Genomic DNA, 44,976 nt, shown 5'->3' with positions numbered 1-44,976 from the left:
CCAGCGAGAAGTCCCCGAAACCCTTCTGGAGGGCGAGCTCGCGCACCGCCGCGTACGACCCCGCGAACCCGATCGCGGCGATGAGCACCGCTCCGGCGACCACGAGACCGATGAGTATCCGGTGGGTGCGTGTCAGCTGCATCGCGGCCACCCGCGTTCCCTCCCCGTTTCCCGTATCCGACGTCAGGTTCTGGCGTCGTGCTGTGACTTCTGGCGGGCACAGCCTGGCACATGGGGGCGCGGGGCATTGCGCGGGGAGGGGCGAAGCCCGGCGCTCGGGGGAGCGCCGGGCTTCGTGAAACCGTCTCCGGGCCGGAGCGTGGCCGGCTCGTCGGACGGGCCGGATGCCGCTAGCCGGCCGTCTTGACGGACGACTTGTGGGCGGAGGTCTTCTTCTTGTCCGTCGACTTCTTGCTGTCGTCGGACTTGTCGTCCTCGGTCTTGCCGTCCGAGGACTTGGGGTCGTCCGCCTTGTCCGTGGCCTTCTCGCCCGGCGTGGCCGTGCCGGCTGCGACCGCGGCCACCGCTTCCTTGGCCGCCTTCTCGGCGCCCTTCATGATGTCGCCGGCGGAGGGGGTCTTCGCGCCCGCGTAGCCCGCACCGTTGTAGGTGAGGGTGATGACGACGTTCTCCGTGCGGGTCACGACCGTGGCGTACTTGAAGTCCTCGCCGGTCTTGCTGAGGTCGTAGGCGATCGTGCTCGCCTGGTCCCCGATGCCCGTGGCGGGCGCTTCGACGACCTTCTTGGCGCCCTCGGCCGCCTTCGCCTTGTCGACCTGCTTCGCGAAGTCCTGCTGCGCGCGCTTGGCGCCGCTGCCCAGGGCCTGGTCCGATTCGAAGCGGGTGAAGCCGACGTCGAGCCAGCGGTACTGGGAGCCCTTCACACCGTTGTCGTCGAGGCCGTTCCAGGAGCAGCCGGCGCGGGAGGTGATGTCGCTGGAGTTGGCTGCCGTGCCGTTCTTGGACTTCGCCGAGGGAACCAGGGACGTGACCGTCTTCTTGGTGATCGACTTGCACGGGTCGGGCAGCGCGGCGAACTTCGCGGGCTCGACGGTCGGTTCCGCCTTCTTGCTCGCGCTCGGCGATGCGGACGACTCGGACGAGCCCGATTCCTTCTTGTCGCCGGAGTCCGACGAGCAGCCGGCGACGACGAGCATCACCGGGACGGCGGCGCAGGCGAGTATGCGGGAGAGTCGCGGGGCTGAACGGTGCATGGTTCCTTCACTCGGGTGGCGCGGCGGGCGGGCTGCCAGGTGGTCGGGCGGATGGTCGGGCAGGCGGTCGGCCGGGTGGTCGGGCAGGCGGTCGGCCGGTGGATCGGGCAGGAGGTCGGGCGGTCGGGCGGTGGTCCGGAGGGTGTCCGGGAAGCTGTCCCGGAGGGTTTTCCGGAGGGCCACGGTACGACGGACTGCGACCGGATGCCGCCTCGGCCCGGGGGCCCGGTGGTCGGGAGAGACGTGGGTCAGGGGTGCCCGGGACGGGTCATTCGCTGAACTTCTCGACCAGCTTCCGGGCCAGTGCCTGGGCCTTCTCCTGCAGTTCCTTGCTGTCGGGGACCACGGTGGAGACGGACGGCTGCTCGGCGTACTCGACGGTCACGATGACGTTCGATGTGCGGAATACCACCTTCACCGTGCGGTGCTGTGCGGTGGAACCTGCCCGGGTGAGCAGATCGTCCAGAAATGCGCTGTCGCCGAAGTCGTCGAGGACACGCGGCTGAAGGCTCTCGTCCGAGGTGCCGGTGCCGTTGTCGGTGGTCCCGTCGTCGGTGGCGTCGTCCTCGGGGGAGGGGCCGGTCAGGGCGTGCGAGGTGGCGTCGGAGGCGTCGTCGGAGGCGGCGGACGTCTGCTTCTTCCCGTCCTTGCCCTTCTCGGCCTCCTTCTCCTTCGCCGCCGCGCCCTCCGTGCTCTTCGCGGCGTCGGGGGTCGCGGAGGGGGAGGACAGCCCGGCGGCGGTCTCCTTCTTCGTGTACACCTCGCGGGCGCGGTCGTCGTCGCTCACGGCGGGGTCGTAGGACACGACGCGTTCGAAGTCGATGAACAGGGTGTGCGAGGAGGAGGGGTCCTCGGACTTCCAGCTGCAGCCGACCCGGCGGTCGGTGTTGTAGGTGACGGAGGCGGTGCCCTCGTACACCTTCTGCTGCTGTTCCTCGGTGAGTTCGGCGGTGCCCGGGAGCAGGTCCTTCAGTGTCGAGGTCTCGACGGCACGGCAAGGCTCGGGAAGGGTGCGGTACTTGCCGGGGGCCGCGGCGGCGACGGTCTCCTCGCCGGGCTTGCTGTCGGCTGCGGAACCATCGGTTCCGGAGTCGGCGCTGCAGCCGACGACGAGCGCTGCCAGTAGCGCGGTGCCGGTTACGAAGGCCATTCGTCGCACGGTCCTGGGCTCCCTTCGTGCGAAAAACGGTTGCCGCCCGATGGCGGCCGGTGGACACAATGTGTATCGCACGCGCCGCTGTGAATGCCGGTCGACCGACTCATTTGCCGACCTTGGCACCGGTTTTGCGCTTTCAGACTTTTCGGGGGAATCGAGGGACTATGTCTTATGTAGAGGTGCCGGGGGCGAAGGTTCCCATCCGCATGTGGGCCGATCCGGCCTCGGTCGAGGACGTCGCGATGCGGCAACTGCGCAATGTGGCCACGCTGCCCTGGATCAAGGGTCTCGCCGTCATGCCGGACGTCCATTTCGGCAAGGGCGCGACGGTCGGTTCGGTGATCGCGATGCACGGTGCGGTCTGTCCGGCGGCGGTCGGTGTGGACATCGGCTGCGGAATGTCCGCGGTGAAGACCTCGCTGACGGCCAACGACCTGCCGGGCGACCTGTCCCGGCTGCGGTCGAGCATCGAGCAGGCCATCCCGGTGGGCCGGGGCATGCACGACGACGCCGTGCAGCCGGACGGGTTGTACGGCTTCCGGGCGCCGGGCTGGGACGACTTCTGGGGACGGTTCGACGGGGTGGCCGACGCGGTCAAGTTCCGTCAGGAACGTGCCACGAAGCAGATGGGGACGCTCGGATCGGGCAACCACTTCATCGAGTTCTGCCTCGACGAGGCGGGTTCGGTCTGGCTGATGCTGCACTCCGGATCGCGGAACATCGGCAAGGAACTGGCCGACTTCCACATCGGTCAGGCGCAGAAGCTGCCGCACAACCAGGACCTGATCGACCGGGACCTGGCGGTGTTCATCGCCGACACCCCGGAGATGGCGGCGTACCGGAACGACCTGTTCTGGGCGCAGGAGTACGCGAAGCACAACCGGGCCATCATGATGGCGCTCTTCCAGAACGTGGTCCGCAAGGAGTTCAAGAAGGCCAAGGTGACCTTCGAGCCGGTCATCTCCTGCCACCACAACTACGTGGCGGAGGAGCGGTACGAGGGCATGGACCTGCTGGTCACGCGGAAGGGTGCGATCCGTGCGGGGTCCGGGGACTTCGGGATCATCCCGGGGTCGATGGGCACCGGTTCGTACATCGTGAAGGGCCTCGGGAACGAGAAGTCGTTCAACTCGGCCTCGCACGGCGCCGGCCGGAAGATGAGCCGGAACGCCGCGAAGCGGCGCTTCTCGACGCGCGACCTGGAGGACCAGACGCGGGGCGTGGAGTGCCGGAAGGACTCCGGCGTCGTGGACGAGATTCCGGCCGCGTACAAGCCGATCGAGAAGGTCATCGAGCAGCAGCGGGACCTGGTGGAGGTCGTCGCCAAGCTCAAGCAGATCGTGTGCGTGAAGGGCTGAATCGGTTCTTCGCGCGCGATGGACGGAGGGGCCCGGGACGCGGGTGGTGTGTCCCGGGCCTCTTCCTGTCCGTCCTGCCCCGTCCTGCCTTGTCCCCGGTCTGGTCCTGCCCCGTCCTGCTTTGTCCCCGGCCCGGTCCGGCCCGGTCCGTCCCGCTCCGGTCAGGCGGTGCGGTGGACCTTGGAGTTGGAGGCCTGGGCGCGGGGGCGGACGACCAGGAGGTCGATGTTGACGTGGCTGGGCCGGGTGACGGCCCAGGAGATGGTGTCGGCGACGTCGTCGGCGGTGAGGGGGGCGTCGACGCCCGCGTACACCTTGGCGGCCTTCTCGGTGTCGCCCCGGAAGCGGGTGGTGGCGAACTCCTCGGTCTTGACCATGCCCGGGGCGACCTCGATGACGCGGACGGGGGTGCCGACGATCTCCAGGCGGAGGGTCTCGGCCAGGACGTGCTCGCCGTGCTTGGCGGCCACATAACCGCCGCCGCCCTCGTACGTGGAGAGGCCCGCGGTGGAGGAGAGGATGACCACCGTGCCGTCGCCGCTCGCGGTGAGGGCGGGGAGCAGGGCCTGGGTGACATTGAGTGTGCCGATGACGTTGGTCTCGTACATCTGGCGCCAGTCGGCGGGGTCGCCGCTGGCGACCGGGTCGGCCCCGAGCGCCCCTCCCGCGTTGTTCACGAGGACGGCGAGGGTACGGAACGCCGTGGCGAACTCGTTCACCGCGTCGCGGTCGGTGACGTCCAGCTCGTAGGCCGTGGCCTGGTGGCCCGCCTCGTTGATCTCGGCGGCGAGCGCCTCGATGCGGTCCTTGCGGCGGGCGGTCACCACGACGCGGTAGCCGGCGGCGGCGAGCTGCCGGGCGGTCGCGGCACCGATGCCGCTGCTCGCTCCGGTGATGACGGCGATCGGGGTGGCGGCCATGGCGGACTCCTCGGACAGCTGATCGGTACGGGGGTCAGGATAGGCAGGTGCCGGGCTCAGTGGCTGCGGGGGGCGTACATGATCACTGCCATGCCGGCCAGGCAGATCAGCGCGCCGATCACGTCCCAGCGGTCGGGGCGGTAGCCGTCGGCGACCATGCCCCAGGCGATCGAGCCGGCGACGAAGACCCCGCCGTACGCGGCGAGGATGCGGCCGAACTCGCCGTCCGGCTGAAGCGTGGCGACGAAGCCGTAGGCGCCCAGCGCGATGACGCCCGCCCCGATCCAGATCCAGCCCCGGTGCTCACGCACGCCCTGCCAGACCAGCCAGGCGCCCCCGATCTCGAAGAGCGCGGCGACGACGAAGAGGGCGATGGACCGGGCGATCGACATGAGGCAAGCGTGTCATGCGAGGAGAAAGGCGCGCCGAACCGGTCGGTAAATACGGATGATTCGGGGCGATCTGTATCTTCGGGGCATGGTAGTGACACATAGAGCTGCGCGAGCCCTCTCCGCGACGGCGCTGTTGGCCGGGAGCGTGGTGCTGGGGGCGGGGGCCGCGGCGGCCGTCCCGTCTGCGGCTGTGACTTTCCCTGCGGCTGTGACCTCCCGCCCGGGTGTCACCTCCCCTGCGGCCGTGACTTCCCCTGCGGCCGTGACTTCCCCTGCGGCCGTGACTTCCCGTGCGGTCGTGACGCCGTCCGCGGCTGTGACGCCCTTTGTTCTTCCTGAGCCCTTCGTGGGCATTGCGCCCGAGGCCGATGTGTCGCACCACGGGTATGTCCTGCTGTGGGACGCGGGACTCAAGGTCCGGGTGCGGACCGAGAACCACGGCCCGTCGAGTCTGACCGGAGTGACCGTGCGCGTGCGGACCTCGGTGGGGCTCGCCGGACCGCAGGTACTTCCGCAGGGCTGCCTGCGGGCCGACCGGCGGACCGTGCTGTGCCGGACGGGCAGCCTGCACGCCGACGGGGCGCAGGAGCGGCGGATCGCCCTCGAACTGCGGCTCGCCGGGCGGCCGGACGAGGTCGTCGTGCGCGTCGACACCTTGTGGAACGGTGGCGCGAGCGACCGGAACCCCAGGAACAACGACCACAAGGTGCTGGCCCCGGCCACCGGTGACGAGTACGTGTTCTGATACGTGTCCCGAACCCCCGGCGGACGACGCGAAGGGCGATGTGGCGGCCGACGCGAGGGGCGCGTGGTGGGTGACGCGGCGGGTGGTTCGGGTCCGGTGTTCGTGGAGGTCGGCGACGCGGGCCCGGTGCTCGTCGTGGGCCCCGTGTTCATCGGTCGAGTGCGGCCCGCAGGGCCGTCGGGTCGGGGTGGTCGCTCGCCCAGGCGATGTAGCCGTCGGGACGGACGAGCAGGGTGGTGGTGCGGTCGCCCCGCCAGTGGGCGTGCACCAGCGGGGACGGTGATGCCGGAGCGGCGGTGCCGTCGGGGGTGACCAGGACGAACGTGCCGTCGCGCAGCAGTTGGTGCAGGCGGCCCTCCTGGAGGCTCAGGTCGGGGGCACGCTTCGCGGTCAGGGGATGCGTACCACGCGGGGCCCGGTAGGCGATCGAGATGCCGGAGACCATGCCGATGGCCTTGTCCGAGGCGGGGCGGACGGCGGACAGGGTCTTGGAGGTGACGGTCCTGACCGTCCGCTGGAGCGGGGTGCGGGCCATGGCGAGGCGGACCAGCGCGCCGCTGGTGCGGAGCACCATCGTGCCGACCGGGTGCCGTTCGGCGTGGTAGCTGTCGAGGAGCGCTTCCGGGTCGGCCGTCTGTCCCCGTAGCACGGCGGCGAGCTTCCAGGAGAGGTTGGCCGCGTCCTGGAGGCCGGTGTTCATGCCCTGGCCGCCCGCGGGGGAGTGGACATGGGCGGCGTCCCCGGCGAGGAAGACCCGGCCGGTCCGGTAGGACGGGGCCTGGCGTTCGTCGCTGTGGAAGCGGGAGATCCAGCGGGCTTCGTGCATGCCGAAGTCGGTGCCGAGGGCGGTGCGGCAGATCTCGCGCAGCTCGTCGAGGTCGACGGGGTCGCTGTCGGCCGCCTGGTGTGCGCGGTCCCACCCCATCACTCGGTACCAGCCGTCGCCGAAGGGCGCGACGAACGCGAAGGCGTCCCCCTCGCCGCTGACCGTCAGGATGTCGGAGGGCTCGTCGGTGAGCCGGACATCGGCGAGGACCATCGACCGGATCACCGATCCGCCGGGGAAGGGGAGCCCGAGCGCATGGCGCACGGGGCTGCGCATCCCGTCGGTGCCGACGAGATAGCGGGCGGTGAGGGTGGTCCGGCTGCCGTCCGCCTCGCGCAGCTCGGCGGTGACGGACTCCGCTGCGGCGCTCTGGTGGAGCGAGATCAGCTCCGTCTCGTACCGGAAGTGGACGCCGGCGGTGCGGGCGCGGCGCTCCAGCAGGTGCTCCACCTCGTACTGCGGGGTGATCAGCACGAACGGGAAGCGGGTGTGCAGCCGGGAGAGGTCGAGCGAGAGCTTCCCGAAGAAGCGCAGGGAAGTGAGGGGGGTGCCCGTCCGGATCAGCTCGTCGGCCAGGCCGCGGCTGTCGAGCAGTTCGAGCGTGCGGGCATGCACGGCGAAGGCGCGCGTCATGTTGTTCGTCCGGTGCGGGCGGCGCTCGACGAGTGTGACGGAGATGCCCTGGGCGGCCAGGTCCCCTGCCAGCAGCAGACCGGTGGGGCCGGCGCCCACGATGAGTACGTCGACGGTTTCGGACGCGGTGCTCGGGGTGGTGGTCATGACTGCCTCCTGGGCCCGTTCATCAGCTGTCACCGATATGCCAACAACTGTTGGTCAACGCTTGTTGGCAACGGTAGCTCCGGTGGGACTGGCATGTCAACGCCTGTTGGCCTACATTTGTTGGCATGACAGAGCCCGCCACCGCGCCTCGACGCTCGGATGCCACCAAGGCCGCGATCCTCGATGCCGCACGCGAGCGGTTCGCCGCCGACGGGTACGAGCGCGCGACCATCCGGGCCATCGCCCGCGACGCGAACATCGACCCGTCGATGGTCATGCGCTACTTCGGCAACAAGGAGGGGCTGTTCGTCGCCGCCTCCTCGATCGACCTGCGGATCCCCGAGCTGGGCGCGCTGCCGGGCAAGCACGTGGGTGCGGTGCTGGTCGGGCATTTCCTGGACCGCTGGGAGGGTGACGACGTGCTCACGGGCATGCTCAGGGTCAGCGTCACCAATGAAGCGGGCGCCGAGCGGATGCGGGCGATCTTCGCCGGGCAGATCGGTGCGGTCACGGTCGGGGTCTGCCCCGTTCCCGCCGAAGCGGCCCGCCGTGCGGTGCTCGTCGCCTCGCAGATACTCGGAATGGCGCTCGCGCGCTACGTGTTGCGGTTCGGGCCCGCCGTCGAGATGTCGCGCGACGAGGTGATCGCCTGGCTCGCGCCCACCGTCCAGCGCTATCTGACCGCAGAGACGCCGTAGCCGGGCCGGGGCGCCGCGGCGGGGCCGGGTCGCTGTGGCCGGATCCGACCCGACCGGGTCCGACTCGACCGGGTCCGACTCGACCAGAACCGACTCGATCGGATCCGACCCGGCCTGGTTGCTCCTGGCTGTTCCCGACCGGTCCCGACCGGCCCTGGCCTGGTCCGACCTGGTCCGACCTGGCCGGGCCGAGGCGGTTGGTTGCTCCGTACACTCGCTGTATGTCGCAGAAGTCCCAGCCCGGCCGCAGTGCGCTGATGGCCGAGCTGACCGTCGAGTCACGCCGCTACATGGCCGCCTTCGCGCTCTTCAACCAGGCCGTCGCCGACCATCTGCGGCTCCACCCGACCGATCTCCAGTGCCTCAACCTGCTCGGTCTGGAGGCGACGCCGGTCACCACGGGCCGCATCGCGGAGCTGACCGGGTTGACCACGGGTTCGGCGACCCGGCTGGTCGACCGGCTGGAACGGGGCGGGTACGTGACGCGCGAGCGGGACACCGTCGACCGGCGACGGGTGCTCGTCACGACCGTGCCGGAGCGGATGGTGGAGATCGGTGCGGTCTGGGAGCGGCTGAACGGGGCGTGGGCGGCGATGTTCGAGGCGTACGACGACGATGAAGTGGCCCTGCTCATCGCCCACATGCGGCGAACGACCGAGCTGAGCGCGCTACAGGTCGAGTCGCTGCGGGAGGCCGCCGACGGCGCGTGATGGCCGAGGGACGGCGGGGCGCCGAGGTGCCGGGTCGCCGGGGCCCGGGATGCCGGGGTTACGCGCCGTCCGCCGAGGCTATGCGCCGTCCGACGATGTGGGTGCGAACTCCTGGAGGGCCCTCGTGACGATCGCCTCCAGATGGGAGTGGTGGGCGCCCCGCCAGTAGACACGGTCGCACTCCGTGCACTGCGCGAAGACGTCGTACGAGCTCCGGGTGCCGTGCTCCAGCTGATCGCTGACCGTGTCCTTGTCGGCCGCCTTCAGCGGGCCGTTGCAGGCGGTGCACCTGGTCCACGGGGCGAGGTGCGGGGCGAACCGCTCCAGCACATCGCGGAGTTGATTCTCCGGGCGGTCGCTGTAGACGTACGCCCCGGCCCAGATCTCACGCCGGTGCAGCAGCCCCCGGTCCCGTGAGAGCAGTACGCGCCGCTCCTGCGCCGAACGGGCGGCCAGCGCGGGATCGCCGATGTCCTCGCTCTCGTACGCCGCGTCGACACCCAGCAGCCGCAGCCGCCGGGCCAGGGTGCCGAGGTGGACGTCGAGCAGGAACCGCAGGGGCGCGCCCGGGACCTGCTGGGGGCGTGCCACGGCACGAACCTCGACCAGTTCGCCGGCCCCCGGGATGTGTGAGACCGGCACGGGCCGGCCGTCGACCAGGATCTCTCCGGCCTCGGTGAGCGGGATGCCGAGCGACTCCACGACATGGCCGAGGGTGGACGAGCCGTCCGTTGTCACGGCCGTGCGTCCCCGGCGGCGTTCATGCGCGACGAAGAGCCGCAGCTCGGGGGCGACTTCGAGGTGGATCTCCGGTCCGTTCACCCCGCCAGGATGTCATCGGCCGGGGTGTGCCAGCCAGGGGGTTTCGCCGCTCGGGGGTCTCGTCGCTCAGGGGCGGAAAGCCGCGGCGTTCTCCTCGGCCCAGGTGGCGAAGGTGCGGGCCGGGTGGCCGGTCAGCTTCTCGACGTCGCTCGTCACCTCGTCCGGGACGCCGTCCAGGCCGGCCGCGTACGCGAGCAGCGCGTCGGCGATCGGCCCGGGCATGAAGGCGGCCATGGACTCCTTCCAGGCGGCCCCGGTCACGGTGTTGACGGTGACGGGGCGCCCGGACGCCGCCGCCAGCATGCCGACCTGCTCGGCGGCGGTGAGCGATTCGGGACCGGTCAGGTGGTACGCCGCGCCCTGCAGGCGGGGCTCGGTGAGCGCGGCGAGGGCGGCTTCTGCGATGTCGCCGGCATGGATGGGGCTGGAGTGGCTGTTGGGGTGGGGAAGGTCGACGGAGCCATGGGTCCGTACCGGCTGCACCCACTGGAACGCGTTGCTCATGAAGGCTCCCGGGCGCAGCAGCGTCGTGGTGAGGGGCGAGGCGATCGCGGCCTGCTCCACCGCGTGGTGGGAGGAGGCGATCAGGTTCTCCCGGGCGTCCGGGGCCAGGACGGAACTGGAGGAGAGCAGCACGATGTGGCTCACCCCGGCGGTCTCGGCCGCGGAGAGGAAGGCGTCGATGCCGGACGGGTCGGCGTAGAGGAAGACGGAGTCGATGCCGTCGAGAGCGGCCCCGAAAGTGGCCGGATCACCGAGGTCGCAGGCCACGACGGGCACGCCGGCGGGCAGTGCGTCGGCCGTGGCGGCAAGGCCCTCGGGGGTGCGCGAGGCCGCGCGGACGGCGTGGCCGTCGCGGTGCAGCAGCGAGACCAGCGTGGAGCCGATGCGGCCCCGGCATCCGGTGACGAGAGTGGTCATGGTGGAGGAATCCCCTCTGCGGGTACGGCACATATCCTTGCGACACGAATAAGCTGCGTTGCGCAGATAAATATTGCGGGGGAGGGGTGCGGTGTCAAAACAATTTCGGACGTCCTGGAGCACCGCCCCTGGAGCCCTCTTCTCGGAGCACCGTTCTCGGGGCACCGCTCCTGTAGACCCGCCCCTGGAGACCCGCGCCCGGGGCAAGCCTCGGGGGCGGCCCCGGAGGCGGGGTAACCGCGGCTGCGGCTGTAGCTACAGAGCGGAGTGGCCACCCCCGGGGGCAAGGTCGAGGTCGAGGTCGAGCCGCCAGTCGTTGGTCAGCAGCGCATGGCCGGGCGGGTATTCGAAGTCGCACTCGCCGATCAGGGTGAAGCCCGCCTTGCGGCACACCGCGTTCGACGCGGCGTTCTCCACGGACGGGTAGGCGTGCAGGAAGCGGTGCTTGCGCTCGGCGCGGGCCTGCTCGGCGACTGCCCTCGTCGCGGCCGTCGCGATGCCCAGGCCCTGGTACTCGGGGAGGACGGCCCACCCCGTCTCGTACACCTCCTGGCCCTGCCAGGTCCGCTCCCAGAAGCCGATCGTGCCCACCGCTTCGGCCCCGTCCGTCAGCGCGACGCGGAACATCCTGCCCCGGCCCGTGCGGTCCGCGCTCAGCTCCACGTAACGCCCGTGGCGCGCTATGAGCTGCTCCTCCGTCTCGGGGTCGCCCAAGTGATCCATCAGCTCAGGGGCGTTGGCGCGGCGGAGAAGCTCCAGGTCGGCATCCGACCAGGCTTCGATCCGTACGGGAGATGAAGCGGCTCGTTCCATACCGGAACTGTAGGACGCGGCACTGACAGCGGGCGGTCAGCGCGGGGCGAACGCCGTCGGAGGCACGCCGACCGTGGCGGTGAAGTCCCTGATCAGGTGGGCCTGGTCGCTGTAGCCGAGTTCCGCGGCGAGCGCCGCCCAGTCCACCTGCGGGTCCGACTCCGCCCGCTCCAGGGCCTCGTGGATGCGGTAGCGGAGGATGACCCACTTGGGGCCGACGCCGACGTACGAGGCGAAGAGCCGCTGGAGCGAGCGCGGCGACAGCCCCGCGGTGCGGGCGAGTTCGTCGACACGACGCACCGTGCGGTCCGTGCGCACCAGGTCGGCCAGGGCCACCGCGCGTTCGGCCTGCGGGTCGGGTTCCGGGCCGAGCGCCAGCAGGTACCGGTCGAGCGCCGCCACCCGCGCGTCCTCGTCCGCCGGGCCGAGGATGTCGGACGGCGGGGCGGGCGGGGCGAACACCTCCTCGGCGGGGAGCCGCCGCCCCGTCCAGTCCGAGACCGGCCGGTCCGGTGCGAACGGCCGGAAGCCACCGGGCCGGAACTTCACTCCGCAGACCCGGCCCCGGCGCTCCAGCTTCTGCGTGAAGAGTTCCAGCCCGATGCCCGAGACCTCGACGAACCCGGCGGGACCGGGCCGGGCCGTGCCGTCGTCCTGCTCGAACCGCTGGAAGACCAGGTTCACGGATGGGTGCGGCACCACATGGGAGGCGTACGGCTGGGACAGATCCCAGTCGATGAGCCAGTAGTTGTCGATGTACGGCCGCAGACCGGCGGCGGGTTCACGGCGGCGGAAACGTACCTGGGCGAAGAGTTCGGGGGCGTCGACGATGCCCCGGGTGTCGCGTCGAGGACCGGCCATGGCGGCGATCCTACGATCCATGGACGGCCCGGGCGCGGACGGTGTCGCGTTTCTTCAAGCGCCCGGCCGCCCGGTCGTGCATCGTCGGAGGATGACGAAGATCAGTGAATTGCTGGCCACGGCCGTCGGACCGGCGATGGCGGTGCTGGACGGGATCGACGACGACGGTCTCGATGCCCCCACTCCGTGCGCGGATTACGACGTACGGGCCCTGATCAGCCATCTCTTCCAAGTGGTGGTCAACTTCCAGGCCCTGGCGGCCAGGGAGGAGGCCGACTTCGGTACGACGCCGGACATCGTCACCGGGGACTGGCGGGCCCGGTTCGGCGAGGAGGCGGCCGGGCTGGTGGCGGCCTGGGCCGTGCCCGGCGCGGACGAGGGGACCGCGGGGGCCATGGGGCTCCCGGCCAGGACCGTCGGGAACATGGTGCTGGGCGATCTGACCGTCCACGCCTGGGACCTGGCGCGGGCCACCGGCCAGGAGTTCGCCCCGGCCCGGTCCGTACTGGACGAGATCGGCCCCGCGCTGGCCGCGATGGCTCCGATGGCCCGGGAGGCGAAGGTGTTCGGCGAGCCGCACCCCGTGCCGGAAGGGACTAGCCCCTTCGACGAGGTGCTGGCGCTGACCGGCCGGGACCCCGGCTGGCGGCCCCCCGGCGCCTGACGCCTGCGGTGGGAGGGCGAGGGCCCGGGGCCTCGCCCTCCGGTGCCTCCGGCGTGCCGTAGAGGCCGTCCAGGCTGGTGAACGCGGCGTCGACGACCTCCTCGGCATCCACCAGCATCGCGCTCTCGGCCTGCCTGGCCGCCCGGTGCCCCGGCCTGCCGGGAGACGGGGGCGCCGGGCGTCGTCGCCGCCACCAGCTCTCGCACGCCGCGTAGATGCCGCAGGCGAAGAGCAGCACCGGGATGGACAGGGCCAGCAGGGCGTCGCCCACGGCAGACCTCCTCGCACGCACGGGACCAAGGCAGGTCTCCTGTGCATCGGCAGGTTCGCCGGGCCGGCTGAAGATCTGTGTTCGGCCAATGAGCGGGCGAATGGCCGGATGCGGGCAGGGGCGGGGATACGGATGCGGGGGGCGGCCTACCGGCTCCACACGTGCAGTACGTCGCCCGCCTCCGACACCGTGTACCAGGTGCCGTCGCCGAGCGCCGTGGGCGCGCCGGATATCGGGAACGGGTACGTGACCTGCGCCGTCAGCCGCATCCGCGCCCCGGCCGTGCTCACCAGCCAGTGGCGGTGTTCGCCGTACTCCCCGTCCCGCTCCGACGTACCGGCGATGACGGTCTCCTCGTCGAGGAAGCCGCACTCGTAGTCCCAGAGCGTCTCGTCGGCGTCCCGGTCGTCGGGATCGGCTTCGGGATGGCGCGGGACGATGTGCTCGGTGTCGAGTTCGGAGAGTACGCGGCCGTCGTCGATCCGGTGCACGCCGAGCGTCTCCTCGTAGTGGGTCACCGTCAGGAAGCGGTCTCCCGAGGGGCTCACGCCCGTCAGGATCCGTTCGTCGTCGCAGAACTGCTCGACGGAGAGCTTCGCGCCGTCCCACCGGCCCCACCGCAGCGGCACCCCGTCCTGGCCCTCGCCGACGCACAGCCCCATCCGGGCGGGGTCGGGATGCGGGACGTGGCCGGAGCCGACCGCCACCGTCGCGGTCTCCGCCCGGCCGAGCACCCGTCCGTCGGCCGCGTCGATGACCAGCCACTCGTCCAGCGCCTCCGGATCGGGACCGGAGGCGGCGACGGGGCCGCGGACATGGGCCCAGACGAGCGTCCCGTCCGCGGAGAACACGGCCGAGCCGCTGTCCGCGTACAGATGCCGGCGGTCGGCCGCGTACTCCTCGTACGTGGTGTGGAGGGTGCGGCAACTGCCCTCCCAGCAGCCGTGCGCCACCTCCCAGCGCACCGTTCCCGCCGGATCCACCGCGCGTACCGCGTGCACCCCGGCGAAGACCGCGAGGCCGCCGTCCGGCGCCACCGCGCAGGTGCCGAAGGCGCGGGGCCAGGGGGCGGGGAAGTACACCGGCGCCACGTCCGGGCCGTCGGGGTCGACGGCGATCAGCTCGGTGTCGCCGCGCTGGACGAGCAGGCGCCGGACGCCTGTCGACGGCCCGCCGTCGGGAGCGGGCCGGGTGTCCGGCCAGTGCAGGAGGTGCGGGGCGTCCGCCGTTTTCCGTGCGCGGTCCAGTGGTGCGGCGAGTGTGGTGACAAGGCGTGCGGCGGTGGCATCGGCCATGGGACGGGCCCTCCCCTGGTGCGTGAGTGCGTCGACTCGTGCGTGAATGCATCGGTCTCGGGCGTGCTTGCGTGCGTGCTTCGGTACGACTCGTGCGTGCTTGCGTGCTTCGGTACGACTCGTGCGTGCGTGAGTGCCGGCGTACGACTCACGCGTGCGCATCGGCACGACTCGCGAGTGTGCATCGGCACGACTCGTGCGCGTGCATCGGTACGACTCGTGCGTGCATCGGTACGGGGAGAACCGTAAGGCCGGCCGGTGGGTGCCGGGCCGGCGGCCTCAGCCCTGGTACGTGTCCGGGACGACGGCGACCGGGCACGGTGAGTAGTGCAGCACCGCGTGGTTGACCGGGCCCAGTTGGAGTCCGTGCCATCCGCTGCTGCGCCGGGCGCCGACGACCAGGAGCTCCGCGTTCTCGGCGGCTTCGATCAGTACCTGGTGGGCCGGGCCCTGAGCGATGGAGCGGTGGATGACGACGGCTCCGGAGCCGACCTGGCCGAGCGCTCCTTGTGGATCCTGCGCACCTTGCGTCCCTTGTGTCTCTTGCGTTCCCCGGGGCTCCTGCGCCTGCTGCTGCTTCTTCCGGTTCTCCAGGGTTTCCAGGGCCTTCAAGACCTCGTCGAGGTGCTCCTCGGCCTGTCGGCGTTGGGTGGAAGAGGGGATGCCCGGGAGGGGCGGATGAGTCAGGAGCGTGTGCGCGGGGCGGCGCCAGGCGCGTACGGCGGTGAGCTCGCCGTGTCGCGATGCGGCCTGGGCCAGGGCGAAGACGGCGGCGGCCGACGGGCCGGCGTCATCGCTGATCCCGACGACGATGTGGCCGGGTTTCGGCGGTGCGCCGGGCTGCCTCGCCGGGACCACCACGACCGGGCAGTGCGACCGGCCGGCCAGTGCCAGCCCCACGGACCCCAGGAGCATTCCGGCGATCCGGCCACGGCCCCGCGAGCCCAGGACGACGAGTGACGCCTCGTGGCTCTCCTGGACGAGCGCGGCCACCGGGTCCTCGGGCTGCACGTCGGCCATCACACGCACCTCGGGTCTGAGGTCGCGCACCCGGTCCCGGGCCGACGCGACCAGATGCTCGGCGAGGAGCTGTTCGCCGGGCACCCCGGCGTCCACGGTGGGCCGCAGGCCCTCGTAGTGCTCCCACAGCGACGCGTGCACGACGCGCAGGGGGAGCCGGGAGCGTGACGCCTCGGCCGCGGCCCAGTCCAGGGCGCGCAGGCTGCCCTCCGAGCCGTCCACCCCGACGACCACCGGGAGCACCATCGCTCCCACCGCCTCTCTCTACGGTTCGATCGTGAGCACCCGGTCCACCCGGCGGCGCGGCGTTCGCGGGCCGGTGGGCCCGTACCCCATGCGGATGATCATCTGGGGGTTCCCCGTGCCGTGGACGGGGTCGCGCAGGACCCAGCGCAGGTCAGGCCATTCGATGGGCTGGGTCGCGAAGGAGGTGGACACCGAGTCCAGCGTGGCGGCGAGCAGGACGCGTTCCAGCGCCTGACCCGCGCGGAGCCAGTCCGCCGGCCGGTCGCCCGCGGTGGACAGCAGGGCCAGTTGCGGCCGTCGCTCGAACAGGACGCGGGCCCGGCCCGCCGGGGCGCCGGTGCCGGTGAAATCGCGGTTGGTCGCCCGCTCGGAGGCGTCACGGGGGCCGAAGGCGTAATCCGGGATCCCGTCGTCCGGCGCGTCGGTCTTCGTGAACCGGGTCCAGCGCTCCTGCTCGGCCTCGCGCGCCGGGTCGCCGCGGTCGTACCCCTCGGCGTCCCGGATCAGGTCGAGCACGGTCTCCAGATGCGGCGGGACCAGGAACACGAGGTCCGCGCCCTCGGCAAGGGCCGCGCTCACGAGGCGGGCGCGGACCTCGTCGGGGATCGGCTGCTCGTCGAACGGGTAGCGACTGGTGTGCCGGTCCGCGATCGCGGGGTGCAGGGCACGGAGCGCCTCGTCGGCCCTGTCGCGCGAGGCGTCGGGGCCGGCGTCCAGGCGTACGGAGGCCAGGAACACCGGATCGGACGGGTCGGGCAGCAGGGTGGTGGCCGCGGTCAGGCCGTGGTGGGCGGCGGACACCCGCAGGTTCAGCAGGGCCGCGCCGCAGCCCACGTGCAGGGCGCGGGCGGTGGGGTCGGCCGCCGGCATCGCGCGCTCGAAGTCGGCCCGGAGGGCGAGGGTGCGGTCGCCGCGTGCGTAGCGGAAGAGCCAGGGCTGGGCGTTGTGCATGGACGGTGCGGCGGTGGCGTCGGCCACGAGGTCGGCAACCACCGTGTCGGTGAGCGTCTGGGCGGACATCTGACCCCCGCGGATCGGGAACTGTCGATGTCTTTCCAGCATGTATCAAGTGCCGCCGCGACGGTACGGGAGAAGGTCCGGGTTTCCGGGATCCCGTCGGGTGGGGGATCGTGGAGGGGAGGCAGGGGAGGGTGGCGGCGGAACTTCGCGCACCGGAGGTGGATCATGACCGTCCCCGTGACCGTAGGCCTGAACGGGACGCCCGCGAGCATGGCCGCGGCGGACTGGGGCGCCCGCGAGGCGGCGCTGAGAGGTCTGCCGCTGCGGCTGGTGAGCGCGTGGGAGTGGCAGCCGTTCTCGTACGCGCCCCTGGCCGGCGGCGAAATGCCCGAGCAGTGGTCCATACGGGTGCCGGAGGAGACCGCCGCGGAGCTGCGGCGCCGCTACCCGGGCCTGGACGTCACCGCCGACCGGCTCACCGGCCCACCGCCCGAGGTGCTGTGCGAGGTCGCGAAGGAGAGCGAGCTGCTGGCCCTCGGGAGCACCGGGCTCGGCCCGCTCGCCGGATTCCTGCTGGGGTCCGTGGCGATGGCGACCGTCGCGCACACCGAGCGGCCGGTCGTCCTCGTACGTGCCCATGAGGGCGAGGGCGAGGAAGCGGACGCTGATGGCGGTGATGGCGGTGATGGCAGTGATGACGGTGATGGCGGTGGGGCATCGGGGGCGGGTGACGGTGCCGTGGTGCTCGGCCTCGACCTGAGCAGCCCCGGGGACGAGACGATCCGGTTCGGTTTCGCGGCCGCCTCCGTCCGGTCGGTGCCGTTGCGGGTGATCAATGGCTGGAATCCGCCCCCCTACTTCGGGCACGGCATCGGCGACGACGAGGGCCGGCGGGCCGAGGCGATCGACCGGACCGCCGAATCGATGCGGGCCGCACTGGAGCCGTGGCGCGAGCGGTACCCGGCCGTCGAGGTGGCCGAGGAGCCCGGGATCGGGCGGCCCGCCCGGTTGCTGTCGGAGGCCGGGGCAGGGGCCGGACTCGTGGTCGTCGGCCGCCGGGCGACCCCGCGCAGGCCCGGACAGCCGCGCATCGGACACGTCGCCCACGCCGTTCTGCACCACTGCCCGGCGCCGGTGGCCGTCGTACCACAGGCGCCACCGCCGGCAGCGGCCTGAGCGGCCTGAGCGGCCTGAGCGGCCCGGGCGGCCCGGGCGACCGCGGGGAACTACGCGTCCCGACCGGTCTCAGACGGCTGCCCCGAGGCGGTCGACCAGGTGGTGCCAGGCTTCCTCCAGGCGCTCCGGAGGCATGCCGCGCTCGGTGGTGAGGTGGTGGACGAGGGCGGTGTCGATGGAGGCCAGCAGGGTGTGGGCGAGCAGCTCCGGATCGCCGGGCACCTCCGCCTGCCGCAGCAGCATCGCGAGGTGGTTGAGGCGCAGCCGGAGCGCCGGGACGGCGTAGTTGCGCAGCGGGTCGGTCCGGCTGGCCAGGATCAGCGGGTGGTGATCGCGTTCGTGGCGCAGCACGGCGGGACCGAAGGCGTGCAGCCGCTGCGCCGCGGGGGCGTCCGGGCCCAGTGGCGGCGGGCCGGAGAGGAAGGCGGCCTGGAGCTGCTTCTCCCGGTGGTCCAGGAGCGCGAGCAGGAGTCCGGCCCGGTCGCCGAAGCGCCGGAAGACCGTTCCCTTGCCCACTCCCGCCGCGGCGGCCACCGACTCCATGGTCAGGTCCGCCGCCCCGCACCCGGTCAGCAGCCGGGAAGCGGCGTCGAGCAGGAGCGTGCGGTTGCGGGCCGCGTCGGCCCGCAGCTGCGGGGGCTCGTCGATCGGGGCGAGAGGGAGATTCGTCCGCGCGTCCCCTGGTTCGGGCAGCGGTTCGGGCAGCCTCGGCGTCGGAGGGATATCGGGGCCGGTCATGGTCTCAGCGTAACGCCCGGAACAGACAAGTGGACCGTGGTCCGTTTAGGTGGTACAACTTTAAACGGACTCCGGTCCGTTTGATTCGACCTGCTCGGCGCAACCGCCGCGTTCGCTCGGTGCGCCTGTTGTACCCGCCTCTCCGCCTCCCCGGGAGTTCCTCATGTCTGTACGCATCCTCGCCCTCGTCGGCAGCCTCCGCGCCGGTTCGCACAACCGCCAGCTCGCCGAAGCCGCCGCCAAGCACGCCCCCTCGGGCGTCGAGATCGAGCTGTTCGAGGGCCTGGCCGAGGTGCCCTTCTACAACGAGGACATCGACGTCGAGGGAGGCGTCCCGGCCGCCGCCGCCCGGCTGCGTGAGGTGGCGGGGAAGACCGACGCGTTCCTGCTCTTCTCGCCCGAGTACAACGGCACCATGCCGGCCGTCCTGAAGAACGCCATCGACTGGCTGTCCCGCCCACACGGCGTCGGCGCCATCTCCGGCAAGCCGGTCGCCGTGGTCGGCACCGCCTACGGCCAGTACGGCGGCGTCTGGGCGCAGGACGACGCCCGCAAGTCCGTCGGCATCGCGGGCGCCGTGGTCCTGGAGGACGCCAAGCTGTCCATCCCCGGCTCCGTGACGCGCTTCGCCGACACCCACCCGGCCGACGACGCCGAGGTCGTCACCGCGCTCACCGAGGTGCTCGGCAAGGTGCACTCGGCCGCCTCCGCGGCTGCCTGATCCGGGTCGGACCTGCCTGCCGGAGTACCCCCGCGTCGATGACGTGGGGGTACTCGTCGTCGGTGACGTGCTCGCCCGATTCGCTCTCGGAGCCCGGGATCAGGGCCACACCAGGCAGTACGCCTGATGTCCCGCGTCGTGCAGGCGGTGCGAGAAGTCCTGCCACTCGTGCAGGAGCTGGTAGACGTTGAACGCGTCGCGCGGGCCGCCGCGGTCCGGGACCGTGGACCAGATGAACGCCGCGGCGCCCACCGACTCCTCGCCGACGCCGCGCAGCGGGTCGACGACCGTCATCGGAAGCTTGACCACCGCGTAGTCGGGGTGCAGCACCACCAGTTCGAGCGGCGGGACCTTGTGCAGCGGTATGCCCTGTATTCCGGTGAGCACCATCGCCGCCACCGTCTCGGGCTTGATCTTGGTGAACATGCCGCCCATGCCCAGCTCGTCACCGCCGAGCTCCTCGGGGCGCATCGAAATGGGCACGCGTGCCGCGGTGGCCCCGTCGGGGGCACCGAAGTACTTGTAGGTCACCCCCACCCGGCCACCACTCCTGCTCCCGGCTTCGCCACCCTGCGCCCCACCGGCCCGTATGCCCTGCTCGCGCTCCGCCTCACGCCGGTGCCGACCCCGCCGGGCAGGCTCGGGCCCCAGGTCGTCGGTCCCTTCGCCCACTCCGCCACCGCGATGCATATCTCATCCACCCGACTACTACTTAGGAGACACAGCCCCCGCCGCGCAACCCGATCATCGTGTCAGTGACCTCCCCCACGGGCGTGCGGTGAAACACCTGTCCGCAAGACCGTCCGTGGCTCTGACACCATGGCTTGTGTGAGCTTTCCCTATGACGCCCCAGTTTCGCAGACGCTTTTCGACCGCGCGTCCCTCGTGACGCCCGGCGGCGTGAACTCTCCCGTACGTGCCTTCCGGGCCGTGGGCGGTACGCCCCGCTTCATGGTGTCCGGCAGCGGTCCGTACCTCACCGACGCCGACGGCCGTGAGTACGTCGACCTCGTGTGTTCGTGGGGGCCGATGATCCTCGGCCACTCCCACCCGGAGGTCATCGCCGCAGTCCAGGAGGCCGTCGCCCGCGGCACCTCGTTCGGTACACCCGGTGAGGGCGAGGTCGCGCTCGCCGAGGAGATCGTGGCCCGGATCGAGCCCGTGGAGCAGGTGCGGCTGGTGTCGTCCGGCACCGAGGCGACCATGTCCGCGATCCGTCTGGCCCGCGGATTCACCGGCCGGGCCAAGGTGGTGAAGTTCGCCGGCTGCTACCACGGCCACGTCGACGCGCTGCTCGCCGCCGCCGGTTCCGGGGTCGCGACCTTCGGCCTCCCGGACACCCCGGGGGTCACCGGTGCGCAGGCCGGCGACACGATCGTGCTGCCGTACAACGACCTGGCCGCCGTCCGCGAGGCGTTCGCCGCGCACCCCGGCGAGATCGCCTGCGTGATCACCGAGGCGTCGCCGGGCAACATGGGCGTCGTGCCGCCGCTGGACGGTTTCAACGCCGGGCTCAAGGAGCTCTGCGCGGCCAACGGCGCCCTCTACATCTCCGACGAGGTCATGACCGGATTCCGTACGTCGAAGGCCGGCTGGTTCGGCGTCGACGGGGTGCGGCCCGACCTGATGACCTTCGGCAAGGTCATGGGCGGCGGCTTCCCGGCCGCGGCGTTCGGCGGGCGCGCGGACGTGATGGCGCACCTCGCCCCGGCCGGCCCCGTCTACCAGGCGGGCACCCTGTCCGGGAACCCCGTCGCGACCGCCGCCGGTCTCGCCCAGCTGCGACTGCTCGACGACGCGGCGTACGCCAAGGTGGACGCGGTCTCCGCGGAGATCCGGGGCCTGGTCGGCGAGGCGCTGGCCAAGGAGGGCGTGGCGCACACCGTGCAGGCGGCGAGCAACATGTTCTCCGTCTTCTTCACCGACCGGCCGGTGCGGAACTACGAGGACGCGAAGCAGCAGGAAGCTTTCCGCTTCACCGCCTTCTTCCACTCGCTGCTGTCGCAGGGCGTCTACCTCCCGCCGTCGGCCTTCGAGTCCTGGTTCGTCTCCACCGCCCACGACGAGCAGGCCGTCGAGCGCATCGCCGCCGCCCTGCCCGCCGCCGCCCGCGCCGCCTCGGAGGCCACCGCATGAGCGAGAACGGAAACCGCAAGGACGACGGAGACCGCAAGGAGGACGGAGGCCGCAAGGACGTCACCGTCGTCCATCTGATGCGGCACGGCGAGGTGCACAACCCGGAGGGCGTGCTCTACGGGCGCCGGCCCGGCTACCACCTCTCCGAGCTCGGCCGGCAGATGGCCGACCGGGTCGCCGAGCACCTGTCCGGCCGCGACATCACCCATGTCGTCGCCTCGCCGCTGGAGCGCGCCCAGGAGACGGCCACGCCGATCGCCAAGGCGCACGGCCTGGACCTGGCCACCGACGGCCGGCTCATCGAGGCGGCCAACGTCTTCGAGGGCAAGACCTTCGGCGTCGGCGACGGCGCGCTGCGCAAGCCGGACAACTGGAAGCACCTGACGAACCCGTTCCGCCCGTCATGGGGCGAGCCGTACATCGAGCAGGTCGTACGGATGATGGGCGCGCTGGACGCGGCGCGCGACGCGGCCCGCGGCCACGAGGCGGTGTGCGTCAGCCACCAGCTGCCGATCTGGATCGTGCGCAGCTTCGTCGAGCGGCGGCGGCTCTGGCACGACCCGCGCAAGCGGCAGTGCACCCTCGCCTCGCTGACCAGCTTCACGTACCAGGGCGACAAGATCGTGTCGGTCGGGTACTCGGAGCCGGCCCGGGACCTGGTGCCGGCACACCTGCGGGCCGGGGCGAAGCCGGTGAAGGGGAAGTCGAAGGCGTTCGGCGCGTAGCAGGCCGGAGGCCGGTGGGGCGCGGTGCTGAGGAGCGCCTCCGTGCGGCCCGGTCACTGAATCGACCTCGATCGCCGGACGGGCCGGATGCGCCGCCCGTCCGGCGATTCGCGTTCGGACCGATTCGCGTTCGGACCGATTCGCGTTCGGACCGATTCGCGTTCGGACCGGCGATTCGCGGCAGGTCCGGCGACCGTGTCCGTGCCCCGCTCCGGCGGCGGTCGAGCGCTGCTCCCGCCCCGCCCCACCCGCTAGGTCATGCGTTCGGTCATGGCCAGGGTCTGGTCTCGCAAAGATTAATGTGCTAATCCGCGGAACCCCCGTGTTGATTCCGCCATCTAAGCCTTCGCCAGTTTGTATGGACTTAAGGCAAAACGACCGCAGATGGGGTAATCATGCGCGACATCAGCCGAAGGGGTCTGCTCGGAGCCGGTCTGGGGGCCGCTGCCGCGATCGGGGTGGCGGGTTGCGGCGCCTTCGGCTCCTCCGACTCGGGCCGGTCGGGGACCACGGGGGAGAAGGGGGCCGACGAGGCCACCCGGGGGACCGGGCCCGCGAAGAAGGACGTCAGGGAGATCGGCGACGGTTCCACCGCGGACACCGGAAAGCAGCCGCACCAGCCCGCCAAGCCGGTGCCGCTCGAACCCGGGCAGACGCCGCCGCAGTTCGTGATCTTCTCCTGGGACGGTGCCGGCGAGGTCGGCAACGGACTCTTCCCGCGCTTTCTGGAACTCGCCAAGGATCACGACGCGGCGATGACCTTCTTCCTGTCCGGGCTCTATCTGCTGCCCGAGTCGAAGAAGTCCATGTACCGGCCGCCCAACAACCCCGTGGGCGCCTCGGACATCGGATATCTCACCGACGGTCACATCAAGGAGACGCTGAAGAACGTCCGGCAGGCATGGCTCGACGGACACGAGATCGGCACCCACTTCAACGGGCATTTCTGCAGCGGTTCCGGATCGGTCGCCAACTGGTCGTCCGCACAGTGGCGCAACGAAATCGATCAGGCGGTCTCATTCGTCACCGAATGGCGCACGAACACCGGCTGGACCGATCTCGATCCGCTGCCTTTCGACTACCGCAAGGAACTGATCGGCGGCCGCGCTCCCTGTCTGCTCGGTCAGGAGAACCTGCTGCCCACGGCGAGCAAGCTCGGCTGGCGCTACGACGCCAGTTCGCCCGGCGGCACCCAGGTCTGGCCCAAGAAGCGGGAAGGGGTCTGGGACCTGCCGCTCCAGGCGATGCCCTTCCCCGGGCACACCTTCGAGGTCCTCTCGATGGACTACAACATCCTCGCCAACCAGTCGCTGAATTCGACCAAGGGCATGACCTCGCGCTATCCCGAATGGCGTGAGCAGGCCACCCAGTCGTATCTCGCCGGGTTCAACCGCGCGTACTCGTCGAATCGCGCGCCCTTCTACATCGGAAACCACTTCGAGGAGTGGAACGGCGGCATCTACATGGACGCCGTCGAGGAAGTGCTCAAGAAAATCGCGGGGAAGCCGGATGTGCGCCTCGTTTCCTTCCGGCAGTTCGTCGACTGGCTCGACGTCCAGACTCCGGCCGTGCTCGACAAGCTCCGCACACTTCAGGTCGGTCAGTCGCCCGAAGGCGGCTGGAACGCCTTCTTTAAACAAGCCTGACAACGGGCTTTACGGGCACCGAGGGGGGTGCCCGAGATCGCCGGAACCCTCATGCGAAACTTTTCACATGAGCTATGGCCGCGCACCCCGACGCCGCTTCACCCTGCTCGCCGCCCCCGTTGCGGCCGCCGCCCTCGCCCTCACGCTGACCGCGTGCGGCGGGGACGGCAACAAGGCCGGAGGCGGTGGCAACACGAACTTCGTCACGGGCAGTGGCGGCATCTCGACCGTGGACAAGGGCGACCGCAAGGCCGCCCCGACGCTGAACGGCGAGACCCTCGACGGCAAGCAGCTCGACGTCGCCGACCACAAGGGCAAGGTCGTCGTGCTGAACATGTGGGGCTCCTGGTGCGGGCCCTGCCGTCTTGAGGCCCAGTACTTCTCGCGGGTCGCGAAGGAGATGAAGGGCAAGGACATCCAGTTCGTCGGGATCAACACCCGGGACCCCCAGAAGGGCCCCGCGGTGAGCTTCGAGAAGGACTACGGAGTCCCGTACCCGAGCCTCTACGACCCGACCGGCAAGCTCATGCTCCGCTTCCCCAAGGGCACGCTGCGGCCGCAGGCCATCCCGTCGACCGTGGTGCTGGACCGGGACGGGAAGATCGCCGCCCGTTCGCTGGCCGCGCTCGACGCGGACCAGCTGCACAAGATGATCGACCCGCTGATGGCGGAGAAGTGATCAGGTGATCGCCCTCGCCGTCGCCGGCCAGAACGAGACCGTGATGAGCGGGGCCCTGGTGGTCGCCCTGCCCCTGGCCGTACTCGCCGGGCTCGTCTCGTTCTTCTCGCCGTGCGTCCTGCCGCTCGTCCCCGGCTACCTCAGTTACGTCACCGGGGTCAGCGGCACGGACCTGGCACAGGCCAAGCGAGGGCGCATGGTCATGGGCGCCTCCCTCTTCGTGCTCGGCTTCACCGCCGTGTTCGTCTCCGGCGGCGCGCTCTTCGGCTTCTTCGGGCAAACGCTCCAGGAGCACAGCGGGATCCTCACCAAGGTCCTCGGCGGGCTGATGATCCTGATGGGCATCTTCTTCATGGGCCTGATGCCCTGGATGACCCAGCGTGAGTTCCGTATCCACAAGAGGCCGGTGACCGGGCTGGCGGGCGCGCCCGTGCTGGGCGCCCTCTTCGGGATCGGCTGGACCCCGTGCCTGGGCCCCACCCTCAGTTCGGTGAGCATCCTCGCGGTGCAGCAGGGCACTGCCGGACGCGGGGCGATACTGACCATCGCGTACTGCCTCGGCCTCGGCGTCCCCTTCGTGCTCGCCGCCGTCGCCTTCCGCAAGGCGCTCGGCGCGTTCGGCTGGGTCAAGCGCCACTACGCATGGGTCATGCGCATCGGCGGCGTCATGATGATCGTGACCGGTCTCCTCCTGCTGACCGGCGCGTGGGGCACGATGATGCAGCAATTGCAGGTCTGGTCCAACGGCTTCACGGTGGGGATCTGAGTTCCATGAGCAACACCAAGTCCAACCCCCCCGCCGCGGAGCGGGAGGCCCGGGACGAGCGGGACCGGGAGAACGCCCGCGAGCTGGACGCGGCCGGCTCCCGGCTCTCCACCGCCCCGAGCGAGGAGAGCTCGGCGGGGCTCCCGGCGATGGGTGTCATCGGCTGGGTCCGCTGGTTCTGGCGGCAGCTCACCTCGATGCGGGTCGCGCTGATCCTGCTCTTCCTGCTGTCGCTCGGCGCCATCCCCGGCTCGCTGATCCCGCAGAACAGCGTGGACGAGATGAAGGTGGAGACCTTCAAGAAGGCCCACAGCGCCGTCTCGCCGGTCTACGAGAAGCTCCAGTTCTTCGACGTCTACAGCTCGGTGTGGTTCTCCGCGATCTACATCCTGCTGTTCGTCTCGCTCATCGGCTGCATCGTGCCGCGCACCGGCCAGTTCGTCGGCCAGCTGCGCAGCCGGCCGCCGGGCGCCCCCAAGCGCCTGACCAGGCTGCCCGCGTACACCACCTGGCGCACCGGGGCCGAGCCCGAGCAGGTCCACGGGGCCGCGCTCGCGATGATGCGGAAGCGGCGCTACCGCGCGCACACCGCGGGCGACGCGGTCGCCGCTGAGAAGGGCTATCTGCGCGAGGCCGGAAACCTGGTCTTCCACATCGCCCTGATCGTGATGCTGGTGGCATTCGCCTACGGACAGCTCTTCAAGTCCGAGGGCGGCAAGCTGGTCGTCGAGGGCGACGGCTTCTCCAACACGATCACCCAGTACGACAACTTCAAGTCCGGTTCGCTCTTCGACGACGACTCCCTCGCCCCGTTCAGCTTCAAGCTCGACAAGTTCACCGGCACGTACGAGCGCAACGGCCCCCAGAGAGGTACGCCCAGGACCTACGAGGCCGATGTGACGTACGAGAAGGGCGCGTACGGCAAGCCGCAGAAGGGCGTCATCAGGGTCAACGAGCCCCTGGTCGTCGACGGCACCAAGGTCTACCTCAACGCGCACGGCTACGCGCCGGTCGTCTCCGTCAAGGACGGCAAGGGCAAGGAGGTCTACCGGAGCCCGGTGCCGCTGCTGCCCATCGACAACAACGTCACCTCCACCGGCGCGATCAAGGTCTTCGACGGCTACCGCGACAAGAACGGCAAGAAGACCCAGCTGGGCTTCCAGGCGTTCTTCGTGCCGACCTTCGCGGGCAACGGCAAGGGCACGATGTTCTCGCAGTTCCCGGCCGCCGACATGCCCGTCCTGGCACTCAACGGCTACCAGGGCTACCTCGGCCCCGACTCCGGGCTGGCACAGAACGTGTACCAGCTGGACAAGTCCAAGATGACGGAGTTCAAGGACGCCGAGGGCAAGCAGCTCAAGCAGCGGCTGCTGGTCGGCGAGACGATGAAGCTGCCCGACGGCGCGGGCTCCATCACCTTCGAGGGCATCCAGGAATGGGCCAGCTTCCAGATCACCGAGCAGCCGGCCACCGGCTGGGCGCTCACCGGGGCTGTCGCCGCGATCGCCGGACTCGCCGGCTCGCTGTTCATCCAGCGGCGCCGGGTCTGGGTGCGGGCGGTGCGCGGCGCGGACGGCGTCACGGTCGTCGAAATGGCGGGTCTCGGCCGCAGCGAGTCCGCGAAACTTCCCGAGGAGCTGGCCGATCTCGCGGTCGCGCTCATCGAATCGGCACCCCCCGAGCCCGACACCGCACCGGGCGCCGAGCCCGATTCATCCCCCGAACCCGATTCCGACTCCGTCGAAGAATCCTCCGAAGAACCTGCCGAAGGGGCTGAGAAGTGAATCTCGCCGCCGCAACCAACGAGAACCTGGCGCACACCAGCAATGTGCTGATCTATTCGTCGATGGCCGTCTACACGCTGGCCTTCTTCGCCCACATCGCGGAATGGGTGTTCGGCAGCCGCAGCAAGGTCGGCCGCACCGCCGCCGCGCTGACCGGCGCCGAGGGCGCGGCCGCCGCCGGCTCGGTGAAGGTGCAGGTCGCGCAGCAGGGCGGCGGCACCGCCGTGCTGGACCGCCCGAAGATCATCACGCGCGCGGCGGCCGGTACCCGCGATGTGCCGGACGGGCCCGGCGCGGCCGGTGGCACGTTCAAGGGCGACCTCTACGGGCGGATGGCGGTCTCCATGACCGTGCTCGCCTTCCTCGTCGAGGCCGGCGGAGTCATCACCCGCGCGATGTCCGTGCAGCGTGCCCCCTGGGGCAACATGTACGAGTTCTCCATCACCTTCTCCACGGTGGCGGTCGGCGCGTACCTGATCCTGCTCGCGCTGAAGAAGAACGTCCGCTGGCTGGGGCTGCTCCTGGTCACCACCGTCCTGCTGGACCTCGGCATCGCGACCACGGTGCTCTACACCTCCAGCGACCAGCTGGTGCCCGCGCTGCACTCGTACTGGCTGTGGATCCACGTCTCCACCGCCATCATCTGCGGCGCCGTGTTCTACATCGGTGCGGCCGGCACCCTGATGTACCTCTTCCGCGACAGCTATGAGAGCAAGCTCGCCAGGGGCGAGCAGCCCGGCTCGTTCGCGCAGTCCGTGCTCTCCCGGCTGCCCTCGGCCGCCACGCTCGACAAGTTCTCGTACCGGATCAACGCGGCCGTCTTCCCGCTGTGGACGTTCACGATCATCGCGGGCGCCATCTGGGCGGGCGACGCCTGGGGCCGCTACTGGGGCTGGGACCCCAAGGAGGTCTGGTCCTTCATCACCTGGGTCGCGTACGCCTGCTACCTGCACGCCCGCGCCACCGCCGGCTGGAAGGGCCGCAAGGCCGCCTACCTGGCGCTGATCGCCTTCGGCTGCTGGCTCTTCAACTACTACGGCGTGAACATCTTCGTCACCGGCAAGCACTCCTACGCCGGGGTCTGACCCGGTCCCGTACGGGTGCGGATCCCGCACCACAGGGCCACGCTGGAACCATGAGCGATGCGACCGACGTCATCGAGCCCGGTACCAGCGAGACCCACGGTGACCTGCACACTCTGAGGTTCACGCTACGGCTGCCCCACCCGGTGCCACGGGTGTGGGCAGCCGTTGCCAGTTCCGGGGGGCTGCCCGGCTGGCTGGCCGCCGCCGACCCCTTCGAGCCGCGGATGGGCGGGGCGATCACGCTGCGCTGGCTCAACACCGACGGGGAGGGGCGGGCCACGGTCGCCCCCGGCACCGTCACCGCCTGGGACGTGGAGCGGGTCGCCGAGTACACCCTCGAAGGGCTCCACGGCCGCATCCGCTTCCACCTGGAGCCGCCGCGCGGCGACCATGTGCTGCTGAGGTTCACCAACGAGTTCCGGGGCGACGACGAACTGCGCCTGGACTGCCTGGCCGGCTGGCACGACCACTTCCGCTACCTGGTGGACGCGCTCGACGGATACCCCGCCGACTGGTCGAAGTGGACCCCGCTCCGGTGGGCCGGACTGCGTGAGCAGTACGCGGCGGCCGAACGCTGACCGGTCACGGCGCCGAGGCCGGCGGCAGACACTTCGGATCCGGCGGCCCGCCCTCCGGCCAGGCGATCGCCACGAACCGCTGAACGGCGTCGCCGGGTGCCAGCTCCACCACCGGAACCGCCTTGTTGTACGGGTTGCCGTGGTTGTCCAGGCAGATCCAGCCGCCGGCCCCCGACACCTTCAGCGAACTCTTCACCCGCGGCCACTGCTCGCCCACGTCCGCGAGCTGCGGCAGTCGGCTGTCCTGTCCGGTCGCCTGCCGGACGGCGTGCACCGCCAGGGCCATCGCGTCGTGCGCGACGATGACCTGGCCGTCGGTCAGGGACTGGTGGTCCGTCGGGCCGATCGGACCGGCCGGCGCCTTGGACACCGTGGCCAGCAGATCCAGGAAGTCCCGGTAGTCCGCCGCGGAACCGCCCGTCGCCTTCCCGTTCCCCTTCTCCGTCGCCCAGGTGTCCGGGTGTGCCAGCGAGGCGTAGCGGACGGTCACCTTCCGGCTCAGCGCGCTCCGGTCGAGCTTCTTGTCGTTGCCGAGGTACGAGCCCTCGTCGCCGGTCAGGACCGTGAACGCGCGGCTCTGGCAGCCCCGGGCCCCGAGCGCGTTGATGAACTGCCGCAGCTGGACGTGGCGTCCGGCGAAGAACACCGTCTCCGCGTCCGTGTCGCAGATCAGGTGGGTGATCTGCTGGAAGGTGTTGGCCGTGGTGCCCTCGTCGTTGGGGTCGCCGCGCGAGGTGAACAGCTCCGGCTGGTACCGGGTGCCCTTCACCAGCTCGGTGAAGGCCGCCCGCAGGGTGTCGGTGTAGTGGTCCCCGGTACGGGTGTCCTGCACCAGCAGCGCCTTGGCGGCCTTGACCCGCCCGAAGCGGGCCAGGGCGCGGGCCTCGTCCCGGTTGGTCGGCGAGACCCGGGCCAGACCGGGGAACGGATCGCCCTTCGGGCCGTTGGCGATGTCGTCTGCCGTGATCGTGGTGCCGACGACCGCGATGTGCGCGGCGGTCAGCTCCTTGACCGCGGACTTGACCTGGGTACTGCTGGTGGCGACGCCCGAGACGGCCCGCAGGTGGTCCGGAGCCCCGGTCATCGCCTTCAGCCGGTCCACCGTCGGCCGCCACAGCAGGTTGTTCTTCCCGGTGTTGGCGAGCACCACCCGGATCTTCGGCACCTGCTCGTTGGAGAGGTGGTTGGCCCGGTACTGCGCGGCGAACGCGCCCTGCAGCTCCCGCTGCATCTTGGTCTGCATCGCCCCGTCCGTCGACGTCAGCGGCAGCAGCAGCGCGACCGTCGCGTACTTCCCGGACTTCAGACCGGCGTTCTCGCGGGCGATGGCCGCGGCGACCTCGGTCAGCTTCGGGCGCCCGAAGTCGTAACCGTCGCCGGAGACACCGACGCACTCGTCACTGCCCTGCGGCCGCTCGACGCCCTTCGCGCAGGAGCGGTCCTCGGGGGCGGTCAGCCGGCCGATGCCGTACCAGCCGGAGGTGATCACCAGGGCGCCGGCCAGCACCGAGGTGACGACCTTCTGCCGGGTCGTGTACCAGAGGCGGTAGCGCAGTGGATTACGCATCCGGGCCACCGTCCCCCCGCTGTCGCCGCTGCCCGCCGCCGTCCGCACCCGGCTCTCCCGGGGGCATGGACAGCGGACGCCAGGCCCTGATGTCCCGGGGCCAGTGCGTCGCCGCGTCCCACAGCACGCTGTTGCCCGTGGGATGCCTGCCGGACAGTTGCCGCAGTTCGTGCGCCATCTTGTCGATCACCTCTTCGTCCGGCAGGGCCAGTGGATCGGACAGCAGCCAGATGCCGTGCAGCAGCCGGCGCAGCAGCGCATGGAGCTCCGCGACCGCCGGTTCGAGCCCCCTCGGCGCCGCGTTGTCCGCCCGGCCGAGCGCGACCGCGCGCCGCGGATCGGGGCCGGCGGACCCCCGGACGCGGGGGTACGGCGCCGAGGCGATGAAGCGCAGCGATTCGAGCCACGCCGGAACGTCCGGCTCCTCGAACCGCAGCCGCAGATGCCCCACGCACGCCTCCGCGTCGCCCAGCACCAGCTTCTGGTGCAGCAGACGCGGGACGCTCGGGCGCCGGCCGCCGGGCCCGTACGCCCCGCGCAGTGAGACGTGGACCGCCTGCCACACCGCGTACGAGGGGTGGTCGTCGTCCTGGAACCGCAGCCGGTGCAGCAGCAGTGCGCGCAGCAGCGGATCGGCGACGAAGTGACCGGGCCCGACCGGCCAGTCGTCCGCCCGCAGCGCGTCCCGCATCCGCAGCGCCACATCGCCGTCCGGCGAGCCCCGGCCCAGCCGGCTCTCCGCCAGCAGCCGCGCCGAGTCCTCGCCGTGCGCGGCGGCCAGCACGCTCAGGAACTCCAGCCGCTGCCCGGACCCCGGCAGCAACCGGGCCAGCAGCTCGTCCGCGACCCGGGCCGGTGCCCGGTCCTCGCGCACCTCCACCACGCAGTCCAGCAGCGATCCCGGTACCAGCGAGGCGGGCTCCGGCGCCTCGCCCGCCGCCAGTGCCAGCAGCTCCACCGCCAGCGGGCGCCCGCCCGTCAGCCGGTGCACCCCCCGGGCCAGCCCGGCCGGGATGCGGCCCGCCCGGTCGTACCGGTCGAACGCGGAGCGCACCTGCTCCGGGCCCAGTGGTGTCAGCTCCACGGCCAGGATCCCGGTCGTCACCCCCGTGCCCCTGGACCAGTGCGAGCCGTGCGCCACCTCGGGCAGCCGCCGCCGCACCGCATGGCTCAGCCCCTCGTGGTCCCGGACCCGGGAGGAGGCGAACACCGCGATCCGGTCGAGCACCCCGGCGGCCCGCTGCCGCAGCAGCGGCTCCACCAGCTGCCGGCCCAGCGGGGTGTGCGCGTTGTCGACGAGCAGCACCGGCCGGCCCCGGCGGGCGCCCCAGGCCAGGCCCCCGTACGCCGCGACCAGGTCCGCGGCCAGCGCGAGCACCAGATGGTCCTCGGCCCGGCGGCGCGGATCACCGCCGCGCTCGAAGTCGACCGCCAGCTGCCGCAGCCCGATCCGGCCGTTGCCGCCCGCGTGCGGATAGCTTCCGTACCAGTCGGCCGAACGCCGCTGGAAGCGGTTGAACGACTCCTCCAGGACCGTCTCGACCGTGGCCTCCGCGACCATCCCGGCCATCGGGGCCACCGAGTCGAAGGCGCTGGCGGCCAGCTTCGTCAGCACCTTGGTGACCCAGCCGGTCGCCGCGTCCCCACGGCCGTCCACGGTCGCCAGCATCGGGCCGAGCGACTGGAGATCGCGCCGCGCCCGGGTCTCGTCCTCGCGGGTCCAGGAGATGGAGGCGACCGCCACCAGCCCGAGGCTCAGCCGGGGGAACTGCACCGGACGGGCGGCCCGCACCCTCGCCGTGAGCTGGGTGGCGAGCTCCGGCAGCGCGCCGGTGACCGGGGTCCAGCCGGGCCCCGCGTCGTCCGGGGCCACGACGGCCTCGCAGTCGACCAGCGCGACCGGGGTGATCTCCCGGTAGAGGTGGCGCAGTTGCTTGAGGACGGCGGTCTTGCCCATGCCGCGGCCGCCGGTGAGCACGGCGACCGGCAGATCGTCGCGGTGCTCGTAGCCGACCCGGACGGAGCCGTACGGAGTGAGGCCGGTCAGGCGCGCGGCAAGTCCGTCGTCGTCGAAGATCGCCTCGCGTCCGTACAGCTCTCTCTCCACAGCACCCCCAGCGTCGAAGCTCCATCCGATCTGTCACACCGTCAACACGAGCGTATCGCCCGGGTGTTGGGGAGTGGAGGGGATTTTCGAACGTTCCGTGGGCAGGCGCGGCCGGGCGTCAGCCGGCGCCGATGTCCTCGTTCCAGAGGTCGGGGTGGTCACGCACGAACTCCCGCATGAGCGCGACACATTCGGCGTCGTCGAGCAGCACGATCTCCACCCCGTGCCGGGCCAACCAGTCGTGCCCGCCGCTGAACGTGCGCGCCTCGCCGATCACCACCCGCGAGATCCCGAACTGCCGCACGAGCCCGCTGCAGTACCAGCACGGGGAGAGCGTCGTCACCATCGTCGTACCGCGGTACGAACGCTGCCGCCCGGCGGCGCGGAACGCGGCGGTCTCCGCGTGCAGCGACGGATCGCCGTCCTGGACACGGCGGTTGCGACCACGGCCGAGCAGGGTGCCGTCCGCCCCGTACAAGGCGGCACCAACAGGAACACCGCCCTCGCCAAGACCCGTACGGGCCTCGGCGAGGGCGGTGGCGAGCATCGTCGTGTCGTCCATCGTCGTGGGGAGCTACTCGCCGGAGGCGCTCGGGCTGTCGCCGTTCTCGCGGCGCTTCAGCTCCTCCTCGCGGCGGCGCAGGTCGGCCTCCCAGTCCTTGAGGAGCGACTCGTCCTTCTTGTTCTCGTCCTTCAGCGCGTTCAGGAACTCCGGATTGTCGTCCGGCGCCACCCACTGCGAACGGTGGTTGCGGTGCCACTCGGACGGCGTACGGCCCCCGGCGGGCGCGTGGCGCATCTTGCCCGCGGCCAGCCAGACGATCGGGCCGACGATCCAGAACAGCAGGATGATGAAGACCCAGGCGATCTTCGGCAGGTGCTTGGCCTCGTCCTCGGGGGTGTTCAGGCAGTCGATGAACGCGTAGATCGTCAGCGCCAGAGGCAGGAGATAGATCAGGGCCCGGAACATGATGGAAAGGTCCCCCTGAGGAGAGTTGGCGGGGCTTGTCCCGCCCCGGTTGGGGCCCAGGGTATCCGGTGGCCGTGACATACCACGGAGAGCGGGGTGAACCGGCCGGGGTGCGGGGGCGCGCGGGTCACGGCCGGCCGGGGTGGGGCCCCCGGGGTGATCGGCGACGGTGATGACAAACTGGACGGCATGGCTTACGACGATCTTCGTTCCCTCCTCCGGGCCCTGGAGCGCGAGGGCGAGCTCAAGCGCATCAAGGCCGAGGTCGACCCCTACCTGGAGGTCGGCGAGATCGTCGACCGGGTGAACAAGGCGGGCGGCCCCGCGCTGCTCTTCGAGAACGTCAAGGGGTCCTCGATGCCCCTGGCCATGAACGTCTTCGGTACCGACAAACGGCTGCTCAAGGCGCTCGGCCTGAAGTCGTACGCAGACATCAGCGACAAGATCGGCGGGCTGCTCAAGCCGGAGCTGCCGCACGGCTTCGTCGGGGTGCGGGAGGCCTTCGGGAAGCTCGGCTCGATGGTGCACGTGCCGCCGAAGAAGGTGAAGCAGGAGAGCGCCCCGGTGCAGGAGGTCGTCCTCACCGGCGACGACGTGGATCTGGACCGGCTGCCCGCGCTCTTCACCTGGCCCGAGGACGGCGGCTCCTTCTTCAACCTGGGGCTCACCCACACCAAGCACCCGGAGACCGGTGTGCGGAACCTGGGGCTGTACCGGCTCCAGCGGCACGACAAGCGCACCATCGGGATGCACTGGCAGATCCACAAGGACAGCCGCAACCACTACCAGGTCGCCGCCAAGCGGGGCGAGCGGCTGCCGGTCGCCATCGCGTTCGGCGCCCCGCCCGCGGTGACGTACGCCTCCACCGCGCCGCTGCCGGGGGACATCGACGAGTACCTCTTCGCCGGGTTCATCCAGGGCAAGCGGATCGAGATGGTCGACTGCAAGACCGTGCCGCTCCAGGTGCCGGCGCAGGCCGAGGTCGTCATCGAGGGCTGGCTGGAGCCCGGCGAGATGCTTCCCGAGGGCCCGTTCGGCGACCACACCGGTTTCTACACGCCGCAGGAACCGTTCCCCGCGCTGACCATCGACTGCGTGACCATGCGGAAGCGTCCACTGCTCCAGTCGATCGTGGTGGGCCGGCCGCCGACCGAGGACGGGCCGCTGGGGCGGGCCACCGAGCGGTTCTTCCTGCCGCTCCTCAAGATCATCGTGCCGGACATCGTGGACTACCACCTGCCCGAGGCGGGCGGCTTCCACAACTGTGCGATCGTCTCGATCGACAAGAAGTACCCGAAGCACGCCCAGAAGGTGATGAGCGCGATCTGGGGCGCGCACATGATGTCGCTGACCAAGCTGATCGTGGTCGTGGACTCCGACTGCGACGTCCACGATCTGCACGAGGTGGCCTGGCGGGCGCTCGGCAACACGGACTACGCGCGGGACCTGACCGTCACCGAAGGGCCGGTCGACCATCTCGACCACGCCTCCTACCAGCAGTTCTGGGGCGGCAAGGCGGGCATCGACGCGACGAGGAAGTGGCCCGAGGAGGGCTACACCCGGGACGGGGGCTGGCCGGAGATGGTCGAGTCCGACCCCGAGACGGCGGCGAAGGTCGACCGCCGGTGGAAGGAATACGGACTGTGAGCGCCGCCGAAGCAGCACTGGGCTCAGGGCCCGTACATCCGACCGGCAAGGTCAAGGCGTTCCTGCGGCTCGTGATGATCGAGCACTCGGTCTTCGCGCTGCCCTTCGCGTACATCGCCGCCCTGACCGCGATGTTCCGGGCGGACGGGTCCATCCACTGGGTCACACTGCTGCTCGTCACCGTCGCGATGGTGGGGCTGCGGACCTTCGCGATGGCCTGCAACCGGATCATCGACCGGGAGATCGACGCCCGGAACCCGCGCACCGCGAGCCGGGAGCTGGTCACCGGGGCGGTCTCGGTGAAGTCGGCGTGGACGGGGGCGCTCGCCGCCGTCGTCGTCTTCCTCGGCGCGGCCGCGCTGCTGAACCCGCTCTGCCTGGCGCTCGCGCCGGTCGCCGTCGTGCCGATGGTGGTCTATCCGTACGGCAAGCGGTTCACCCACTACCCGCACGCCATCCTCGGTGTCGCGCAGGCCATAGGGCCGATCGGTGCCTGGCTGGCGGTGACCGGCAGCTGGTCGTGGGAGGCGGTGATCCTCGGTCTCGCGGTCGGGATCTGGATCGGTGGCTTCGACCTGATCTTCGGCTGCCAGGACGTCCAGGCGGACCGGGCGCACGGGGTGCGTTCGGTGCCGGCCCGGTTCGGCATTCCGGCCGCGCTGTGGGGCGCCCGGGTCTGCCACGCGGTGACGACCGGGCTGCTGGTCTGGTTCGGGCTGGCCACCGGGGCCGGGCTCTTCTACTGGATCGGCATGGTGATCGTCGCCGTCGCGTTCGTGTACGAGCACCGGGTGGTGCGGCCGCACGATCTGTCCCGGCTGAACCGGGCGTTCTTCTCGGTCAACGGGTTCATCGGGATCGCGCTCTTCGCCTGCGCGCTGCTGGATCTGCTGGTGCGGGGCCTGACGGTCTGAGCCGGTTCCGGGCGTGTCCGGCGGCGTGTGTAACAGGGATGTCTTAGGGCTGTATTAGGGAGCGGCCGGGCGGAACGTGTTGCCCGGCCGGGTGGCTCTAGGTGATCAGGAACGCCCGCTCGTGCATACCCGCACCGAGCGACTGTCACCTCCCACCGATCCTGAGGACGAAATGATGCGCGTACGCAAGCTCACCTTCGCAGCCCTGGCCGTTGCCGCAGGTCTTTCGCTCACGGCCTGTCAGAACGGCGAGGACGACCTGGGACAGAGTGCCCCGCCGGCGGCGTCCGGCGCGGCTTCCACGAACGGTGGTTCGGGTTCCGACGATTCGGGTTCGGGTGGCTCGGAGCAGGGTGGCGGGAAGGACTCCGACGGGAAGGGCACGGCTGCCGGGACCGGGGCGAACGCGAGCAGCAAGGTCGGCAAGTGCCGTACCGACGAGCTGGAGATCACGGCGTCGGACAGCACCGTCGGTGGTGACACCGAGGGGACGGTGGCGGTGGAGCTGAAGAACGGCGGGGGCCGGGACTGTCTGCTCTCCGGGTACGCGGGTGTCGATCTGAAGACGAGTGCGGGGTCGCTGTCGGCGGTGCGTACGGGTGAGAAGTCGACGCCGATGACGCTGAAGGACGGGAAGTCGGTGTACTTCGGTGTCAGCTACCCGGTCAACGACTCGGGTGGTTCCGGTGTCCGGGTCACGGGTCTGGTGGTGACCCCGCCGGACGAGACGAAGTCGGTCACCCTCGACTGGCCGGGTGCCGCGTCGCTGCCCGTCACGGACGGTTCCGGTTCCCAGGTGAAGGTCGGCCCGATGGGCAGCGCCGGCCAGGGCGAGGGCTGACCCGGACGCACCGGCTCCGCCCGCGCTCTACGGTATGAGCGGCCGAACGGGCGTCGCCGTGCTCCGGCCGCGCGCGGGGCGGCGGAAGACGAACGCCGCCGCCACACCCGCCGCCAGCCCGAAGAGGTGCCCCTGCCAGCTGACCGAGGTGTTGGCGGGGGAGATCCCCACCAGGATCGACGAGCCCCATATCGCGCCGATCAGCAGTCCGGCGCCGACGTCGAGCATTCTGCGGTCCACGAAGCCCCGGACCAGCAGATAGCCGAAGAGGCCGAAGACCAGTCCTGACGCGCCCGCCGTGTTGGAGCCGCTCGGCGAGACCAGCCAGACGCCGAGCCCGTCGACCACGATGATCATCGCGGCCACGGCGGCGAATCTGCGGACACCGCTGAGCGCGGCGAGGAAGCCGAAGACCAGCAGCGGCACGCTGTTGGAGGCGACATGGCCGAAGCCGAAGTGGATGAACGACGCGGGCACCACGTCCAGCAGCTCGGCGGCCCGGCGGGGCTCTATCCCGAAGCCGTCCAGCGAGTGACCGGTCGAGGCGTCGACGATTTCGAGCAGCCAGAGGAAGGCCACCCAGCCCAGCATCAGCCCGGCCGCGGTCCTCGCACGCCCGCCCGTACCCCATGCCGGTGCGGATCGGTCCGGCGTCACGGCCATCGTGCCCCCTGGTGTCCCCTGATGTTCCCGGTCGCCCCTGCTCCCGACCCTGGAACGACCGGGGCACCTTACTCGGTTCCGGTTTCGCACCGCCGGATAGGCTCGGGTATGTGAATTCCGGGACTTCAGTAAGTCAGCACCAGCGACAGCCTTGGATTGTCGGGGTTTCAGGCGCTTCGGGCACCCCTTTCGCCGCTGCCGTGCTGCGCGGCCTGCTGGCCGCCGGGGAGAGCGTCGACCTGGTGGTGAGCCGGGCCTCGCGGCTGACCCTGCTGGACGAGACCGGGATCGCCTTCCGCGACGCGCACTGGCGGGAGGACCTGCGCGGCTGGCTGGCGCGCGGGGCGGACGGGAAGCCGCACACCTTTGATGTGGACGTCGACGACGTACGGCACTGGGCGGCCGGTGACCTCGCGGCGGGACCGTCCTCGGGTTCGTACCCGGCGAAGGGGATGCTGATCGTCCCGGCCTCGACGGCCTGTGTGGCCGGAGTGGCGCTCGGGCTCTCGAAGGATCTGCTCCAGCGGGCCGCGAGCGTGACGCTCAAGGAGCGGCGGAAGCTGGTCGTCGCGGTGCGGGAGACTCCGCTGAACGGTCAGACGCTGAAGCATCTGGTGAGCCTGGACGAGGCGGGCGCCGTGGTGCTGCCCGCCTCTCCGGCGTTCTACGCGGGGGCGACGCACATCCAGGATCTGGTGGACTTCGTCGCCGGGCGGGTACTGGACGCGGCGGGGGTGCCGCACGACCTGTACCGCCGGTGGGAGGGGGAGCTCGGTGGCGGCTCCCGCGACTCCCGTGGCTGAGCCTTTGGTCAGCGCTTCTTCATGGCGCGCGGCTTACGGGTCCGGTCGACCCGGTGCGCGGCGGCGGGCTGGTGGGCACGCGAGCGGTTGGCCAGGTCCTGCAGCTCGCGCATTCGGGCGTAGGCCATCTCGATCGTGTACACGGTGTTTTCACTCCTGAAGATTCGAAAGCATTTTTTGGATGTTGTGGAAGATTTGCAGGCGATGAAGCCTGCATGCCTTAGATTCTACACATAGACTCGCGATACTGCTGAACAATGGAAGGTTTCAGTCACATGGACGCGGTGGACAGGCAGCTCATCCAGGCCCTCAGAGAGAACGGCAGGGCCTCGTACGCCGAGCTGGGACGGCTCGTCGGGCTCTCCGGGCCCAGCGTCACCGACCGCATCAACCGGCTGGAAACCGCCGGTGTCATCACCGGCTACCGCGCCACCGTCGACGCCGCCTCCCTCGGGCTCGGGGTCACGGCCCTGATCGGGATCTCGCTCTCCGACGCGGCCGATCACGAGGACGTGGCGCGCCGGCTGAAGGACCTGGCGGAGATCGAGGACGCCTGGTTCATCGCGGGTGACGACTCGTACATGCTCAAGGTGCGCGTCGGTGACGTGGACGGTCTGGAGAAGACCATCCGCCGGCTCAGCGGCACGCGGGGTGTCTCGCGCACCCGGACCACGATCGTGCTCTCCACCAAGTGGGAGAACCGGGTCGGGGAACTTCCCGAGGAGTCGTAGGCGTAACGTGGTGGAGCCCCCGGGGACCGGGGGTTTCGCCCGGTGTCAACCGTCCGGGAAACGCACAGCACGTCGACAACTGGGAGGCAGCCGCATGGACGTCGGGCTCAAGCGCGAGCTGGAGGAGAAGGTCCGCGCAGGAGAGCGGCTGACCCGTGAGGACGGCATCGCCCTCTACGAGTCGGACGACCTGGCCTGGCTCGGCGGCCTCGCCCACGAGGTGCGGACGCGGCTGAACGGTGACGTCGTGCACTTCAACGTCAACCGGCACCTCAACATGACGAACGTGTGCACCGCGTCGTGCGCGTACTGCTCGTTCCAGCGCAAGCCGGGCGAGAAGGACGCGTACACCATGCGCATCGAGGAGGCCGTCCGCCTCGCGAAGGCGATGGAGGGCGAGAACCTCACCGAGCTGCACATCGTCAACGGGCTGCACCCCACGCTGCCCTGGCGCTACTACCCGCGCTCGCTCTCCGCCCTGAAGGAAGCCCTGCCGCAGGTCTCCCTCAAGGCGTTCACCGCCACCGAGATCCACCACTTCGAGACCATCTCCGGGCTCTCCGCCTCCGAGATCCTGGACGAGCTGATCGAGGCCGGACTGGAGTCGCTGACCGGCGGCGGCGCGGAGATCTTCGACTGGGAGGTCCGTCAGCACATCGTGGACCACGCCACCCATTGGGAGGACTGGTCGCGGATCCACCGCCTGGCGCACGAGAAGGGTCTCAAGACCCCGGCGACCATGCTGTACGGGCACATCGAGGAGCCCCGGCACCGCGTCGACCACGTGCTGCGGCTGCGTGAGCTCCAGGACGAGACGAACGGCTTCCAGGTCTTCATCCCGCTGCGCTACCAGCACGACTTCGTGGACATGAAGGACGGCAAGGTCCGCAACAAGCTCCAGGCGCGCACGACGATGGCGACCGGTGCCGAGGCGCTGAAGACCTTCGCGGTCTCCCGGCTGCTCTTCGACAACGTCCCGCACGTCAAGGTCTTCTGGGTGATGCACGGGGTGCAGACCGCCCAGCTCGCGCTGCAGCACGGTGCGGACGACATGGACGGCTCGGTCGTCGAGTACAAGATCACGCACGACGCGGACAACTACGGCACGCCGAACAAGCTCGGCCGTGAGGACCTGCTGGACCTGATCCGCGACGCGGGCTTCCGCCCGGTCGAGCGCAACACCCGGTACGAGATCCTCCGCGAGTACCCGGGCCCGGACGCGGGGCGGCGCGAGTCGCCGCAGCCGATGCGCGTCTGACCCGCGAGTCCCCAGCAGTCCAGATGTACGGGAGCCCCGGCCGTCGGCCGGGGCTTTCTCGCGTTCTGGACAGGGTTTGGGGCGACGCTTCGGTAATGGTTAGTCTGCGCTTATGGCGCTTACATTCGAGCTGGACCCCGAGGTCGACGGCACGCTGCGGGACGGCATCACCGAGCTGTGGACCGAAGTCTCCGAAGCGGGCGGCGCGGTCGGCTTCGTGCCGCCCGTCACGGCCGACGACATCCGGCCCGAGCTGGACAAGCATCTGGACGCCATGGCCGAGGGGCGCACCCGCCTGCTGATCGGCCGCGACGAGGACGGTGCCGTCGCCGCCACGGTCTTCCTCGCCCTCAACACCCACCGGCTGATGCGCCACTGGCTCTGGCTCTACACGGTGATGGTCCACCCCCGTCACCAGGGCAAGGGCTACGGGCGCGATCTGATGGACGCCGCGGAGCGGGCGGCCCGGGGGATGGACGGGATCGAGTCCGTCCGGCTCAGCTGCCGCGGCGGCACCGGCGTCGACCGGTTCTACGCCTCCTGCGGATACAAGGAGGTCGGACGGGTGCCGGACGCGATCCGGGTGGCCGACGGGGACGACCGCGACGACATCATCATGCTGCTGTCGCTCGGGCCTGTCCGACCCTGATCCGCCGGACGGTCCCAGGGCTCCGGGAGCCCGCGTGCCCCTTTGGCGGAGCCCTGCGAACTGATCGATTCCGGGGCATGCTTCACTGGTCGGGCAGGATCGAAGGACCGTCATACGTTGAGAGAGAGGCCAACTGTGTCCGCTGCCAAGCCGAGCGCGACAATTCGGTACACCGCGATGCGCCTCAGTATCTTCGTCGGCTGCTTCGCCATCGCCGCCGTGGCCGTGCACTTCGGTCTGCTGCCCTCCGGGTCGAACGGCTCGAATCTCGTCTGGGTGATCCTGCTCGCCCTGGTCCTGTCCGCGCCGCTGAGCTACGTGCTGCTGCGCAAGCAGCGCGACGAGATGTCCGAGCAGATCGTGTCCAAGGTCGACCGCGCCAAGGAGCGCCTGGAGGCGAACCGGACCCGCGAGGACCACGTCACTTCCTGACCGTGACGGCGGGGACGTGAGCGTTCCGTAGGGGCTACGTAAGCTTCCTCACACCCGCACTGTTTCCGTTCGAAACCCCAGCGCCGGAGCGTTCGCTCCTGCACTGGGGTTTTGTCGTTCCCGCGGGGGGTCGGGGCGCGGTGGCGGCGGCAGCGGCGGGCGGCCGGGGTCAAAGAAGGCCTTTGAGGTTCTCAAAGTTCAAGTGTTAACGTGTTCGACGTGAAGACAGCAGTGCGCCATCGATTCGCCGCGAGCGTCCCGCTCGTGGAGCGCCTGCATGTCGATCTCTGCCGCTGTATGTCCGCGGTCTGTTGCCGCAACGTCTGAACCGGCACCATGCAGCGGCGCCGCCCCTGACGCGGGCGCCGCACCCCCCGTCCCCCGCACAGTCGTCCCCGTGCGCCCCGATGCGTCACATCTGGAGTGTGTCCGTGTCCGCGAACCCCGCGTCCACCGCTGCCGGCAGTCCGTCCGGCTCCGGTTTCCGTATACCCAAGGTCCCGTTCTGGGCCCAGATAGTCGCCGGCCTCGTCCTCGGTGTCGTACTCGGCTGGATCACGCGTACGTACGACATCGCCTGGCTCTACACCACGCTCGACAAGGTCGGCCACATCTTCATCCAGCTGCTGAAGCTGGCCGTCGCGCCCCTCGTCTTCTTCGCGATCCTGGTGTCGATCACCAACCTCCGCAAGGTCAACAACGCCGCCCGGCTGGCCACCCGCACCCTGCTCTGGTTCATGATCACCTCGCTGATCGCGGTCGCCATCGGCCTCACGATCGGCCTGATCACCAACCCGGGCTCCGGAACGGGCCTCACGCCGAAGGACGGCAAGCTGCCGGAGCACGCGGGCTCCTGGCTCGACTTCCTGACCGGCATCATCCCGGACAACGTGATCACCCCGTTCACCGAGCTGAACGTGCTCCAGATCGTCTTCATGGCGGCCGTCGCCGGCATCGCGGCGCTCCAGCTCGGCGAGAAGGCCCAGCCGATCCTCACCCTCAGCGAGTCCGTCCTGGAGCTCCTCCAGAAGGCCCTGTGGTGGGTCATCCGCCTCGCCCCCATCGGCACCGTCGGCCTCATCGGCTACGCGATCGCCGACTACGGCTGGGACCTGATCGGCAAGTACGCGACCTTCACCGCCGACGTCTACATCGGCTGCGCCCTGGTGCTGTTCGGTGTGTACCCGCTGCTGCTCGCCACCGTCGCCAAGCTCAGCCCGGTGCAGTTCTTCAAGGGCGCCTGGCCGGCGATCCAGCTGGCCTTCGTCTCCCGCTCCTCGGTCGGCACCATGCCGGTCACGCAGAAGGTCACCGAGCGGCTCGGCGTCCCGAAGGAGTACGCCTCCTTCTCCGTCCCGTTCGGCGCCACCACCAAGATGGACGGCTGCGCCGCGATCTACCCGGCGCTGGCGGCGATCTTCATCGCGCAGATCTTCGACGTCCAGCTGGGTGTCGGTGACTACGTCCTGATCGCGTTCGTCTCGGTGATCGGTTCGGCGGCCACCGCCGGTCTCACCGGCGCGACGGTCATGCTGACCCTCACCCTGTCGACGCTGGGCCTCCCGCTGGAGGGTGTCGGCCTGCTCATGGCCATCGACCCGATCCTGGACATGATGCGCACGGCCACCAACGTGGCGGGCCAGGCGCTGGTCCCGGTGATCGTCGCGGCCCGCGAGAAGATCCTCGACCACGACGCGTACAACTCGGCCACGTCCTCCCCGGTCGACGGCGACGAGGTGCGCGCGAGCGAGCCGCAGAAGGTGGCGGTCGCCGCGTAACCACGCACAGACACGGCACACAGGAGCGCCCCCGGTCCGCCTCGCGGCAGGACCGGGGGCGCTCCTGCGTACTACGGGGTGGAGGCCCGCGCCGTACCCTTACCGGGGAGTGGCACACGGGGGTGGGAGGAAGTCGACGTGGGTGCTGTGAAGAGCAAACGGATGCCGCGGGCCGTGCGCGAGCAGCAGATGATGGACGCCGCCGTGCAGACCTTCGGGCAGCGTGGCTACCGGGCCGCCTCGATGGACGAGATCGCCGAGCTGGCGGGGGTGTCCAAGCCGCTGGTCTATCTGTATCTCAACTCCAAGGAAGAGCTCTTCACCGCCTGCATCAGGCGGGAGGCGAAAGCGCTGGTCGAAGCGGTGCGGGCAGGGGCGGAGCCGGGGCTGCCGGCCGACCGGCAGCTGTGGTCCGGGCTGCGGGCGTTCTTCACGCACACGGCGGAGCACCCGGACGGCTGGGCGGTGCTGCACCGCCAGGCGCGTACGCACGGGGAGCCGTTCGCCGACGAGGTGACGGCGATGCGGGACGAGATCGTTGCTTTCGTGACGGAGCTGATCGGCGCCGCGGCGCGCGAGGCGCACCACGACCCGGCGCTCCCCGACCGCGATGTGTCGGGGCTCGCGCAGGCGCTCGTGGGGGCCGCGGAGTCGCTCGCCGGGTGGGCGAACGAGACCCCGGGCGTCTCGGCGAAGGAGGCCGCGGCCACCCTGATGAACTTCTCCTGGGCGGGGCTGGAGAACCTCATGAACGGCCGTCCCTGGCAGCCGCCGGGTCCGGCGCGCGGAGGATCCGGCCGGTGAGGTGGAGGCGGCCGGCGGAGCGCAACTGGAAGCCGGTGGCGTCCGCCGCGTAGGTGACGGTGGCGGGCAGCAGGACGGGGGCCCTGAAGTCGGCCCGCACGGCGTGGACTTCGTCGGGGTCCGGTGTCTCGGCCAGGCAGCGGGCGACGGTCCACATGCCGTGGGCGATGGCCCGGGGGAAGCCGAAGAGCCGGGCGGTGAGCGGATGGAGGTGGATGGGGTTCCGGTCGCCGGAGGCGGCGCCGTACCGCCGTCCCAGATCGCCGGGCAGCCGCCACTCGGCGACGGCGGGAAGTTCCGGGAGTGGGGTCGTGTCCCTTGTGGCGGGGGTGGTGCCCGTCGCGGTGGCGGTGGTGTCCCGTGCGGTGGTGGCGTCCCGCGTGGCGTCGGTGGTGTCCCGTGCGGTGGTGGCCGGGGCCGCAGGGGTGGTCGTGACCGTCGGGTGCCGGGAGAGGTAGCCGCTGCGGGACTCCCAGACCAGCTCGCCCGCCAGCCGCGCCTCGGTGACCATCGTGACTTCGGTGCCGCGCCGGTGAGGCGCCAACCCATCTGCGTACACCGTGAGTTCGAGCAGGTCAGCGGGCCGCAGGGGGCGGTGCCGGTTGATCTCGATCCAGGTGTGGACGAGGCCGACGACCGGGAGCGGGAACCTCCGGGCGGTCATCAGCCGCATGGCGAGCGGGAAGCCCAGCACGTGCGGGTAGGTGAGCGGCAGGGTGTCCGACTCGGCGAAGCCGCAGATCCGGCGGTACGAGGAGAGCGGGGCGGCGGCGATCGGTGCGGCCGGCCGCACGGACCGTTCGGCGGGCAGGGTGGCCCCCGGGCGGCCGGCCCTCTTGAACGGGGACGTGACGGCCGCCCGCGCGAGTGACACGTTCAGATTCGGCATGGGTTCACATCCCGGGGGAGGCCGGCCCTCTCGTGCGTGGACGTGACAGCTGCCCGTGCGGGTGACCCGTTCGGATTCGGCACGGTGTCACGCCCCCAGCAGGCTCTGGCCGCAGACCCGTACGACCTGGCCGTTGACGGCCGTCGAGGCGGGCTGGGCGAACCAGGCGGTAGTCTCGGCGACGTCGACCGGGAGGCCGCCCTGGGCGAGGGAGTTC

Annotated in this window: 48 protein-coding genes (1 of these 48 only partly in view); 25 read left to right on the top strand and 23 right to left on the bottom strand. The window is 70.7% G+C overall.

Features of this window, described 5'->3' with window-relative positions:
• The 3 genes from ACGF8B_RS24045 to ACGF8B_RS24035 form a co-directional block, all read right to left on the bottom strand.
• On the bottom strand, positions 1–142 hold a 142-nt coding region (locus ACGF8B_RS24045), incomplete at its 3' end, for a DUF2637 domain-containing protein (RefSeq protein WP_392742052.1).
• 208 nt (positions 143–350) lie between these two features.
• The gene (locus ACGF8B_RS24040) at positions 351–1,214 is read right to left on the bottom strand and encodes a DUF3558 family protein (protein ID WP_392741994.1); all 864 of its coding nucleotides are present in this window, start codon (positions 1,212–1,214) and stop codon (positions 351–353) included.
• Between the two features lie 268 nt (positions 1,215–1,482).
• A complete protein-coding gene (locus ACGF8B_RS24035) occupies positions 1,483–2,364 on the bottom strand; it encodes a DUF3558 domain-containing protein (protein ID WP_392741992.1) in 882 nt (293 codons plus the stop codon).
• Between the two features lie 170 nt (positions 2,365–2,534).
• Here ACGF8B_RS24035 and ACGF8B_RS24030 point away from each other — a divergent pair, with 170 nt between their 5' ends.
• Positions 2,535–3,728, top strand: a complete 1,194-nt coding sequence (locus ACGF8B_RS24030) for an RtcB family protein (RefSeq protein ID WP_392741989.1) — start codon at positions 2,535–2,537, stop codon at positions 3,726–3,728.
• Positions 3,729–3,889: 161 nt separating this feature from the next.
• On the opposite strand, the gene ACGF8B_RS24025 is transcribed toward ACGF8B_RS24030, so the two are convergent.
• Positions 3,890–4,648 carry an SDR family NAD(P)-dependent oxidoreductase gene (locus ACGF8B_RS24025; RefSeq protein WP_259930095.1) on the bottom strand — a complete coding sequence of 253 codons (759 nt, stop codon included), beginning with the start codon at positions 4,646–4,648 and terminating at the stop codon, positions 3,890–3,892.
• Between the two features lie 56 nt (positions 4,649–4,704).
• Complete coding sequence (locus tag ACGF8B_RS24020; protein WP_392741986.1) at positions 4,705–5,040, bottom strand: YnfA family protein; 336 nt, start codon at positions 5,038–5,040, stop codon at positions 4,705–4,707.
• A 346-nt stretch (positions 5,041–5,386) separates the two neighbouring features.
• Here ACGF8B_RS24020 and ACGF8B_RS24015 point away from each other — a divergent pair, with 346 nt between their 5' ends.
• Complete coding sequence (locus tag ACGF8B_RS24015; RefSeq protein WP_392741982.1) at positions 5,387–5,785, top strand: hypothetical protein; 399 nt, start codon at positions 5,387–5,389, stop codon at positions 5,783–5,785.
• A 148-nt stretch (positions 5,786–5,933) separates the two neighbouring features.
• Here ACGF8B_RS24015 and ACGF8B_RS24010 read toward each other — a convergent pair whose 3' ends face one another.
• Positions 5,934–7,391: an FAD-dependent monooxygenase gene (locus ACGF8B_RS24010; protein WP_392741979.1), complete on the bottom strand. Its 1,458-nt coding sequence runs from the start codon at positions 7,389–7,391 to the stop codon at positions 5,934–5,936.
• Positions 7,392–7,516: 125 nt separating this feature from the next.
• On the opposite strand from ACGF8B_RS24010, the gene ACGF8B_RS24005 reads away from it, so the two are divergent.
• Together ACGF8B_RS24005 and ACGF8B_RS24000 are read left to right on the top strand one after the other, a co-directional pair.
• Positions 7,517–8,089, top strand: coding sequence for a TetR family transcriptional regulator (locus tag ACGF8B_RS24005; protein WP_392741976.1), 573 nt, complete (start codon positions 7,517–7,519; stop codon positions 8,087–8,089).
• Positions 8,090–8,310: 221 nt separating this feature from the next.
• Entirely contained in the window at positions 8,311–8,799 is a 489-nt protein-coding gene (locus ACGF8B_RS24000; RefSeq protein ID WP_392741973.1) for a MarR family winged helix-turn-helix transcriptional regulator, read from the top strand.
• A gap of 78 nt (positions 8,800–8,877) precedes the next feature.
• Here the strand turns inward: ACGF8B_RS24000 and ACGF8B_RS23995 are convergent, their stop codons facing one another.
• From ACGF8B_RS23995 to ACGF8B_RS23980, 4 genes are all read right to left on the bottom strand, one after another.
• Positions 8,878–9,621: a Mut7-C RNAse domain-containing protein gene (locus ACGF8B_RS23995; protein WP_392741970.1), complete on the bottom strand. Its 744-nt coding sequence runs from the start codon at positions 9,619–9,621 to the stop codon at positions 8,878–8,880.
• A 66-nt stretch (positions 9,622–9,687) separates the two neighbouring features.
• The gene (locus ACGF8B_RS23990; protein ID WP_392741966.1) at positions 9,688–10,542 is read right to left on the bottom strand and encodes an NAD(P)H-binding protein; all 855 of its coding nucleotides are present in this window, start codon (positions 10,540–10,542) and stop codon (positions 9,688–9,690) included.
• Between the two features lie 255 nt (positions 10,543–10,797).
• Positions 10,798–11,355 (bottom strand): GNAT family N-acetyltransferase, encoded by a 558-nt coding sequence (locus tag ACGF8B_RS23985; RefSeq protein WP_392741964.1) that lies wholly within the window; start codon positions 11,353–11,355, stop codon positions 10,798–10,800.
• Positions 11,356–11,391: 36 nt separating this feature from the next.
• Positions 11,392–12,216 carry a DUF6597 domain-containing transcriptional factor gene (locus tag ACGF8B_RS23980; RefSeq protein ID WP_392741961.1) on the bottom strand — a complete coding sequence of 275 codons (825 nt, stop codon included), beginning with the start codon at positions 12,214–12,216 and terminating at the stop codon, positions 11,392–11,394.
• 91 nt (positions 12,217–12,307) lie between these two features.
• Here ACGF8B_RS23980 and ACGF8B_RS23975 point away from each other — a divergent pair, with 91 nt between their 5' ends.
• Complete coding sequence (locus tag ACGF8B_RS23975) at positions 12,308–12,880, top strand: TIGR03086 family metal-binding protein (protein WP_392741958.1); 573 nt, start codon at positions 12,308–12,310, stop codon at positions 12,878–12,880.
• A gap of 417 nt (positions 12,881–13,297) precedes the next feature.
• Here ACGF8B_RS23975 and ACGF8B_RS23970 read toward each other — a convergent pair whose 3' ends face one another.
• From ACGF8B_RS23970 to ACGF8B_RS23960, 3 genes are all read right to left on the bottom strand, one after another.
• A complete protein-coding gene (locus ACGF8B_RS23970; RefSeq protein WP_392741955.1) occupies positions 13,298–14,446 on the bottom strand; it encodes a hypothetical protein in 1,149 nt (382 codons plus the stop codon).
• A 279-nt stretch (positions 14,447–14,725) separates the two neighbouring features.
• The gene (locus tag ACGF8B_RS23965) at positions 14,726–15,712 is read right to left on the bottom strand and encodes a universal stress protein (protein WP_392742049.1); all 987 of its coding nucleotides are present in this window, start codon (positions 15,710–15,712) and stop codon (positions 14,726–14,728) included.
• Positions 15,713–15,730: 18 nt separating this feature from the next.
• On the bottom strand, positions 15,731–16,732 hold the full coding sequence (locus ACGF8B_RS23960) for an Acg family FMN-binding oxidoreductase (RefSeq protein ID WP_392741952.1): 1,002 nt from the start codon (positions 16,730–16,732) through the stop codon (positions 15,731–15,733).
• 165 nt (positions 16,733–16,897) lie between these two features.
• Between ACGF8B_RS23960 and ACGF8B_RS23955 the strand changes: the two genes are divergently transcribed.
• Positions 16,898–17,848, top strand: coding sequence for a universal stress protein (locus ACGF8B_RS23955; protein WP_392741949.1), 951 nt, complete (start codon positions 16,898–16,900; stop codon positions 17,846–17,848).
• Between the two features lie 69 nt (positions 17,849–17,917).
• Here the strand turns inward: ACGF8B_RS23955 and ACGF8B_RS23950 are convergent, their stop codons facing one another.
• Complete coding sequence (locus ACGF8B_RS23950; RefSeq protein ID WP_392741946.1) at positions 17,918–18,586, bottom strand: TetR/AcrR family transcriptional regulator; 669 nt, start codon at positions 18,584–18,586, stop codon at positions 17,918–17,920.
• A 163-nt stretch (positions 18,587–18,749) separates the two neighbouring features.
• Here ACGF8B_RS23950 and ACGF8B_RS23945 point away from each other — a divergent pair, with 163 nt between their 5' ends.
• A complete protein-coding gene (locus ACGF8B_RS23945; protein WP_392741943.1) occupies positions 18,750–19,307 on the top strand; it encodes an NADPH-dependent FMN reductase in 558 nt (185 codons plus the stop codon).
• A 99-nt stretch (positions 19,308–19,406) separates the two neighbouring features.
• On the opposite strand, the gene ACGF8B_RS23940 is transcribed toward ACGF8B_RS23945, so the two are convergent.
• Positions 19,407–19,997, bottom strand: coding sequence for a hypothetical protein (locus ACGF8B_RS23940; protein WP_384749797.1), 591 nt, complete (start codon positions 19,995–19,997; stop codon positions 19,407–19,409).
• Positions 19,998–20,126: 129 nt separating this feature from the next.
• On the opposite strand from ACGF8B_RS23940, the gene hemL reads away from it, so the two are divergent.
• The 8 genes from hemL (at position 20,127) to ACGF8B_RS23900 (ending at position 28,706) form a co-directional block, all read left to right on the top strand.
• The gene (hemL, locus tag ACGF8B_RS23935) at positions 20,127–21,443 is read left to right on the top strand and encodes a glutamate-1-semialdehyde 2,1-aminomutase (RefSeq protein WP_392741939.1); all 1,317 of its coding nucleotides are present in this window, start codon (positions 20,127–20,129) and stop codon (positions 21,441–21,443) included.
• The gene (locus ACGF8B_RS23930; protein WP_392741936.1) at positions 21,440–22,168 is read left to right on the top strand and encodes a histidine phosphatase family protein; all 729 of its coding nucleotides are present in this window, start codon (positions 21,440–21,442) and stop codon (positions 22,166–22,168) included. The genes hemL and ACGF8B_RS23930 overlap by 4 nt, the downstream gene beginning before the upstream one ends.
• Before the next feature lie 395 nt (positions 22,169–22,563).
• Positions 22,564–23,814, top strand: a complete 1,251-nt coding sequence (locus ACGF8B_RS23925; protein ID WP_392741933.1) for a hypothetical protein — start codon at positions 22,564–22,566, stop codon at positions 23,812–23,814.
• Positions 23,815–23,881: 67 nt separating this feature from the next.
• Positions 23,882–24,493, top strand: coding sequence for a TlpA family protein disulfide reductase (locus ACGF8B_RS23920; RefSeq protein ID WP_392741930.1), 612 nt, complete (start codon positions 23,882–23,884; stop codon positions 24,491–24,493).
• A 43-nt stretch (positions 24,494–24,536) separates the two neighbouring features.
• Positions 24,537–25,259: a cytochrome c biogenesis CcdA family protein gene (locus tag ACGF8B_RS23915; protein WP_392742046.1), complete on the top strand. Its 723-nt coding sequence runs from the start codon at positions 24,537–24,539 to the stop codon at positions 25,257–25,259.
• Between the two features lie 5 nt (positions 25,260–25,264).
• The gene (locus ACGF8B_RS23910) at positions 25,265–27,043 is read left to right on the top strand and encodes a cytochrome c biogenesis protein ResB (RefSeq protein ID WP_392741927.1); all 1,779 of its coding nucleotides are present in this window, start codon (positions 25,265–25,267) and stop codon (positions 27,041–27,043) included.
• Entirely contained in the window at positions 27,040–28,128 is a 1,089-nt protein-coding gene (gene ccsB / locus ACGF8B_RS23905; protein WP_389743812.1) for a c-type cytochrome biogenesis protein CcsB, read from the top strand. The genes ACGF8B_RS23910 and ccsB overlap by 4 nt, the downstream gene beginning before the upstream one ends.
• A gap of 50 nt (positions 28,129–28,178) precedes the next feature.
• Positions 28,179–28,706, top strand: coding sequence for a hypothetical protein (locus ACGF8B_RS23900; RefSeq protein WP_392741923.1), 528 nt, complete (start codon positions 28,179–28,181; stop codon positions 28,704–28,706).
• A 4-nt stretch (positions 28,707–28,710) separates the two neighbouring features.
• Here ACGF8B_RS23900 and ACGF8B_RS23895 read toward each other — a convergent pair whose 3' ends face one another.
• From ACGF8B_RS23895 to ACGF8B_RS23880, 4 genes are all read right to left on the bottom strand, one after another.
• The gene (locus ACGF8B_RS23895) at positions 28,711–30,273 is read right to left on the bottom strand and encodes a hypothetical protein (RefSeq protein ID WP_392741920.1); all 1,563 of its coding nucleotides are present in this window, start codon (positions 30,271–30,273) and stop codon (positions 28,711–28,713) included.
• On the bottom strand, positions 30,266–32,380 hold the full coding sequence (locus tag ACGF8B_RS23890) for a hypothetical protein (RefSeq protein ID WP_392741917.1): 2,115 nt from the start codon (positions 32,378–32,380) through the stop codon (positions 30,266–30,268). The genes ACGF8B_RS23895 and ACGF8B_RS23890 overlap by 8 nt, the downstream gene beginning before the upstream one ends.
• A gap of 118 nt (positions 32,381–32,498) precedes the next feature.
• Positions 32,499–32,942 (bottom strand): nucleoside deaminase, encoded by a 444-nt coding sequence (locus tag ACGF8B_RS23885; RefSeq protein ID WP_385200282.1) that lies wholly within the window; start codon positions 32,940–32,942, stop codon positions 32,499–32,501.
• Positions 32,943–32,954: 12 nt separating this feature from the next.
• Positions 32,955–33,350 carry a PLD nuclease N-terminal domain-containing protein gene (locus ACGF8B_RS23880; protein ID WP_392741913.1) on the bottom strand — a complete coding sequence of 132 codons (396 nt, stop codon included), beginning with the start codon at positions 33,348–33,350 and terminating at the stop codon, positions 32,955–32,957.
• A gap of 189 nt (positions 33,351–33,539) precedes the next feature.
• Between ACGF8B_RS23880 and ACGF8B_RS23875 the strand changes: the two genes are divergently transcribed.
• From ACGF8B_RS23875 to ACGF8B_RS23865, 3 genes are all read left to right on the top strand, one after another.
• A complete protein-coding gene (locus tag ACGF8B_RS23875; RefSeq protein ID WP_392741910.1) occupies positions 33,540–34,997 on the top strand; it encodes a menaquinone biosynthesis decarboxylase in 1,458 nt (485 codons plus the stop codon).
• The gene (mqnP, locus tag ACGF8B_RS23870; RefSeq protein ID WP_392741907.1) at positions 34,994–35,911 is read left to right on the top strand and encodes a menaquinone biosynthesis prenyltransferase MqnP; all 918 of its coding nucleotides are present in this window, start codon (positions 34,994–34,996) and stop codon (positions 35,909–35,911) included. Before ACGF8B_RS23875 ends, mqnP begins: the two co-directional genes overlap by 4 nt.
• 175 nt (positions 35,912–36,086) lie before the next feature.
• On the top strand, positions 36,087–36,752 hold the full coding sequence (locus ACGF8B_RS23865) for a DUF4232 domain-containing protein (protein WP_392742043.1): 666 nt from the start codon (positions 36,087–36,089) through the stop codon (positions 36,750–36,752).
• Positions 36,753–36,779: 27 nt separating this feature from the next.
• On the opposite strand, the gene ACGF8B_RS23860 is transcribed toward ACGF8B_RS23865, so the two are convergent.
• A complete protein-coding gene (locus ACGF8B_RS23860) occupies positions 36,780–37,415 on the bottom strand; it encodes a rhomboid family intramembrane serine protease (RefSeq protein ID WP_392741904.1) in 636 nt (211 codons plus the stop codon).
• 110 nt (positions 37,416–37,525) lie between these two features.
• Here ACGF8B_RS23860 and ACGF8B_RS23855 point away from each other — a divergent pair, with 110 nt between their 5' ends.
• Positions 37,526–38,218 (top strand): UbiX family flavin prenyltransferase, encoded by a 693-nt coding sequence (locus ACGF8B_RS23855; protein WP_392741901.1) that lies wholly within the window; start codon positions 37,526–37,528, stop codon positions 38,216–38,218.
• Between the two features lie 8 nt (positions 38,219–38,226).
• Here the strand turns inward: ACGF8B_RS23855 and ACGF8B_RS23850 are convergent, their stop codons facing one another.
• Complete coding sequence (locus ACGF8B_RS23850) at positions 38,227–38,361, bottom strand: hypothetical protein (RefSeq protein WP_256260259.1); 135 nt, start codon at positions 38,359–38,361, stop codon at positions 38,227–38,229.
• Between the two features lie 132 nt (positions 38,362–38,493).
• Here ACGF8B_RS23850 and ACGF8B_RS23845 point away from each other — a divergent pair, with 132 nt between their 5' ends.
• The 6 genes from ACGF8B_RS23845 (at position 38,494) to ACGF8B_RS23820 (ending at position 43,870) form a co-directional block, all read left to right on the top strand.
• Entirely contained in the window at positions 38,494–38,949 is a 456-nt protein-coding gene (locus ACGF8B_RS23845; protein WP_093540069.1) for an Lrp/AsnC family transcriptional regulator, read from the top strand.
• Between the two features lie 94 nt (positions 38,950–39,043).
• On the top strand, positions 39,044–40,207 hold the full coding sequence (gene mqnE, locus ACGF8B_RS23840) for an aminofutalosine synthase MqnE (protein WP_266915188.1): 1,164 nt from the start codon (positions 39,044–39,046) through the stop codon (positions 40,205–40,207).
• Between the two features lie 112 nt (positions 40,208–40,319).
• Complete coding sequence (locus ACGF8B_RS23835) at positions 40,320–40,856, top strand: GNAT family N-acetyltransferase (protein ID WP_392741895.1); 537 nt, start codon at positions 40,320–40,322, stop codon at positions 40,854–40,856.
• Positions 40,857–40,991: 135 nt separating this feature from the next.
• Positions 40,992–41,288 (top strand): DUF4229 domain-containing protein, encoded by a 297-nt coding sequence (locus ACGF8B_RS23830; protein ID WP_392741892.1) that lies wholly within the window; start codon positions 40,992–40,994, stop codon positions 41,286–41,288.
• 431 nt (positions 41,289–41,719) lie between these two features.
• The gene (locus ACGF8B_RS23825) at positions 41,720–43,066 is read left to right on the top strand and encodes a dicarboxylate/amino acid:cation symporter (protein ID WP_392741889.1); all 1,347 of its coding nucleotides are present in this window, start codon (positions 41,720–41,722) and stop codon (positions 43,064–43,066) included.
• 162 nt (positions 43,067–43,228) lie between these two features.
• Positions 43,229–43,870 carry a TetR/AcrR family transcriptional regulator gene (locus ACGF8B_RS23820; RefSeq protein WP_259930164.1) on the top strand — a complete coding sequence of 214 codons (642 nt, stop codon included), beginning with the start codon at positions 43,229–43,231 and terminating at the stop codon, positions 43,868–43,870.
• Here the strand turns inward: ACGF8B_RS23820 and ACGF8B_RS23815 are convergent.
• Complete coding sequence (locus ACGF8B_RS23815) at positions 43,812–44,759, bottom strand: MaoC family dehydratase (RefSeq protein ID WP_392741886.1); 948 nt, start codon at positions 44,757–44,759, stop codon at positions 43,812–43,814. The genes ACGF8B_RS23820 and ACGF8B_RS23815 overlap by 59 nt on opposite strands.
• Positions 44,760–44,846: 87 nt before the next feature.
• A protein-coding gene (locus tag ACGF8B_RS23810) for a 3-oxoacyl-ACP reductase (protein WP_392741883.1) crosses the window boundary here: on the bottom strand, positions 44,847–44,976 show its 3' end. 1,190 nt of this gene lie beyond the right edge of the window; only the last 130 of its 1,320 coding nucleotides appear in the window; its start codon lies off the right edge, out of view — the gene reads right to left on this strand; it ends in the stop codon at positions 44,847–44,849.

It is taken from the genome of Streptomyces sp. NPDC047917 (assembly GCF_043204345.1).
Lineage (GTDB): Bacteria > Actinomycetota > Actinomycetes > Streptomycetales > Streptomycetaceae > Streptomyces > Streptomyces sanglieri.
This window is presented reverse-complemented; position numbering and strand designations above follow the sequence as displayed.

Coding starts and splice junctions, on each gene's coding strand:
- ACGF8B_RS23895 (WP_392741920.1), bottom strand. CDS start 30,273: ATGCGTAATCCACTGCGCTACCGCCTCTGGTACACGACCCGGCAGAAG.
- ACGF8B_RS24025 (WP_259930095.1), bottom strand. CDS start 4,648: ATGGCCGCCACCCCGATCGCCGTCATCACCGGAGCGAGCAGCGGCATC.
- ACGF8B_RS23930 (WP_392741936.1), top strand. CDS start 21,440: ATGAGCGAGAACGGAAACCGCAAGGACGACGGAGACCGCAAGGAGGAC.
- ACGF8B_RS23955 (WP_392741949.1), top strand. CDS start 16,898: ATGACCGTCCCCGTGACCGTAGGCCTGAACGGGACGCCCGCGAGCATG.
- ACGF8B_RS23975 (WP_392741958.1), top strand. CDS start 12,308: ATGACGAAGATCAGTGAATTGCTGGCCACGGCCGTCGGACCGGCGATG.
- ACGF8B_RS23835 (WP_392741895.1), top strand. CDS start 40,320: ATGGCGCTTACATTCGAGCTGGACCCCGAGGTCGACGGCACGCTGCGG.
- ACGF8B_RS23865 (WP_392742043.1), top strand. CDS start 36,087: ATGCGCGTACGCAAGCTCACCTTCGCAGCCCTGGCCGTTGCCGCAGGT.
- ACGF8B_RS23885 (WP_385200282.1), bottom strand. CDS start 32,942: ATGGACGACACGACGATGCTCGCCACCGCCCTCGCCGAGGCCCGTACG.
- ACGF8B_RS23860 (WP_392741904.1), bottom strand. CDS start 37,415: ATGGCCGTGACGCCGGACCGATCCGCACCGGCATGGGGTACGGGCGGG.
- ACGF8B_RS23985 (WP_392741964.1), bottom strand. CDS start 11,355: ATGGAACGAGCCGCTTCATCTCCCGTACGGATCGAAGCCTGGTCGGAT.
- ACGF8B_RS23915 (WP_392742046.1), top strand. CDS start 24,537: ATGAGCGGGGCCCTGGTGGTCGCCCTGCCCCTGGCCGTACTCGCCGGG.
- ACGF8B_RS23875 (WP_392741910.1), top strand. CDS start 33,540: ATGGCTTACGACGATCTTCGTTCCCTCCTCCGGGCCCTGGAGCGCGAG.
- mqnE (WP_266915188.1), top strand. CDS start 39,044: ATGGACGTCGGGCTCAAGCGCGAGCTGGAGGAGAAGGTCCGCGCAGGA.
- ACGF8B_RS23920 (WP_392741930.1), top strand. CDS start 23,882: ATGAGCTATGGCCGCGCACCCCGACGCCGCTTCACCCTGCTCGCCGCC.
- ACGF8B_RS24040 (WP_392741994.1), bottom strand. CDS start 1,214: ATGCACCGTTCAGCCCCGCGACTCTCCCGCATACTCGCCTGCGCCGCC.
- ACGF8B_RS24000 (WP_392741973.1), top strand. CDS start 8,311: ATGTCGCAGAAGTCCCAGCCCGGCCGCAGTGCGCTGATGGCCGAGCTG.
- ACGF8B_RS23880 (WP_392741913.1), bottom strand. CDS start 33,350: ATGTTCCGGGCCCTGATCTATCTCCTGCCTCTGGCGCTGACGATCTAC.
- ACGF8B_RS23960 (WP_392741952.1), bottom strand. CDS start 16,732: ATGTCCGCCCAGACGCTCACCGACACGGTGGTTGCCGACCTCGTGGCC.
- ACGF8B_RS24030 (WP_392741989.1), top strand. CDS start 2,535: ATGTCTTATGTAGAGGTGCCGGGGGCGAAGGTTCCCATCCGCATGTGG.
- ACGF8B_RS23940 (WP_384749797.1), bottom strand. CDS start 19,997: ATGCATCGCGGTGGCGGAGTGGGCGAAGGGACCGACGACCTGGGGCCC.
- ACGF8B_RS23925 (WP_392741933.1), top strand. CDS start 22,564: ATGCGCGACATCAGCCGAAGGGGTCTGCTCGGAGCCGGTCTGGGGGCC.
- ACGF8B_RS23815 (WP_392741886.1), bottom strand. CDS start 44,759: ATGCCGAATCTGAACGTGTCACTCGCGCGGGCGGCCGTCACGTCCCCG.
- ACGF8B_RS23990 (WP_392741966.1), bottom strand. CDS start 10,542: ATGACCACTCTCGTCACCGGATGCCGGGGCCGCATCGGCTCCACGCTG.
- ACGF8B_RS23820 (WP_259930164.1), top strand. CDS start 43,229: ATGCCGCGGGCCGTGCGCGAGCAGCAGATGATGGACGCCGCCGTGCAG.
- ACGF8B_RS23845 (WP_093540069.1), top strand. CDS start 38,494: ATGGACGCGGTGGACAGGCAGCTCATCCAGGCCCTCAGAGAGAACGGC.
- ACGF8B_RS23965 (WP_392742049.1), bottom strand. CDS start 15,712: ATGGTGCTCCCGGTGGTCGTCGGGGTGGACGGCTCGGAGGGCAGCCTG.
- ACGF8B_RS24035 (WP_392741992.1), bottom strand. CDS start 2,364: ATGGCCTTCGTAACCGGCACCGCGCTACTGGCAGCGCTCGTCGTCGGC.
- ACGF8B_RS23900 (WP_392741923.1), top strand. CDS start 28,179: ATGAGCGATGCGACCGACGTCATCGAGCCCGGTACCAGCGAGACCCAC.
- ACGF8B_RS23950 (WP_392741946.1), bottom strand. CDS start 18,586: ATGACCGGCCCCGATATCCCTCCGACGCCGAGGCTGCCCGAACCGCTG.
- ACGF8B_RS23980 (WP_392741961.1), bottom strand. CDS start 12,216: ATGGCCGGTCCTCGACGCGACACCCGGGGCATCGTCGACGCCCCCGAA.
- ACGF8B_RS24010 (WP_392741979.1), bottom strand. CDS start 7,391: ATGACCACCACCCCGAGCACCGCGTCCGAAACCGTCGACGTACTCATC.
- ACGF8B_RS23945 (WP_392741943.1), top strand. CDS start 18,750: ATGTCTGTACGCATCCTCGCCCTCGTCGGCAGCCTCCGCGCCGGTTCG.
- ACGF8B_RS23910 (WP_392741927.1), top strand. CDS start 25,265: ATGAGCAACACCAAGTCCAACCCCCCCGCCGCGGAGCGGGAGGCCCGG.
- ACGF8B_RS24020 (WP_392741986.1), bottom strand. CDS start 5,040: ATGTCGATCGCCCGGTCCATCGCCCTCTTCGTCGTCGCCGCGCTCTTC.
- ACGF8B_RS24005 (WP_392741976.1), top strand. CDS start 7,517: ATGACAGAGCCCGCCACCGCGCCTCGACGCTCGGATGCCACCAAGGCC.
- ACGF8B_RS23970 (WP_392741955.1), bottom strand. CDS start 14,446: ATGGCCGATGCCACCGCCGCACGCCTTGTCACCACACTCGCCGCACCA.
- hemL (WP_392741939.1), top strand. CDS start 20,127: ATGGCTTGTGTGAGCTTTCCCTATGACGCCCCAGTTTCGCAGACGCTT.